Annotated in this window: 49 protein-coding genes and 2 tRNA genes (2 of these 51 cut by a window edge); 32 read left to right on the top strand and 19 right to left on the bottom strand. The window is 58.6% G+C overall.

Annotation, left to right across the window (positions count from 1 at the left end):
• Positions 1 to 550: the 3' portion of a transglycosylase SLT domain-containing protein gene (locus C4S63_RS00740; protein WP_062816463.1), read on the top strand. It extends 32 nt beyond the left edge of the window; only the last 550 of its 582 coding nucleotides appear in the window; its start codon lies off the left edge, out of view; its stop codon occupies positions 548 to 550.
• A 196-nt stretch (positions 551 to 746) separates the two neighbouring features.
• Positions 747 to 1175 carry a hypothetical protein gene (locus C4S63_RS00735; RefSeq protein ID WP_035247061.1) on the top strand — a complete coding sequence of 143 codons (429 nt, stop codon included), beginning with the start codon at positions 747 to 749 and terminating at the stop codon, positions 1173 to 1175.
• Between the two features lie 155 nt (positions 1176 to 1330).
• Here the strand turns inward: C4S63_RS00735 and C4S63_RS00730 are convergent, their stop codons facing one another.
• From C4S63_RS00730 to C4S63_RS00715, 4 genes are all read right to left on the bottom strand, one after another.
• Positions 1331 to 1567: a YheU family protein gene (locus C4S63_RS00730; RefSeq protein WP_103916390.1), complete on the bottom strand. Its 237-nt coding sequence runs from the start codon at positions 1565 to 1567 to the stop codon at positions 1331 to 1333.
• A gap of 207 nt (positions 1568 to 1774) precedes the next feature.
• On the bottom strand, positions 1775 to 2167 hold the full coding sequence (locus tag C4S63_RS00725; protein ID WP_103916389.1) for an MAPEG family protein: 393 nt from the start codon (positions 2165 to 2167) through the stop codon (positions 1775 to 1777).
• Positions 2164 to 4026, bottom strand: a complete 1863-nt coding sequence (gene mnmC / locus C4S63_RS00720; protein WP_103916388.1) for a bifunctional tRNA (5-methylaminomethyl-2-thiouridine)(34)-methyltransferase MnmD/FAD-dependent 5-carboxymethylaminomethyl-2-thiouridine(34) oxidoreductase MnmC — start codon at positions 4024 to 4026, stop codon at positions 2164 to 2166. Before mnmC ends, C4S63_RS00725 begins: the two co-directional genes overlap by 4 nt.
• A gap of 185 nt (positions 4027 to 4211) precedes the next feature.
• Positions 4212 to 4874 (bottom strand): hypothetical protein, encoded by a 663-nt coding sequence (locus C4S63_RS00715; protein WP_200819489.1) that lies wholly within the window; start codon positions 4872 to 4874, stop codon positions 4212 to 4214.
• A 95-nt stretch (positions 4875 to 4969) separates the two neighbouring features.
• On the opposite strand from C4S63_RS00715, the gene C4S63_RS00710 reads away from it, so the two are divergent.
• Positions 4970 to 7528: an ATP-binding protein gene (locus C4S63_RS00710; protein ID WP_103916387.1), complete on the top strand. Its 2559-nt coding sequence runs from the start codon at positions 4970 to 4972 to the stop codon at positions 7526 to 7528.
• Here C4S63_RS00710 and C4S63_RS00705 read toward each other — a convergent pair.
• A complete protein-coding gene (locus tag C4S63_RS00705; RefSeq protein WP_062816470.1) occupies positions 7518 to 7811 on the bottom strand; it encodes a hypothetical protein in 294 nt (97 codons plus the stop codon). The genes C4S63_RS00710 and C4S63_RS00705 overlap by 11 nt on opposite strands.
• A gap of 235 nt (positions 7812 to 8046) precedes the next feature.
• Here C4S63_RS00705 and C4S63_RS00700 point away from each other — a divergent pair, with 235 nt between their 5' ends.
• From C4S63_RS00700 to cmoB, 3 genes are all read left to right on the top strand, one after another.
• Positions 8047 to 8493, top strand: coding sequence for a hypothetical protein (locus tag C4S63_RS00700; RefSeq protein ID WP_062816471.1), 447 nt, complete (start codon positions 8047 to 8049; stop codon positions 8491 to 8493).
• A 163-nt stretch (positions 8494 to 8656) separates the two neighbouring features.
• Complete coding sequence (gene cmoA / locus C4S63_RS00695; protein ID WP_062816472.1) at positions 8657 to 9388, top strand: carboxy-S-adenosyl-L-methionine synthase CmoA; 732 nt, start codon at positions 8657 to 8659, stop codon at positions 9386 to 9388.
• Positions 9388 to 10356, top strand: a complete 969-nt coding sequence (gene cmoB / locus C4S63_RS00690; RefSeq protein ID WP_062816473.1) for a tRNA 5-methoxyuridine(34)/uridine 5-oxyacetic acid(34) synthase CmoB — start codon at positions 9388 to 9390, stop codon at positions 10354 to 10356. The genes cmoA and cmoB overlap by 1 nt, the downstream gene beginning before the upstream one ends.
• Before the next feature lie 71 nt (positions 10357 to 10427).
• On the opposite strand, the gene C4S63_RS00685 is transcribed toward cmoB, so the two are convergent.
• On the bottom strand, positions 10428 to 11123 hold the full coding sequence (locus tag C4S63_RS00685) for a diguanylate cyclase domain-containing protein (RefSeq protein ID WP_063510098.1): 696 nt from the start codon (positions 11121 to 11123) through the stop codon (positions 10428 to 10430).
• Between the two features lie 217 nt (positions 11124 to 11340).
• Here C4S63_RS00685 and C4S63_RS00680 point away from each other — a divergent pair, with 217 nt between their 5' ends.
• On the top strand, positions 11341 to 11664 hold the full coding sequence (locus C4S63_RS00680) for a hypothetical protein (RefSeq protein ID WP_062816475.1): 324 nt from the start codon (positions 11341 to 11343) through the stop codon (positions 11662 to 11664).
• Positions 11665 to 11707: 43 nt separating this feature from the next.
• Here C4S63_RS00680 and C4S63_RS00675 read toward each other — a convergent pair whose 3' ends face one another.
• Positions 11708 to 12463, bottom strand: coding sequence for a hypothetical protein (locus tag C4S63_RS00675; RefSeq protein ID WP_062816476.1), 756 nt, complete (start codon positions 12461 to 12463; stop codon positions 11708 to 11710).
• A 532-nt stretch (positions 12464 to 12995) separates the two neighbouring features.
• Here C4S63_RS00675 and C4S63_RS00670 point away from each other — a divergent pair.
• From C4S63_RS00670 to C4S63_RS00660, 3 genes are all read left to right on the top strand, one after another.
• Positions 12996 to 14216: a DUF445 domain-containing protein gene (locus C4S63_RS00670; RefSeq protein ID WP_062816477.1), complete on the top strand. Its 1221-nt coding sequence runs from the start codon at positions 12996 to 12998 to the stop codon at positions 14214 to 14216.
• Positions 14216 to 14527, top strand: a complete 312-nt coding sequence (locus C4S63_RS00665; RefSeq protein ID WP_062816478.1) for a hypothetical protein — start codon at positions 14216 to 14218, stop codon at positions 14525 to 14527. The genes C4S63_RS00670 and C4S63_RS00665 overlap by 1 nt, the downstream gene beginning before the upstream one ends.
• Positions 14528 to 14696: 169 nt before the next feature.
• A complete protein-coding gene (locus C4S63_RS00660) occupies positions 14697 to 15158 on the top strand; it encodes a phasin family protein (protein WP_063510099.1) in 462 nt (153 codons plus the stop codon).
• A gap of 1399 nt (positions 15159 to 16557) precedes the next feature.
• Here the strand turns inward: C4S63_RS00660 and C4S63_RS00655 are convergent.
• The 7 genes from C4S63_RS00655 to C4S63_RS00625 form a co-directional block, all read right to left on the bottom strand.
• On the bottom strand, positions 16558 to 18387 hold the full coding sequence (locus C4S63_RS00655; RefSeq protein ID WP_103916386.1) for a long-chain-acyl-CoA synthetase: 1830 nt from the start codon (positions 18385 to 18387) through the stop codon (positions 16558 to 16560).
• A 297-nt stretch (positions 18388 to 18684) separates the two neighbouring features.
• Positions 18685 to 20640 (bottom strand): acetyl/propionyl/methylcrotonyl-CoA carboxylase subunit alpha, encoded by a 1956-nt coding sequence (locus tag C4S63_RS00650; RefSeq protein WP_103916385.1) that lies wholly within the window; start codon positions 20638 to 20640, stop codon positions 18685 to 18687.
• 178 nt (positions 20641 to 20818) lie between these two features.
• Positions 20819 to 21625 carry an enoyl-CoA hydratase/isomerase family protein gene (locus tag C4S63_RS00645; protein WP_103916384.1) on the bottom strand — a complete coding sequence of 269 codons (807 nt, stop codon included), beginning with the start codon at positions 21623 to 21625 and terminating at the stop codon, positions 20819 to 20821.
• Positions 21626 to 21730: 105 nt separating this feature from the next.
• Positions 21731 to 22888: an acyl-CoA dehydrogenase family protein gene (locus C4S63_RS00640; protein WP_062816483.1), complete on the bottom strand. Its 1158-nt coding sequence runs from the start codon at positions 22886 to 22888 to the stop codon at positions 21731 to 21733.
• A 181-nt stretch (positions 22889 to 23069) separates the two neighbouring features.
• Entirely contained in the window at positions 23070 to 24680 is a 1611-nt protein-coding gene (locus C4S63_RS00635; protein WP_062816484.1) for an acyl-CoA carboxylase subunit beta, read from the bottom strand.
• Complete coding sequence (locus tag C4S63_RS00630; protein WP_103916383.1) at positions 24680 to 25549, bottom strand: SDR family oxidoreductase; 870 nt, start codon at positions 25547 to 25549, stop codon at positions 24680 to 24682. Before C4S63_RS00630 ends, C4S63_RS00635 begins: the two co-directional genes overlap by 1 nt.
• A gap of 102 nt (positions 25550 to 25651) precedes the next feature.
• Positions 25652 to 27439 (bottom strand): acyclic terpene utilization AtuA family protein, encoded by a 1788-nt coding sequence (locus C4S63_RS00625; RefSeq protein WP_103916382.1) that lies wholly within the window; start codon positions 27437 to 27439, stop codon positions 25652 to 25654.
• A gap of 201 nt (positions 27440 to 27640) precedes the next feature.
• Between C4S63_RS00625 and C4S63_RS00620 the strand changes: the two genes are divergently transcribed.
• The 16 genes from C4S63_RS00620 (at position 27641) to C4S63_RS00545 (ending at position 47482) form a co-directional block, all read left to right on the top strand.
• Positions 27641 to 28231 (top strand): TetR/AcrR family transcriptional regulator, encoded by a 591-nt coding sequence (locus C4S63_RS00620; protein WP_103916381.1) that lies wholly within the window; start codon positions 27641 to 27643, stop codon positions 28229 to 28231.
• Complete coding sequence (locus C4S63_RS00615; RefSeq protein WP_103916380.1) at positions 28228 to 28422, top strand: hypothetical protein; 195 nt, start codon at positions 28228 to 28230, stop codon at positions 28420 to 28422. Before C4S63_RS00620 ends, C4S63_RS00615 begins: the two co-directional genes overlap by 4 nt.
• Before the next feature lie 40 nt (positions 28423 to 28462).
• Positions 28463 to 28642: a hypothetical protein gene (locus tag C4S63_RS00610; protein ID WP_063510107.1), complete on the top strand. Its 180-nt coding sequence runs from the start codon at positions 28463 to 28465 to the stop codon at positions 28640 to 28642.
• A 101-nt stretch (positions 28643 to 28743) separates the two neighbouring features.
• Positions 28744 to 28819, top strand: a tRNA-Val gene (locus tag C4S63_RS00605).
• A 35-nt stretch (positions 28820 to 28854) separates the two neighbouring features.
• Positions 28855 to 28931, top strand: a tRNA-Asp gene (locus C4S63_RS00600).
• Positions 28932 to 29534: 603 nt separating this feature from the next.
• The gene (locus C4S63_RS00595; protein WP_063510108.1) at positions 29535 to 30911 is read left to right on the top strand and encodes a hypothetical protein; all 1377 of its coding nucleotides are present in this window, start codon (positions 29535 to 29537) and stop codon (positions 30909 to 30911) included.
• A 109-nt stretch (positions 30912 to 31020) separates the two neighbouring features.
• Positions 31021 to 32094, top strand: coding sequence for a cyclic nucleotide-binding domain-containing protein (locus C4S63_RS00590; RefSeq protein WP_062816490.1), 1074 nt, complete (start codon positions 31021 to 31023; stop codon positions 32092 to 32094).
• Between the two features lie 34 nt (positions 32095 to 32128).
• Positions 32129 to 33058 carry an NAD(+) kinase gene (locus tag C4S63_RS00585; RefSeq protein ID WP_062816491.1) on the top strand — a complete coding sequence of 310 codons (930 nt, stop codon included), beginning with the start codon at positions 32129 to 32131 and terminating at the stop codon, positions 33056 to 33058.
• Between the two features lie 131 nt (positions 33059 to 33189).
• On the top strand, positions 33190 to 33462 hold the full coding sequence (locus C4S63_RS00580) for a YeaC family protein (RefSeq protein WP_103916379.1): 273 nt from the start codon (positions 33190 to 33192) through the stop codon (positions 33460 to 33462).
• Between the two features lie 258 nt (positions 33463 to 33720).
• Positions 33721 to 36078 carry a hypothetical protein gene (locus C4S63_RS00575; protein WP_103916378.1) on the top strand — a complete coding sequence of 786 codons (2358 nt, stop codon included), beginning with the start codon at positions 33721 to 33723 and terminating at the stop codon, positions 36076 to 36078.
• A gap of 104 nt (positions 36079 to 36182) precedes the next feature.
• Positions 36183 to 38795 (top strand): aminopeptidase N, encoded by a 2613-nt coding sequence (pepN, locus tag C4S63_RS00570; RefSeq protein ID WP_103916377.1) that lies wholly within the window; start codon positions 36183 to 36185, stop codon positions 38793 to 38795.
• 330 nt (positions 38796 to 39125) lie between these two features.
• Positions 39126 to 41096, top strand: a complete 1971-nt coding sequence (locus C4S63_RS00565; RefSeq protein WP_103916376.1) for a DUF1302 domain-containing protein — start codon at positions 39126 to 39128, stop codon at positions 41094 to 41096.
• Positions 41097 to 41141: 45 nt separating this feature from the next.
• Entirely contained in the window at positions 41142 to 42548 is a 1407-nt protein-coding gene (locus tag C4S63_RS00560; protein ID WP_062816496.1) for a DUF1329 domain-containing protein, read from the top strand.
• Positions 42549 to 42664: 116 nt separating this feature from the next.
• Complete coding sequence (locus C4S63_RS00555; RefSeq protein ID WP_103916375.1) at positions 42665 to 43756, top strand: YCF48-related protein; 1092 nt, start codon at positions 42665 to 42667, stop codon at positions 43754 to 43756.
• Between the two features lie 10 nt (positions 43757 to 43766).
• Complete coding sequence (locus C4S63_RS00550; RefSeq protein WP_103916374.1) at positions 43767 to 46148, top strand: RND family transporter; 2382 nt, start codon at positions 43767 to 43769, stop codon at positions 46146 to 46148.
• Positions 46149 to 46471: 323 nt separating this feature from the next.
• Complete coding sequence (locus C4S63_RS00545) at positions 46472 to 47482, top strand: quinone-dependent dihydroorotate dehydrogenase (RefSeq protein WP_062816499.1); 1011 nt, start codon at positions 46472 to 46474, stop codon at positions 47480 to 47482.
• Between the two features lie 91 nt (positions 47483 to 47573).
• Here C4S63_RS00545 and rmf read toward each other — a convergent pair whose 3' ends face one another.
• A complete protein-coding gene (gene rmf, locus C4S63_RS00540) occupies positions 47574 to 47780 on the bottom strand; it encodes a ribosome modulation factor (protein WP_062816500.1) in 207 nt (68 codons plus the stop codon).
• A gap of 252 nt (positions 47781 to 48032) precedes the next feature.
• Here rmf and rlmKL point away from each other — a divergent pair, with 252 nt between their 5' ends.
• The 3 genes from rlmKL to C4S63_RS00525 are packed head-to-tail and all read left to right on the top strand — an operon-like array spanning position 48033 to position 50718.
• Positions 48033 to 50144, top strand: a complete 2112-nt coding sequence (gene rlmKL / locus C4S63_RS00535; RefSeq protein ID WP_103916373.1) for a bifunctional 23S rRNA (guanine(2069)-N(7))-methyltransferase RlmK/23S rRNA (guanine(2445)-N(2))-methyltransferase RlmL — start codon at positions 48033 to 48035, stop codon at positions 50142 to 50144.
• On the top strand, positions 50144 to 50368 hold the full coding sequence (locus C4S63_RS00530) for a glutaredoxin family protein (RefSeq protein ID WP_062816502.1): 225 nt from the start codon (positions 50144 to 50146) through the stop codon (positions 50366 to 50368). The genes rlmKL and C4S63_RS00530 overlap by 1 nt, the downstream gene beginning before the upstream one ends.
• 44 nt (positions 50369 to 50412) lie before the next feature.
• A complete protein-coding gene (locus tag C4S63_RS00525) occupies positions 50413 to 50718 on the top strand; it encodes a DUF6482 family protein (protein ID WP_103916372.1) in 306 nt (101 codons plus the stop codon).
• Positions 50719 to 50816: 98 nt separating this feature from the next.
• Here C4S63_RS00525 and C4S63_RS00520 read toward each other — a convergent pair whose 3' ends face one another.
• The 3 genes from C4S63_RS00520 to lexA are packed head-to-tail and all read right to left on the bottom strand — an operon-like array spanning position 50817 to position 52648.
• Positions 50817 to 51638 (bottom strand): TatD family hydrolase, encoded by an 822-nt coding sequence (locus C4S63_RS00520; protein ID WP_103916371.1) that lies wholly within the window; start codon positions 51636 to 51638, stop codon positions 50817 to 50819.
• Positions 51586 to 52002 carry a DUF1499 domain-containing protein gene (locus tag C4S63_RS00515; RefSeq protein ID WP_063508905.1) on the bottom strand — a complete coding sequence of 139 codons (417 nt, stop codon included), beginning with the start codon at positions 52000 to 52002 and terminating at the stop codon, positions 51586 to 51588. The genes C4S63_RS00520 and C4S63_RS00515 overlap by 53 nt, the downstream gene beginning before the upstream one ends.
• Before the next feature lie 31 nt (positions 52003 to 52033).
• Entirely contained in the window at positions 52034 to 52648 is a 615-nt protein-coding gene (lexA, locus tag C4S63_RS00510) for a transcriptional repressor LexA (RefSeq protein WP_062816506.1), read from the bottom strand.
• A 316-nt stretch (positions 52649 to 52964) separates the two neighbouring features.
• Here lexA and C4S63_RS00505 point away from each other — a divergent pair, with 316 nt between their 5' ends.
• Complete coding sequence (locus tag C4S63_RS00505; RefSeq protein ID WP_062816507.1) at positions 52965 to 53615, top strand: cyclic nucleotide-binding domain-containing protein; 651 nt, start codon at positions 52965 to 52967, stop codon at positions 53613 to 53615.
• A gap of 152 nt (positions 53616 to 53767) precedes the next feature.
• Here C4S63_RS00505 and C4S63_RS00500 read toward each other — a convergent pair whose 3' ends face one another.
• The gene (locus C4S63_RS00500; RefSeq protein WP_062816508.1) at positions 53768 to 54214 is read right to left on the bottom strand and encodes a universal stress protein; all 447 of its coding nucleotides are present in this window, start codon (positions 54212 to 54214) and stop codon (positions 53768 to 53770) included.
• 467 nt (positions 54215 to 54681) lie between these two features.
• Here C4S63_RS00500 and topA point away from each other — a divergent pair, with 467 nt between their 5' ends.
• The gene (gene topA / locus C4S63_RS00495) at positions 54682 to 57417 is read left to right on the top strand and encodes a type I DNA topoisomerase (protein WP_103916370.1); all 2736 of its coding nucleotides are present in this window, start codon (positions 54682 to 54684) and stop codon (positions 57415 to 57417) included.
• A gap of 126 nt (positions 57418 to 57543) precedes the next feature.
• A protein-coding gene (locus C4S63_RS00490; protein WP_063509345.1) for a hypothetical protein crosses the window boundary here: on the top strand, positions 57544 to 57671 show its 5' portion. The gene runs 403 nt beyond the window's last position; only the first 128 of its 531 coding nucleotides appear in the window; its start codon is at positions 57544 to 57546; its stop codon lies beyond the right edge, outside the window.

The following is a 57671-nucleotide window of genomic DNA, read 5'->3' as shown; positions in this document are numbered from 1 at the left end:
ACTGCTTCTGGGCGGCTGCGCAGGCACGCCTACCCAGACAGACAATGTCTGTGCGGTGTTTGATCAGCGGGGGGGCTGGTTCAACAACTGGTACAAGTACGCCAAGAACACGGAAAAGGAATACGGTGTACCGGTGCCGGTGCTGATGGCGACCATCTACAAGGAGTCCGGCTTTAATGCCCGGGCCAAGCCTCCCCGCACCAAGCTGCTGGGTTTTATCCCCTGGAAGCGACCTTCCTCCGCCTACGGCTATCCCCAGGCGCTGGATTCCACCTGGCAATGGTACCAGGACGCCACCGGCCGCCATGGTGTGGACCGGGATAATTTCAAGGACGCGGTGCGCTTTGTGGGTTGGTATCACTACCAGAGTCATCGAAAAAACGGTGTTGCCCGCAACGATACCTATAACCTTTACCTCAACTATTATGCCGGCCATGGCGGTTATGCCCGGGGCACCTGGAAGAACAACAAATGGATGAAAGGTGCCGCTCGCCGCACCGCCGACATGGCGAACCGCTACGCCGCCCAGATGCGCGGATGCGGGCGCTAACTGCGCCCGGTTAAATCGGAACAAGCGTTTTTGCTGTTGAAGCGTTGCTTGCTTCTCAAGTGGGGCTTCCTGGGCAAGGGACAGGGGTGATGGGCCATTTGTCCGCGCAAACTTGGAAGCCTGTCCCTGTATTTTGGGGTGCTTGTCCTTGTAAGCTAGACGCCTGTGGCTGTTAGCTGATTCTCGGGGTGTTTTCTTGGATAACGAATCCATTGTCTACGGGTGTATCAAACATCTGCCGTTTGGCTCTATCCAGGAGCGCAAGGCGCACTGTTTTCACAACCGCCGGGCGGTCCGGCAACTTCCCCAGGCGGATGAATGGCCCTTCTTGTGCCGGGAAATGTTCTCTGTACCCGGCGACGATCTGATGGGGGGCACCTTCCAGACCCAGGTGATCCATTTTGGAATGTCCTACCGGGCGGTGGAGTATGAGTGGGAACACTGGATCGCCAAGTTCGAATCCCTGCTCAAGAACATGTACTGGGTCAATGCCGTGGTACACCTTGAAACCGAGCTGTCCGGCTTTCATACCTTCGTCTGGGACAGCGCTGAGGTCTGCCATGAGCCTTCCGAGGCGCCGTTGAGAGTGCGCTGTGAGTGGGCTCGGGAAGGGGCGATCGCTTGAAAGGCAGTTGACAGTGGACAGTTGAAAGTTGACAGCGTCGCGGAATAACTCACTAGATTCTGAAACGTAAGAGGGCGCGTTCATGGTTTGGGCGCGGCCTCTTACGTTTCACTTAACCACGATGGTTCAGTCGCGCAGCTGTCAACTGTCCACTATCAACTGTTAACTGCTTCTCTTGCCTGTTCCTTCCCCATTACCGACACACTCTCCGTCACCTCATCAAATACGATAAAGGCTTCCTGCTGTTTTAGCTGAGTGCGGACCTGTTCCACCTTGGTGGAAGTGGCAACCTCCTGGTCACCGTAGTCGGTGCCGTCACGGGTGACGAATTCCTCGATCAGGTTGGTGAGGGTGTCCGGGGGCAGGTCTTCCCAGGGGACGATGATGGGCATAAGGCTCCATTGTGGTAACGAGATCGATCTGTAGGAGCGTCGCTGGCGGCGCGATCACCAAGCCAGGATCAAAAGCATTTCAATGCAGTGGCCACAGAGATCAACTGTTTTACCTCTGTGTGCTCTGTGGCCTCTGTAGCAAATGCCTTTTCTTTCGACGTTTTATGATCGCGCCGCCAGCGACGCTCCTACATTGAAGGAGGGGGGTTAAATCACCAGCAGCTGAATGCCGGCAGCGAGTATCACCAGCCAGGACGTCACCACACCCAGCTGACGCGCCAGGTTGGCACTGCTGCGCGGGATCAGCATGCCGTAGCTGTAGACGACCCGGCCGCCCACCAGCAGGATGCCGTAACTATGCAGGGCGGTGCTGCTGCCACCATTGATTTCCAGCAGGGCCATGAGAATCAGTGCCAGTGGAAGGTATTCAATGGTGTTGCCGTGGGCACGGATGGCCCGGCTTACGTCCTTGTGGCCGCCGTCACCCAGTGAGACTTTCTTGGCCAGGCGAAGGCGAACCACATTGGCGGCCAGGGCGATGATCAGGAAACCGCTCAGGGCGGCGTAGAGGGCGGTAATCGGCAAGCTGACTAGGGTCATGGCATCCACTCGGGTTGTTTTTTGCGTTTGCGGACAATAAACCGGGCCGGGGCCAGGGCGTCAATCATTTCCTGGTCCATGGGCAGCGGTTGAGCACAGATCATGTCGGCGATGAGCTCTGCACACAAGGGGGTACCGGTAATCCCGCGGCTGCCGTGGGCCACATTGAGATAAAGTCCCTGTGCCGGGCGATGGGGGTTGTCCGTGGCCACGGGCAAGGGGCCGCAGAGGGGAAGAAAGTCGATGCTCTGGCAACGGAACGCCACGCGTCGGTCGACGATATCGATGCGGTCGCCTCCCAGCTCCTGCCAGAAGCCGGGGAGGTAGTGCTTCAGTTGGGCCAGGTTATCCTGGTCGTCACCGTCGGTGGCATGGTGATGATCTTCATGGAGTTTGAAAGTGGCACCGACGCAGTGCAGATCGTCCAGGGCCGGTGTCAGGTAGCCGCCATGGCACTGGGCCTGCTGCCAGCGACGGGAGGCGTCGGTGGCTCGGCAATAGCTCACCTGGCCACGGATGTGTTTGAGCGGTAACCAGCCCAGGCCGGGCAGGGACTGGCTCTGGCCGGCGGTACACAGGACCACGGCGTCGGCGCTCAGGGTTTCCCCGTTGCTCATCGTCACTCTGGCGGGGGCTCCTTCCTCCAGCGCCGTTACCCGGGCCGCCAACAGGGTAATGTCCGGGTGTCTCAGCAGATGCTGGCACCAGCGGTCCGGGCGCAGGTAACCACCCCCCTTCAGTTCCACCGCCTTGTCGCCGTAGGCCTGGAGCAGTTCCGTGGGCCAGGCACCGGTGGCCATGGCCTGTTCCAGCTTGTCTTGCTGACGCGCATCCACATAGTGCTGGATCACGCCGTTCAGGTTGCCGTCCGCTTCCTGGCCGGGAAACCCTGAGCGATGCAGCCAGCGCAGGGCATGACCATAGCTTTGCTGGTAGAAACGGTTCTGTGGGGTGAGGTGGGCACTGGGCGTGCTGTAGACCACCCCGGCCAGGTTGCCGGACGCGTGACCGGCAATACCGTCCGGATCCAAGACCGTCACCTGGCAGCCCCGCTCAGCCAGGGCCCGGGCGGTGGTGGCGCCGGCGAGCCCGGCACCGACTACCAGAACCTGTCGGGCAGGCCTCTCTGGCCGGGCAGGGTCGCCTTCAATCCGGCCAACCAGCATATGTCGTTTGTGGCCGAAGCCGTCGCGTTTTTCCATGGCAAAGCCCGCCTCCGCCAACCCGCGACGGACAAAGCCGGCGGCAGTAAAGGTTGCCAGGGTGGTACCGGGGCGGCTCAGTCTGGCCAATTGGGCAAACAGAGCCGGGTGCCACATGTCCGGGTTGCGGGCCGGGGCAAAGCCGTCCAGAAACCAGGCATCCACCGGATGGGAGAACTGTGGCCACAGAGACAGGGCATCGCCGTAAAGCAAGGTCAGCTGCACACGGGGGTGCAGCTGCACACGGTGAAAGCCTGGCGTCGGCGCGGGATACTCTGCCAGCAACCGTTGTGCCAGGGCGTCCAGGGGGGGCCAGTGACCCAGGGCCCGGCTCAGGTCCGCTTTGCGTAACGGGTGCTTTTCCACGGAGACCAGGTGCAGACGGGCGCTGTGCGGGGCGTTTTCCAGAAACTGCCGGGCGGCCAGCAGGCAATTCAGACCGGTGCCAAAGCCGGTTTCTCCAATCACAAAGGTGCCGGCGGCAGGCAGCTCACGGAAGCGCTCTGTCAGGCGGTTGCCCTGCAAAAAGACGTAATCACTTTCCGACGCGCCGTCCTGCCGGGAGAAATAGGGATCGTCAAAGTCCACCGCTACCGGGGTGGTGTCCTGCCAGTCAATGCTGGCCGGTTGAATGGGGGAAAAGGGGGAACTTGTCATCACGACCTGGGGCGGATCTGCGCTTGGCACCTGAGGGTAGGGCAGGATACCTCGCGGGAATCACCATTAACAGGCTGCAGCAACTCCTGCGACGGTGCGGCGAGAAGCGAGTTGCGAGATACGAGTTTCGAAATGCATAGAGGAGTTGCCTTTCGCGACTCGTAACTCGCTTCTCGTCCCTGGAGTTATTCGCTCTTATCCTGTGCCGCCTTGAACTCGGCCAGGGCCCGCTTGCCATGTTGCAGTAGCCAGCGGGGATTCTGTTGATAGCTGGCGTTGTTGATGCGGACAAAGGCCCCATCGACCAGGGTGACCAGCAGTGACTGGTTCTGGATCGGGCGGCCTTTTTCCACCCATCGCATTTGTGCCTGGGCGGAGGGTTGGCCCTCCAGGTCCAGCAAGGTCTCGCTGACGATGGTCAGCGCGTTGGCGCTGTCCTGCAGGGCCTGGTTCACTCGCCGTTGGCGCACTTCACTGTAATAACTGGCGACGGCGCGTTCCGCCGGCATGCTGTCCCAGCCCGCCGGCAGCCCGCTGAGTGTGAGAGACAATTGTTCTTTCTTATCCTCGCTGCGGTAGTGCAGGGTGCGGCCCCGTTGGGAGCTGATTTCCCCGTCCAGCTTCAGGCCCGCCAGGGTCTGGGGTATCCGGAAATGCGACAGATCCACGGCCTTGGTGGTGGGGGCCACCGGCAGGCTCCCGGTCTGGCTGCTGTCCGTGCTGAGCCTGGGCAGCTTCTGAGCATCGATGGACGGCTCGCTGCTGGGTGGGCTCTGGCAGGCCATTAGGGCGAAAAGCGCGCTAAGCGGCAAGAAACGGGCAACTTTTACAATCAATGTGGGCATCATCAGGCAAGGTGTTCCGGGTTCCATGATGTGATGGTGGCGTTCTGGTGGCACAATACAAGATACCCCGTGAGAATACCCTTTATAGGGAAAGGCGGATGGAAAGACCATCACATAACGGCATGCGCACCGGCGTTGCAATGGCTCTGTTGCTGGCCATCATTACCGTCCCCTTTGCCATCGCCTCTTTTCTGATTGTTCAGCATCGCCTGGATCTGCTGGTGGGTTACAAGACCCTTGAAGGCGACCTCCGACTCTTTGAAAGCGGCCTGGCGGCCTTTTCTCCCCTGGATGATATGCGTGATCTGGCTCCGGTGATGATTCATGCCAAGACCCCGGAGATCGTGTCCCGCTTTGAACTCAGCGAGGCGAGGGCAGATGGCCGGCTGCAGGCTTTCCTGGAGCAAGCCCGCCAACGGGATATTCCGGGCCTCAATGATCAGGCGGGACTGCTCAGTGAAACCTGGTCCGGCCTGACCGTGAAAACCGGCATCCCCCTGGAAGACGTGGCGGGTCCCTACGATAACGTCAATCGCATCGCTCAGCGTCTGGCCAATGCCCTGGCGTCGGTGCTGATTGCGTCGGATATGGCCGTCGGTGAGGGGCTGGAGCCCAATGAGGTGTTATCGCTGACCCTGGGATCGTTCCGCCAGGCGCAGAACGATATCGGTCTGATTCGTGCCCTGGCGCTTTATGTCAGCCAGCGTGGGGGGTATCTGGGCGACAATGATGCCCGTCGTCTGGAAAACGCCTGGCAACGACTGCTGCAGCAGCTGTCGATCATCGACAGCGAGATCAAGGCCCTGTCCGCCCGGACCGGGGTCATTGAATTACAGCAGCAGTGGCGTCTGGTGAAAGATGAACTGCAACGCTTCCTGCTGTGGTCCGAGCAGGAGCTGATTCTGGCTCCCCGGGTCCAGGTCAGCTGGGAACAGGCCTATGATCGCAGCCGCCATGCCATGCAATCTCTGGAAGGTCTGTCTGAAAGTCTGGTGCAGCTATCGGTGAAGCTGGTGGACCAGGCGCGCCAGGAAAAACTGAGGGACACCATTTTCCTGATGCTGGCGGTGCTGTTGCTATACGCCCTGGTATTGGGGCTGGCGATGCTGGTGTATCGTTCCAACTCCCGTGCCATCAGTGCCAGGGCGGAAAGCCAGGCGAAAGGCCAGTTTCTGGCTCGCATGAGCCACGAGATCCGTACCCCCCTCAATGGTGTGATTGGCCTGGCAGAGTTGTTGCGTGAGACCGACCCTACACCCCGCCAGCAGGAATATATCAGCCTGATCGACAGTGCCGGGCGGACCCTGAACGCCCTGATTAATGATGTGCTGGATTTCGCCAAGATTGAGGCAGGCAAACTGCAACTGGCGGAAGAGGAGTTTGATCTGCCGTTGCTGATGGCCGAATGTGCCCAGATGTTCAATCTGCCTGCCAGCGATAACGGCACGCTGGTGCTCCTTGATATGGACAGTCAGACGCCTTCACGGGTGGTCGGCGATCCCACCCGGTTGCGTCAGGTACTGATCAATCTGTTGGGCAATGCGGTTAAATTTACCCGCAATGGCAGGGTAGTGCTGTCACTGGCCTATCGTCAGGTCAGTGATGAGATGCCCCTGTTCAGCTTTGCGGTGAGCGATACCGGTATCGGATTGAGCCAGGAAGAGCAGGCGCGACTGTTCCAGCATTTTGCCCAGGCATCGGCGGATACCGCCAAACGTTTCGGGGGGACGGGGCTGGGCTTGTCCATCAGCCGGGAGCTGGTGGGCTTGATGGGGGGCGATATCCATGTGGAAAGCGCTCCCGGTAAAGGCGCCCGTTTCAGCTTCAGTATCCAGATGCTGGCGGTCAAGGAGGATGTGCCCACGGTGGAGCAGGAAGCACCTCCTGCCTGGTTATGGGATGTGCAGGGCAACCTGGCGGACTGGTTGCAAGCAGACCCGCGATTCAAATCAGTGCGACGGGTCAGTAATCACTCTCAACTGGCGGCGCTGGGTTCGCTGGAGGGTGCCAGGGTGTTACTGATCAATGGCATGCCGGATCAGGATTTGCTGGAGGAAACCCTGCAGTTGGTGCGCATCAGCCAGGTACCTCTTCAGATTCTGCTGCTGACCGGGATGCGCAGTGAGGCGCCGAACTGGCTGCCCCCGCAGGTTCAGCTATTGCGACGTTCGGTGCTGACAGTCAACGAACTCAAGCAGCTGCTGGGGTGGCAGATGCCGAGAAGTATTCCGGTGCTGTCACAGGTCCACGGGGAGGAAGCCGTTGCCTCTCTCCAGGTGCTGGTGGTGGAGGATAACCCGGTGAACCAGATGGTTACCAAGGGCTACCTGGAGAGACTGGGTATCAGCCGGATTGATATTGCCGAGGATGGCGCCCGGGCGCTGGAAAGGTTCCGGGACGCTGCCGGTGAATACGACCTGGTATTGATGGACCTGGATATGCCGGTGATGGACGGGTTCACCAGTGCCGGGCGAATGCGCGATTGTGAAGCCCGGGAATCCTGGCCCCCTTGCCAGATTCTGGCGTTAAGCGCTCACGCGGTATCCGAACTGGGCGGCCGGGTAGCGCGGTCCGGGATGAACGGGCAGCTGATCAAGCCTCTGTCCCTGAGCGCCCTGCGGGAGGCCATTCATCAGTACCTGGGCATCAAGGCGTAAGGTATTCGAAGAAGTCCTGGAAGGGCGGCGGCAGCAAGGGCGCCAGCGTCAGCAGTACGCCCAGCATGACCAGCACCAGCAATTCCAGCCGCCAGGCCCGATGGCGCCGGCAGAGATGAATACACAATGCCACCGCAGTCAGACTGACACCGGCATGGAAGCTGGCCATGCTGACCAGTTGCCATTGCACATCCTGCAGGGCCAGCACCACGCCAAAGAACATCAGAAGCAGGGCTCCCGGGGTCAGGGCGTTGGTTGGGCGGTGTTCGCGGAACGGCTGCATATCGGTTTCCCCCGTTACTTTATCTCTGTCCCCAAGCAATTGTTGTGCCTGTTTCGTAGGGCGCCTCAGGCATCCTAGGAATTATTCGTGACTGATAGATGAACGACGAAATACTACCATTTGTCATTTTTTATCCATCTTTATGTGTGATAACGGTTAACTTATGTAGTGTTTAATTCGTATAATCCGCCACCGACGATTGTATCTTTCGGGTTTTGGGATAGAGGGTTTCTCCATGCGTTATTTGTCTTTTGTCCTGTGTGCTGTCATTGCGCTGCCGGCCCAGGCACAAATCAGTGCCGGTATGAATGAACGGTTATGCCTAGCCGCAAGCCAGGAGAGCGCGTTTGGCGCCCTGGTGGATGACATGATCGAGAGCGATGAGTTGGCGCTGACCTCCGGCGAGCAGGTGCTCTCGTTGTCCTGTCAGGATGGCAGCAGCGTGCTGGAAAAAATGGTGCTGGCACGGCAGGCAGAGAATCTGGAGTATGCCGTGATTGACCTGGGCCTGAACCTGACGGCATCCCAGGTGGCACTCCGCGGGCAAACGATGCCCCTGAAAGAGGCGTTGCAGCGCCTGGGCGAGCAGGGTGACAGCCAGGTTCAGGATTTTGTACAAGATTATCTGAGCGACCTGGCCGATGAGGACTTCAATCCCAATCTGCGTGTCAGCCTGAAGTAAGCGAGCCGTGGGGGTAGGGCGAAGCCGCCCGGACCCCCGCAAGCAACGGCCTGGCGCCTGATCCCTGAAAAAGAGGCTCTCATCTACACGGGCCCCTGCGGCCATTTCTACCCACCGGTATCACCCGCTATAATCCGCCCCGCATTGTGATATCGGAACCCCTATGTCTGATCAGCAGGACCGCATTTACGCCACGGCCCACCAGCAGGTGACCCGTTTCTCCTTCGATGACACTGTGGTACGTGTCTTTCCTGACATGATCCGACGCTCGGTGCCGGGTTATGCCACCATTATCGACATGATCGGGGTGCTGGCGGCCCGATATGCCCAGCCGGATACCTGCCTCTATGATCTTGGTTGCTCCCTGGGGGCGGCAACCACCGCCATGGCGACCCTTACCGCCGACCGGGGCAACCGGCTGATTGCTGTGGACAATTCTGAGGCCATGATCCGTCAGGCCCGCACCCTGATAGCGGAAACCGGACAAAGTGAGCGGGTGTCTCTGCGGGAAGGGGACGTGGCCAGCATGGCGTTTGAACCGTGCTCCATGGCGGTGCTGAATTTCACCCTGCAGTTCATCGCGCCGGACAAGCGTGACGGGCTGATCCAGCGCCTTGCTGACGCCACGGTACCCGGCGGTATTCTGGTGCTCTCGGAGAAGATCCGGTTTGCGGATGATGGGGAGAATGCCCTGCAGACCGAACTGCACCATGCCTTCAAGCGCAACAACGGTTATTCGGATCTGGAAATCAGCCAGAAGCGCACGGCACTGGAAAACGTTCTGATTCCGGAAACCCTGGCCGACCATGAGGCGCGCCTGCGCCAGGCCGGTTACCGGGAAATCCACGTCTGGTTCCGCTGTTTCAATTTCATCTCCCTGCTGGCGGTGCGCTGATGCTGAGGGATTATCTACAGCAGTGCGAAGCGGCGCTGCGCGAGCTTTATGCCCAGCCAGAACGAGACGTGCTGATGGCCCTGTGCCGCGAGCGCCTTCTGGACAAACCCCACGGCGATCTGCCCCGCTGGCTGGCGGCGCTGAATGCGTTACCCGAGGGGCCGGCGGAGTGTGATCTTTCGGCGGATACCCTGCGCATCGGCCAGCCGGGAGAGGTTGACCCGGCGGAAGTCAAAGCGGCTTTGCAGGGCCTGATTCCCTGGCGCAAGGGGCCGTTTGATTTCTTCGGTGTGCATATCGATACCGAGTGGCACTCTGACTGGAAGTGGCAGCGGGTGGCGCCGCACTTGTCGCCCCTGGCCGGACGGCGGGTACTGGATGTGGGCTGTGGCAGTGGCTACCACTGCTGGCGAATGGCAGCGGCCGGTGCCAAACAAGTGGTGGGCATCGATCCAACAATTTTGTTTCTGGTGCAGTATCTGGCGGTGCGTCGTTTTGCGCCGTCGGTGCCGGTCTGGTTTCTGCCGTTGCGGATGGAAGAGTTACCGGCACAGACAGAGAACTTCGATACGGTATTTTCCATGGGCGTGCTCTATCACCGGCGCTCTCCGCTGGACCACCTGTTGGAACTCAAAGCGGTGCTGGGTGAAGGCGGGGAGCTGGTGCTGGAAACCCTGGTGGTGGAAGGGGATGAACAGACCGTGCTGATGCCCGAAGACCGCTATGCGGCCATGCGTAATGTGTTCTTTCTGCCTTCGGTGGCCATGCTGGAACGCTGGCTGCATCGCTGTGGTTTTGTAGATATTCGCTGTGTCGATGAGAGTGACACCACCGTGGAAGAACAGCGGGCGACCGAGTGGATGCGGTTCCAGTCGCTACCGGACTTTCTCGACGCCAGCAATCCCGCGCGGACCCGTGAGGGGTATCCGGCGCCGCGCCGGGCGGTGCTTATGGCCCGCAAACCCTGAGTCCGGGATGGAACGGATTGCAGGCCAGGAGGCATTGGTCCGCGGTGACACCCCGCTGGCCCAACAGCCCACTAACCATTAACGACTGTCTGTGTGGAAGCTTCCAGCAGCCGATCCACCAGTTTTAATCGCAGCCGCTCATCCAGCATGCAAAGTGCGGGGGACAGCACTTCAAGCAGTGATTCCTCGTTGCCGTCATTGGCCAGTTTGCGCAGTTCCCGGGAGAGTGGATCCGCGGTTTCGGGGGCGGATTTCAACGCGGCAAGCTGCTGTTGTGCCGGTTGGCTCAATGCAATCCGATCTGTGTCGGTGGCGTCTTCCAGGCTATTGAGCGCCTGATTGAATAACTGCATGACGCTCTCTTTTTCCTGGTGATTGGCGCAGTGCACGCCAATTCGGGTGGTCAGAAAAACCCGGAACTCATCCAGTTCAAACTCCTGGCTGGTGAACCACTGTTGCAAGCGGGTTGCCATTGCCATGGCGCCATCCACGGCGGTGGCCGGCAATACCAGGAACAGCGCTTGTCCCGACTGCCAGCTCATCAGGCCGTCTTCGCACCGTTTTCTGGCATGTAACAGATGCCGCACCCGGGCAAGCAGTCGCTCAATGCGTTCGACACCGATATCCGCCTGGATGGATTCCAGTTCCTGGAAGCGAATGGCGAGGATACTCAGCGGCTGATTATGTCGCCGGCTGAGAGACATCGCCTGCTGAATCATCTGCTGACTATGGCTATTCGCACTGCTGCTGGTTGTCACGGCAGTCATTGGGTACCTCGGGGCCACACATTAAGATGACGTTCCTTCTCTGGGAGCGTGTATCGGCTCTTGAATGTGGGTATCCCTTCCCGTGGATTCACTGTAATGATTTCCCACGAGGCAGGCATCGGGCGCATACTTTATTTAACAACAATGTCTGGCTCTGTTACCAAAACTGGTTTTTTATCAGCCAATTAGAGCGGATAAGTGATGAGGAAGTGACGACATGTCCATGATCTGGGTAATTGCGACGGCTGTGCTGAGCTCCGCCATGACGCTGGCAGTGGTCGCCCTGTGGGGGCGGTTCTACTTCCAGCCGCGTCTGCGAGACAGCATGCAGCAAGAGCTGGATGAACAGGTGGAGAAAGCCGCCCAGGTGCTTTCCGCGCGAGTCGAAGAGGGCGTGCGTCGCGGGCTGGTGGATGGCGTTCGCAATCTGCCCTCCCGGGAAGTGTTGGAGGGAGCCAGCCGTAGCCTGGCACGGACCAGTGCTGAGATGGTCGGTGAGCGCCTCGGCCAGATTTTTGGCGCGCCGAAAAAGAATCGATAGCACGACCCTTTCTCCAACGGGAAAAGCGGGGGTGGCGCCTGGCCTATAGCCTGCCCCTGGCCGGCAGCAGTCGCGCCAGCAGGAAGGCGATACCCAGACTCAGCATGGCCAGGGACAATACGTCCTGCTGCAGGGCCTGCCAGGTGGTCTCCCAGAGAGACGATGCCTTCAACAGGGACAACAGGATCAGCAGGGTGCCTGTGAGGGTGAAGAACTGGTCCAGCTTGCGGGCCCGGCGAAGTTCGCCGCGCAGGTGGCGGAGTTCCTCGAGAATGTCTTCCTGGATCAATTGTTGACGTGCAACCTGTTCCGCCAGGTCGCCCACCTGTTGGGGCAGGGTGGCCAGCTTTTCCAGCCACACGGGATCTTCCCGACGCAGCAGGTCAAGCAGCTCCTTGAGCCGGACATGATCGTCCAGCCAGTTGCGCACCAGTGGCCACAGGCTGAAATTCTCGATCAGCTCATTGAGTTGGGCGATCTGTCGATCGCTGCCGGTAACCCGCAGGGATTCATGTTCGGTGAGGGGTTCGCTGGCAAACAGCCAGTGGACCATGGCGCCCAGGGGGCCGCGTACACGGATATCGACATTACCTTCGTAGTCGGTAAGCAGTTCCACCCCGTCTTCATAGATCAGCACGTAAAGCACCCACAGTGGACGCTCCGCACGGATCCGCACGACGGTGCCGTGCAGTGCGGCTAACCTGTCGCGGCCGGGCTGGCTACCTGTGAGCGCCTGGTTCAATGCGCTCTCCAAACCACCGAGCACAATCAGCTGGGGAAAACTACCGGTCTGAGGCATAAATGACGGAAAATCCTGTCCTGAAATGAGACCGCGTTGTCGCTTGGGGTCCCGATTTGTTGCCAAAAATTACGTTATCTTGCTTATATTTAGCGGCCCGTCTACCTATACTAGGGACTTTTATAATAAAGGGCACCTCCGTTAGCCGGTTACTGCCTCTGGCTTTCAGGCTGGTTCGCAATCTAGGCGCAATTTTGTAGGCATGCTGGTTGCCTGTCGAGAAATTGCAACAACGAGTGCGGGCCAGCCTGGAAGCCCCGAAGGGCGGATCCTGAAGCGCACATCTGCTGCGCTTCGCCACTAGGAAAGGGAACCACCCTGTCCGTCGTGACGAAGCACAACAGCTGCACGCTTCAGGAGCCGCAGAGGTAGCAACCGGCTAGCGGAGGTGCCCTCAAGGGCACCTCCCATGATAGGTTGCTGCCTTCAAACGACATTGGCTTTTTAGACCGGGATTGGCGAAAGCGGGATATGTTTGTCTTGGCGCTGTCGCGTTACAGTGCATAAGCCCTTGGAGGGGAGTTGTTTTTCAATGCTGGAATCATTGCTTTCGTACCCGGATTTCTGGAAGTACGTCAGTATACCTTTCATCGCCGGTGCCGTAGGGTGGATCACCAACTGGATGGCCGTCAAAATGACGTTCTATCCGCTGGAATTCATTGGTATTCGGCCCATCTTCGGCTGGCAGGGAATCATTCCCTCCAAGGTCGAAAAGATGGCAGGTATAGTGGTCGACAAGGCCCTTTCCAAACTGGGCAGTCTGGACGAGTTCTTTCGCGAGATGGAACCGGAGAAGATTTCTGCCCACCTTACCCGCACCATCCAGTCCCGAATCGAAGAATACACCGATGAGGTGATGACCGAGCGCAATGCGGTGCTCTGGGAAAACCTGCCTTTGCTGGTGCGCAAGCGTGTCTACGCCCGCGCCCGCCGTGCGATTCCCGCGGTCATGGACAATGTGGTTGATGACATCAGCCGCAACCTGGACAGCCTGGTGGACATGAAGCATATGGTTACCACCCAGATGAGCGAAGACAAGGCGCTCATGGTGCAGATGTTCCAGGAAGTGGGTGACCCGGAATTCCGTTTTATCACCAACTCCGGGTTTTACTTCGGGTTTCTCTTCGGTCTGATCCAGGTGCCGGTGTTTATCTTTGTGCCGGAAAACTGGGTGCTGCCATTCTTCGGCTTTATCGTCGGTATCGCCACCAACTGGCTGGCGCTGAACCTGATTTTCCGGCCGCTCAACCCTGTGAAGATTGGGCCGTTCCGGATACAGGGGCTTTTCCTGAAGCGCCAGAAGGATGTGGCCGAATCCTTTGCCCGCCTTTCCACCGATGAAGTGATTACCCTGCGCAATATCATGTATCAGGTGGTCAATGGCCCCCGTGGAGACCGCACGAAAGCCCTTATCAAGCGCCACCTCAAGCCCCTGCTGAATGGCGGCGTGGTGCGAACCGCTGCCCAGTTGACGGTGGGTCCGGAAGGATATGCCGATCTCAAGAAGGCTGTGGAAGACAAGGCTGTGGATCTGGCGGTAGAGCCGTTCGAGGACCAGGGCTTTAACAAGGAGCGTGGCCTGATCGTCGAGAAGCTCATGGCAGAGCGTATGCAGGCACTCAGCTCTGAAGAGTTCCAGGACCTGTTGCGCCCGGCTTTCCAGGAAGATGAATGGATCCTGATTGTGGTGGGTGGCTTCCTCGGCGCCATGGCCGGGGTCGGGCAACTGCTGTTCATGTTCGGAGCGGCTTGATGGATACGCTGCAGATAGACATTGCCACCCTGGGGTGGTTGTTGTTTGCGGCGGCGGGAGCCTCTTCCCTGTTGACCCTGGTGGTGCTGGGGCTGATCGGTCACTTTTATTTGGGGCCGAAAATCGAGCGCAAGGTGGACCGTCGTCTCGAAGACGGTGCCAACCAGCTCGAAGAGCGCCTGAGAAAACGGTTTGTGGATTTGTTGACCGGTCGTTCCCGGGATGTGATCCGCAACAGTGCCCGGGATCTTGCCCGCGGCATGGGGCTGATTGGGAATCGGCGGCCGGATGAGGATGATCTGGGTGAATAATTGCCCGTGCTGATGAGAAATTGATCACATAATTATTGATTGAATAATTGTCAGACAACCCTGTGCAAACCTGTATCACTACCCCCCTATAATTTACCCCACGTGCTCACGGTGTTGCGTGTTGTTCCCGCTGCATTCGCTCGTGGAATTGCCTTCGGGAGTTTGGATTATGTCCGATAACGAGAATGAGAAAGAAGGGCGGAATACTAGCCCGTTGAAGGCCCTGAGTGGTGCCTCAAGAGATATTCGCAAGTATACCCACCAGATTTGGCTGGCGGGTCTGGGTGCCTTCGCAAGGGCCGAGGAAGAGGGCAGTGGTTTTTTTGATGCCCTGGTTGAAGCCGGCCGCGAAGTGGAGCGCCACACCAAGGACAAGACCGAGTCCCGGGTGGAAGAGATCAAGGAACGGGTTCGTCACCATACCGGCGAAACCATGGAAAAGATGGAGAAAGCCTTCGATGATCGCCTGAACAAGGCGCTGTCCCGTCTGGGCCTGCCCAACAAGCGGGAAGTCGAAGAGCTGGAGAAACGGGTTCAGGAGCTGACCAGCGCTCTGAACAAGGCGGAGGACGATGTGTCTGCCTCCTCTGACCCCGCAGCTCCAAAACGCCGCAGCCGCAAGAAGAGCTGAGGCGCCAAACAGTGTTGTAGCGCACACCGCTAACCCCTTAGTGGTGTCTTTTAACGGGTACCCCCTTGGTACCCGTTTTTTTTGTCTCCGGTTTACACGACGCCCCCAGGATCACCACGACAATCTCTTTGTGCGCGTTACCGTCTTACCGGGTGGTTTGTTCCATCTGTGAATCATTCACTGGGGGTATCACCCAGCAGTTGTCCGGAACGGGTGTACCACGCTGTCACCCTTGGTAACGTCTTCATGCCCCAGTTTTGTTCACAGGTTTCTGTCAATGGGCTTTTTCTACAATAAAATATGACAAACCCGTGAATAGGACATAAAAAACAGCGTAACCAATTGAATACTAATGATTTTATTTATTGGTTAAAAAATAGCCATGTCGTCAATAGCCGTGAAAAACCGGTGAGATAGGGCGGTTGTGTACTGGCTATGCACAGGTTTATCCACAGCTTCTGTGGAAAAGAATCGGGCCCTGCTGATCAGGGGGAGTATTAATCAGCAGGCGTCCCCTCCTGCCGGGTTCAATTCAAGCAATTAATGGCGCTTTTACACAAGCTTGTGACAGGGCCAGGGGGAGGGTCTGTCACCCCTTTGTCATTTTTCATTTCGCGAAGAGTAGCGCTAAGTTGCTGAGAATTATCAGTTTTGCTGATTGTGTAAATATCAGGCATTCAGAGACGATGGCCTTTTTCCGTGGCCTTGCGGCGATTCTTCTCAGCTTCTCCACAATTTTATCCACAGATTATGTGGGTAACATCAAGAAGGAGCGATGACCGGCCCGGAGTCCGTCCCGATCTGTCAATCCCTGTCCTGGTGGAAAATCATGCAAACAGCCGAAAGCCTTGCCATTAAAGGGGTTCAGCGTGTTTTCCTGAGGTCCTGCACAGAGTTGTCCACAGCGCATGGGGATAGTTGCCGGGGTGTGGAAGAATTTACCCATCGTGTATTGATGGAATCAAGGGGCAAACGGCTGGCATGGCAGGGGCACCGGCGCTGCACGATGTCTGGTTTTGCGTTACCGAAGGCACGGGGAAAATCACTCTCGGGGAGAGAGGGCGTGAGGAGAATAACGTGTTGGCAGGGGATTGGGCTGCCCAATGCTGCGGGGAGCCTGTTTATGGTCGCAAACACCCAGGGTTCGCTGAGCCTGGGGCGGGCTTTACCGGCCCGGCATTTGATGGTGCAGTTCGCCCTAGGCTCAGTGCACTCTACGGGAGCCGTGTGGCATTGAGGGGCTGATCCAGGGTTGTTCTGTCATCCGGAAAGAGATCCCGGCGCCAGCCGTCTGACGTCTTTGCTGCAAGCCGCGCTCTTGTTTCCGCTAATCCCTGATGAACGAAAAAAAAGGGTGCCCGAAGGCACCCTTTTTTCAGGACAAGCCGGAAAAAAAGGATCAGAAACGGTGTTCGCCGTTGTCGATGCCTTCCTGGGTTGCCTTGTCAAGCTGCTGGTAGCAGTCGGCCTTGGGAAGCAATACGTACACCGCATTGTCTTGCTGGCTCAGGTCATACTTCTGCTCTTTGAGCTTGTTTTTCTGGTGTTTGAAGGTGCCCGTGGTTTCCATGGCCTGTTCGTTGATGCGCAGGAAGACGGGAATGGCGTAGGGGGGCAGCTCACGCTTCAGGTAGGCACACAGGCCCTGGAAGTCGAATTCGCTGTGGTGGCTGGTCAGGCGAACCTGTGCCATGCCGGCCCGGCCGTTGGTATTAGGAATTTCCACCCCGTAAACCACGGATTCCTGAATGCCATCGAACCCGTCCAGGATCTGCTCTACCTCGGTGGTAGATACGTTCTCGCCTTTCCAGCGGAAGGTGTCACCCAGGCGATCCACGAACTGTGCATGACGGAAGCCGATATCACGCATCATGTCGCCGGTGTTGAACCAGGCATCGCCTTTCTTGAAGACGTTACGGAAAATGGATTTTTCGGTCTTTTCCGGGTCCGTGTAACCATCGAACGGGGTCTTGTCAGTGATCTCGCCGAGCATCAGGCCGGATTCGCCCTTGCCTACCTTGATCATGTTGCCGTTGCTGTCACGTACCGGTTCGTCCTTTTCCTTGTCGTACTTGACGATGGCATAGCTGACCGGTGAGAAGCCTACGGTGTTGTCGAAGTTGAATACATTGGTGAAGGCCACGTTGCCCTCGGAGGAGGCATACAGCTCAACCACACGCTCAATGCCGAAACGCTCCTTGAAATCCTTCCAGATGCTCGGGCGCAGGCCGTTGCCAACAATGGTGTGAACCTTGTTGTCCTGGTCATTGGGTTTTTCCGGCTGCTCGTGCAGGTAGCGACACAGCTCCCCCACATAGCCGAATGCGGTACAACCGTGGCGGCGAACGTCATCCCAGAAACCACTGGCGGAGAACTTGCGCGCCAGTACCAGGGTGCCGGCGGGTGCCAGTACCGATGTCCAGCAGATGACCATGCCGGTGGCGTGGTAGAAGGGCAAGGTGGTGTAGAGACGGTCTTCCTTGTTCAGGCGCACCGCAGAGTAGCCAAAGCCACCGTAGGCTTTTTCCCAACGACCATGATTGAACACCACCGCCTTGGGTAGCCCGGTCGTCCCGGAGGTATAGATATAAAAGAGCGGGTCACGCAAGAAGGTCTGCTTGGTGGAGGCAGGATTCTCGCTGGAGCAGTCCTTGATTTCGCTGGCCAGGTTCTTGTAACCCGAGGGGGCTTCACCCGGATTTTCCAGCGTGTCCTGATCGGCAAAGAAGAAGAAGTTGTCTTTCAGGTCCAGGTCGCCACGGACTTCTTCCACGGCTTGCACCAGCTCCTCACCGACGATGGCCGCCTTGGGTTTCACCAGATTGAAAGAATGAATCAGTACCTTGCCGCGCTGGGAGGTATTGATCAGGGCCGCGCAGACCCCCAGCTTGGCGCAGGCCGCTACAGTGACGAGCAGTTCCGGGCGATTTTCGATGTTGACGGCGATGGTGTCGCCTTTCTTCAGGCCGATGGAGGCCAGATAATCTGCCAACCGGTTGGTCCAGGCATTGAACTGCTTGTAGGTAAGCTCGGTGTCCTCGTAAATCAGTGCGGCACCGTTGGGGTTCATGCCAGTGGCTCGCTCGATGGCCACGCCCAGGCCCAGAGGCTTGGTGGTGTCAGTGATCTTGGCCATCCGCGAGCCCTTGATCAGGCCTGGCAGATTGCTGACCACTTCGGGAACCTTGGACAGAAGCTTGGGCAACGTGATGATGTCGGCGTTGCTCATAGGATCTCCATTAGTCTGTGTTCTTGGAAGGCCCTGGCGCAACACCTCAGAAACCGTCGATACAGGCCTGTGATTCGATCATGGCATGCAAACGATTATCCGAAGGCGGTTCAGCCGGGAACCCAGTATTGGCAAGCGGGCGCTTACCTTAACCGTAGCACCAGGGCAGGGCAAGAGCCCCGCCCCGTCGCTGTGCCGGGGCAGATTGCGGCGTTCCGAATTGGCCTTGTCTGCCCGATGCAAATTATTGAACCACGATGGAGTGTCCTTCTCCGTTAGTGATTTGTCACTGACGAATTATGTCTCCGGACTGTCCGGTTTGATGCTGACCAGCAATTGTTGACGCTTGACTTGGCTTCCAACCGCCAGATCTGCGGATTCCACGGTACCATCACAATCCGCCTTGAGGCTGTGCTCCATCTTCATGGCCTCCATGATGACCAGCACCTGACCACGTTTCACCGCGTCACCGGCTTTGGCGCATACCTCGATCACGGCCCCATCCATGGGCGCGCGAATCTGACCGGAGCCGGCCTGATCGCTGGTGCCCGCTGCGCTGTGGGTAGCATCCTCGAAACAGAGACTATGGCCTTGCCATTGCAGCCAGCTTTGTTTGCCATCCTGGCACATGCGGTAGCGCTGCTGGACGCCGTCAATGGTGGCAAGACCGGGAGCCAGAGTCGCGATGCGATGGCTGTTCTCGCCCACGATCAGCTCCGCGTGGTTGTCCTGATAGCGGATATAGACCGTCTGCTCATGGTCGCCGCAGCGAAGCTGGACCGGTTGCGCTCCCAGAGTGCTGGAGTGCCAGCCGCGCAGATCCGCTGACGGTGTTTCTGCCTCACAGCGGAGCAGGGCCGCCAGGGCCCAGAGCTGGCTGGATGGCGCTTCGCCGGCCATGCTGGCGTCGTCGGCAAAATCTTCGCCGATGAAGGCGGTGGTGGCTTCACCGCGGGCAAATACCGGATGGCGCAGGATGGCAGCCAGGAAGGGGCGGTTATCCCGAACACCCATTAGCACCGTGTCCTCCACGGCACGTATCAGACGTCGCCGGGCGTCTTCACGGCTGTCACCCACGGCAATGATCTTGGCCAACATGGGATCGTAGTGGCTGCCCACCTCGTAGCCTTCCACAAGGCCATGATCGATACGCACACCATCGCCACTGGCCGGTTGCCAGCGCAGCACTGGCCCGGTTTGCGGCATGTAGTTTTGCGCCGGGTCCTCGGCGTACAGGCGCACCTCCATGGCGTGGCCGGTGAGCCTGACCTGTTCCTGGGTCAGGGGGAGAGGCTCGCCCCGGGCCACCTTGATCTGCCAGGCCACCAGATCCAGGCCGGTGACCAGCTCCGTGACCGGATGCTCCACCTGCAGGCGGGTGTTCATTTCCAGGAAGAAGAAATCCCCCTCCGGCGCCAGCAGGAATTCCACCGTGCCGGCCCCAACATAGTTGCAGGCCTTGGCCGCATTGACCGCCGCTTCGCCCATCTCTTGGCGCAGGGCCTCGTCCACGGCCGGGGAGGGTGCTTCTTCCACTACCTTCTGGTGGCGGCGCTGTACCGAACAGTCGCGCTCACCCAGATGGATCACATGGCCATGGCGGTCGCCGAATACCTGGATTTCCACATGCCGTGGCTGCATCACGGCGCGCTCCAGGATCAGCTCGTCGCTGCCGAATGCACTTTTGGCTTCCTGGCGGGCGCTTTTCAGCTGGGCGGGAATCTCGCTGGCATCGGTGACCACGCGCATGCCGCGGCCGCCACCACCGGCGCTGGCCTTGATCATCAGCGGCAGGCCGATGCGTTCGGCTTCCTTCAGCAGAGTGGCGTCGCTCTGGTCTTCGCCTTCGTAGCCGGGAATGCAGGGGACACCCGCTTCAATCATGGCCAGCTTCGACAGGCGCTTGGAGCCCATCAGGTGAATGGCATCTTCGTCCGGGCCGATAAAGGTAATGCCGGCGTCCTTGCACGCCCGGGAAAAGCCGGCATTTTCGGAAAGAAAGCCATAGCCCGGATGCACCGCATCGGCACCGGTCTTGCGGCAGGCATCGAGCAGGGCATCCACGTTCAGATAGGACGCGCTGGCCAGGGCCGGCCCAACACACACCGCTTCGTCCGCCAGTTGTACATGACTAGCACCGGCATCCGGTTCGGAATAGACCGCCACGGTCCGGTAGCCCAGGGACTGGGCGGTGGCGATGACCCGGCAAGCAATCTCGCCACGGTTGGCAATCAGGATTTTTTCAAAGCTCATTGTGGTTCCTTGGTTGAGTTGCAAGTTTCAAGTTGAAAGTTGCAACGCGAACGGAGCTCGTAGCCATACGAAACCCGTTGGAGCCGCGCCTCATGGATGCTGCGTGGGCAAGGGCAGATTCGGTTAGCACTGCGTATGCCTGGGCTTTTTAACTTTCAACTTTCCACTTTCAACTCTTTTATTGATTCCAGGACGCCGGGCGTTTCTGTACGAACGCCATGGTGCCTTCCTGGCCTTCCTCGCTGTTCACGGCGGCGGCGAAATCCTTCGCGGCCTGATCCAGTAATGCCTCCATGGGTTGGTGACCCACGTCCAGTACCAGTTGTTTGGTTACCCGATTGGCATGGGGGGCGCATTTGCGCACCGCTTTCAGGGTATCTTCCAGCAAGGCCTCCAGAGCATCGGCATCGGTGGCCACCTCGTGGACGATCCCCAGTCGACGGGCCTCTTCACCCTGGAAGCGGATGCCGGTGAGGGCCAGCCGCCGGGCCTGGGTCAGGCCGATGCGCTCGACCACAAAGGGGGCGATCTGGGCGGGAATCACGCCCAGGCCGGTTTCCGGCAGGCCGAACGTGGCGCCGGTGTGGGCAAGCGCCACATCGGAAATGCAGGCCAGACCAAAGCCGCCCCCCAAGACCGCACCTTCCAGCACCGTAATCAGCACCTGGGGCTGATGATTGGCGGCGGTGATCATTTCCCCGAAACGGCGATTGAGTTTCTGGAAGGCGTCACCGTCGCCGCTGGCGGCCTGCTGGCGGGCACCGGCCATATCCTTGATGTCGCCGCCGGCACAGAAGTGGCCTCCGGCACCGCGCAGTACGATGGCGCGGACATCAGCATCATTTTCCACGGCAGCAAACACGGCCATCAGCTCGTTGACCATGGTCAGGCTCATGGCGTTACGGCTGTCGGGCCGGTTCAGGGTGATGTGCAGAACCGGGCCGTCCTGGTTGATTTGCAAGGTGTCGGTGCTGGGTAAAGTCATGCATCGCCTCGTTGTTTTCTGTAGGAGCGTCGCTGGCGGCGCGATTCTCCGACCGTTTGTGATCGCGCCGCGAGCGACGCTCATACGGATGGGTTTTCCCTGTGGTTATTTTTTCTTGCCCGGCAGGATATCCATGGTCTTGCAGATAATGCCCAGCATGATTTCGTCGGCGCCGCCACCGATGGAGCCGAGGCGACCATCCCGGTAAAGCTGACCGGCCGGGTTGTCCCACATGAAACCGTTGCCGCCCCAGTACTGCAGGCAGCTGTCAGCCACTTCCCGGCTGAGGCGGCCCACTTTCAGCTTGGCCATGGAGGCCAGTTGCAGCACATCCTTGCCGTTGATGTACATCTCGCAGGCCCGATAGGTGAGGGCGCGCAGGGACTCCACTTCGGTCTGCAGTTCAGCCAGGCGGAAGTGCACGGTCTGGTTGTCGATCAACGGCATGCCGAATACCTGACGATCCTTGGCATAGGCAATGGTCTCGTCGATCACATGCTGCATGCCCATCAGGCTGTTGGCGGCGGCAAACAGACGTTCCTCCTGGAACTGGATCATCTGCATCATGAAGCCCATGCCTTCCTGACCGATCAGGTTGCGCTGGGGAACGCGCACGTTATCGAAGAACACCTGGGCGGTTTCCGAGGAGCGCATGCCCAGCTTGTGCAGGGGCTTGTCCACGGTGATGCCGCCGGCATCCTTGGGCACGATGATCAGTGACTTGTTCATGTGCGGTTTGCCCTCGGACGTCTGGGCAAGCAGGCAGAACCAGTCGGCGCTGGGCGAGTTGGTGATCCACATCTTGGTGCCGTTGATCACGTAGTCGTCGCCGTCCTTGGTGGCGGTGGTCTTGATGGCAGCCACATCGGAACCGGCATGGGGCTCGGATACGGCGATGGAGGCCACCATGTCACCGGCAATGGCCGGGGCCAGGTAATTCTGGCGCAGCTCGTCGGAGCCGAAACGGGCCAGGGCCGGGGTGGCCATATCGGTCTGTACCCCGGTGGAGAGAGGCACGCCGCCGCAGTGGGTGCGGCCCATTTCCTCGGCCATGACCATGCCGTAGGAATAGTCCAGACCCATGCCGCCGAACTCTGCCGGCTTGGTGACCCCAAGCAGGCCCAGATCGCCCATCTTCTTGAACACCTCATGAATGGGGAAGCGACCGGCTTCTTCCCATTCCTTGACGTGGGGGTTCAGTTCTTTCTCGACAAAGTTGCGGACTGTGCGGCGCAGTTCTTCGTGTTCCTGAGTAAATTGCATGGGAAGCGTCCTGTGTTTGTTTGGCTCGGTTTGTCGAGCGCTGATATGTCTGTATTTGTCGGTTATTTAGGTAGTTGAGTTGACAGTTGATAGTGGACAGTTGACAGCTAAAACCTGACTCCAAACTGCCACGCTATCTGTTTTCCCGCTGTCAACTTTCAACTGTCCACTGTCAACTTGTTTAAAGCCTTGCCACCCCGAACGCATTCGGGTGCAGCTCGCGGTGTTGGGCATCGGCGCAAATGTCCAGGGCATAGGCCACCACACGGCGTGTGTCGCGGGGGTCAATGATGCCGTCGTCCCACAGCCGGGCCGTGCCGTAGAGGGCGGTGGACTGGCTGTCGAGTTTCTGGGCGGTGGTCTGCTGAAGCATGTCGAGTACCTTCTCGTCAGGCTCAATGCCGTTGGCGCGCTGCTTGGCCTCGGCCACGATGCGCAGCACCATGCCGGCCTGCTGGCCACCCATCACGGCAACTTTGGAGTTGGGCCAGGCAAAGATGAAGCGCGGGTCCAGGCCGCGGCCGCACATGGCATAGTTGCCGGCACCGTAGGAGCCACCGACCACGATGGAAATCTTCGGCACTCGAGCGTTGGCCACGGCCTGCAGCATTTTCGAGCCGTGCTTGATGACACCGTTCTGTTCCGCATCGGTACCCACCATGAAGCCGGTGGTGTTGTGAAGGAACAGTAGAGGCCGGCGTGTCTGGTCACAGAGCTGGATGAACTGGGCGGCTTTGGCAGCGCCACGGGGGGTGATCGGACCATTGTTGCCGATGATGCCCACGGGCTTGCCTTCGATGGTGCTCCAGCCGCACACGGTGGCACTGTCCCAGTCGTTCTTGAAATCGAGAAAGTCGGAGCCGTCGGCGATGCGGGCGATGATCTCGCGTACGTCGTAGGGTTTCTTGGCATCAGCGGGCACTACGCCGAGCAGCTCTTCAGCGTCATAGCGGGGTGGCTCGAAAGCGTTGCTGTCCGGTGCCGCCCGGCGCCAGCCCAGCAGCTTGACCAGGTCCCGGGCCTGACGGATGCCGTCGGCGTCGTTTTCTGCCAGGTATTCGGCGGTGCCCGCGGTACCACTGTGCATTTCCGCACCGCCCAGTTCCTCATCCGTGGCGATTTCGCCGGTGGCGGCTTTCAGCAAGGGCGGGCCGGCCAGGAACATCTTGGCGCGCTCGCGTACCACTACCACATAGTCGGACAGACCCGGCTGATAGGCGCCACCGGCGGTGGCATTGCCGTGTACCACGGTGATCTGCGGGATGCCGGCGGCGGACAGCCGTGCCTGATTGGCAAAGGTGCGGGCGCCGTCCACGAACACTTCTGCCGCGTAGTTCAGGTTGGCGCCGCCGGACTCCACCAGGCTGACCACGGGCAGCTTGTTCTCCATGGCGATGCGTTGCAGGCGCAGGGTCTTGTGCAGGCCGGAGGGGGAGATGGTGCCGCCCTTGATGGCGGAATTGGAGGCGGTCACCAGACAACGGACACCGGACACATAGCCGATGCCGGCAATGGTGCTGCCGCCGGCTTCGGTGCCGTCCTTGTCGTCGTGCATCTTGTAACCGGCCAGGTTCATCAGGCTCAGGAACGGCGAGCCGGTGTCCAGCAGCCGGGAGATACGCTCGTGGGGCAGCAGCTGGCCGCGTTTTTCGAACTTGGCACGCTTGCTCTCGGCGGTATCCACCACGGCCTGCTCAATGGCGCGGAATTCTTCCACTGCCGCCAGCAGGGCATCGCGGTTCTGCCGGTATTCCTCGCTGTTCGGGTCCAGTGCGGATTCAATGACTGACATTACAGGTCCTTGAAGACATCGGGGGTGGTGGCTCGGTGGAAGCCGTCAAACGGTTGGCTCTTGTCATGATCGGGCAGGGGGAAGATGGCCACGTTGCCCTGGCTGGCGGCGCCGTCGATGCGCAGGGTGTCACCGCTGATAAAGGCGGCGGCGTCGCTGAGCAAAAAGCAGATGGCGCCGGACACTTCGGATTCGTTGCCCATGCGCTTGAGCGGTACGGCGGCGCGCAGGGTTTTCAGGGTCTGCTTGAAGCCTTCCGGATAGGTGTCCATGCCGCTGGACATGATCCAGCCCGGTGCCACGGCGTTGACGCGCACCCCGCAGCTGCCCCATTCGTAGGCGGCGGTCTGGGTGAAGTTGACCATGCCGGCCCGGGCGGCGCCGGAGTGACCCATGCCGGGCATGCCGCCCCACATGTCGGCGACAATGTTGACGATGGCGCCGCCATTACGGTTCATGCCCTGGGTGAATACTTCCCGGGCCATCAGGAAGCCGCCGGTGAGGTTGGTGCGCACCACGGTTTCCCAGCCTTTCTGGCTGATCAGCGCCAGAGGGGAAGGGAATTGGCCGCCAGCGTTATTGACCAGGCCGTGGACCACCTCGACGGCCTTGTAGATCTCGGCAACGGTGGCCTTGACCACTTCTTCATCACGAATGTCGCAGGCGAAGCCGATGGCCTGGCCGCCGTCTTCGTCGATCTCTGCCGCCACGTTATCCAGTTTTTCCTGCTTGCGGCCAACCAGCACTACGCGGGCACCCAGGGAAGCCAGTTCATGGGCGGTACAGCGACCGATGCCGGAGCCGCCGCCGGTGACGATGATGTTCTGGCCGGCAAACAGGTCGGGTTTGAATACGGAACGGTATGACATTGTCGTTAATCCTTGTGTTGTCTCTTGCTGTGGGAGCGCTCGTTCGACCGCGAATTGGCCTTCGAGATGCCGTCATGGTCGAACGACCACTCCCACAATGTCTTAGTTATCTTCGAGTGTTCTGGCGATCTCTTCACTCACCATCACCGGCATATCCAGTAACTGCTGGGCAAATGCCTTGCCCTGCGGATCAATGCGCAGTGAGGCGATGCCGCCGCCGCCCAATGCATTTTTCAGCAGGAAGTTGAAAGCATTCATGCCGGGCAAGGACCAGCGGCTGACGCTGCCGGTGTCCGGGTCGAGGACGTGTTGCATGTAATCCGCCACTGCCTCTTCGCCCAGAGCGGCATTCATAAAGGGCAGATACTCGGGGCGGCGGGCGATCACGCCGATATTGGCATGGTTGCCCTTGTCGCCGCTGCGGGCCCAGGCCAGTTTGACCAGGGGGACCGCCATGTCTCCGCTGGCGGTTTCGCCGCGTGGATCTTCCGGCAGGCTGGCGGGGTCAAAGGGCGCACCGGCAGGAATGCTGACGGGTATCGTGTCGCCGTCCAGGTTCACGGTAACCGGGATGCTGTTCTTGCTGACGAGAGTGGAAAACAGGCGGATGCGCGGGAACGGTTTGGGACGTCCGCCGACCAGGCCGGACAGTCCCGGGGCCATGCCGGTGGCAGCCTGGGCAATTTCCCGGGCAAACAGCCCCAAAGCTTTCTTGTCATCGTGCAGGGCGCCGATTTTGACGACCACCTCGCGGGTGTCACCGCGACGGGCATGGGCGCCGTAGGTGGTTTCGCTGCCGAGAATTTCCACGCTGGTTTCGCGCATGGGGGCCATGCCCAATTGCGTGAACAGGCCGGCCACCTTTTTCAGGATGGCATCGGCCACCATCTGGCCTTTCTGCGGGGCGTCGATGCCCCCCATCAGAAATGAGGCGGTGATGCGGTTACCGTCCGGGTAAGTGGCGGAGACTTTATAGGTGTCGCTGGGCGGCAGGCCTTTTGCGCCACTGACGCGGACCCGATTGTCACCCACCTGTTCCAGTGTCACGTTAGTGAAGTCACAGATCACATCGGGCAGCATGTAGGCGCGGGGGTCGCCGATCTCGTAGACGATCTGCTCGCCCACTGTCGCTGGGGTGACCAGGCCGCCGGTATTGTCCGGTTTGCTGATAATGAAGTGGCCGTCTGCAAAACATTCGGCAATGGGAAAGCCCATGTTGTGGAAATCGGGCACATCGCGCCAATCGGTGAAATTGCCGCCGGTGCACTGGGCGCCGCACTCAATCACATGGCCGGCCAGGGAGCCCTGGGCCAGTTTGTCATAGTCGTCCTCGGCCCAGCCGAATTCGTGCATCAGCGGCCCCAGTACCACGGCGGAATCAGCAATACGGCCGGTGAGTACGATGTCAGCACCGGCATCCAGGGCCGCCTTGATCGGCAGGGCGCCCAGGTAGGCATTCATGGTAACGGTCATGGGGGGCAGGGGAGCGCCGCTATCCATTTCCGTCACATCGGCAAAATCATTGCGGCGCGGATTCAGGTCGTCGCCTTCCACCAGGGCAATTTTCATCTCGATGCCGGCAGCCTCGAAGACTTTCTCCAGGGCCTCTCGGCAGGCCCGCGGGTTCACCCCGCCAGCATTGCTGATGACTTTTATGTTTTTTGCTTTGATGTCCTTGGCCAGCGGCGCCATGACATTGTTGACGAAGTCGTGGGCGTAGCCGGCGCTGGGGTCCTTCATGCGTGCCCCGGCCATGATGGACAGGGTGACCTCGGCCAGGTAATCGAACACCAGATAATCGATCTCGGCCTGCTTGACCAGCTGGAAAGCGGCGCTGTTGGTATCACCCCAGAATCCGGCGGCGCAGCCGATACGAACGGGCTCGGTCATGATGGCTCCATTTGCGTGTGAAAGCGTGGTCTCGTAAGCTACCAAGCAAGCGCTTGGTTTGGCAAGAGTCAGTTTCAAGCTACAAGCTTCAAGCTGCAAGCAAAAAAGTCTGTACAAGCTAATGGAAGGCTGCGCACTCACTGGCTTGCAGCGTGCATCCCGGAATCGGGATAATGCGGGGATACAAAACAGAGGAAAACAATGGCTGAGTCACTGGCAATTAATGGAATCGATGATTCTCCCCGCGGGCGTCTGCTCAGTGCTGCGGCGCACCTGTTCCGGGACAAGGGGTTCGACCGGACCACGGTTCGGGATATTGCGGCGTCAGTCGGGATCCAGAGCGGTTCTATCTTCCACCACTTCAAAAGCAAGGAGGATATCCTCTATGCGGTGATGGAAGAGGTGATTCATTTCAATACCGACCGCTTGCGGCGAGCCATGGCGGCAGAAAGCCGGCCGGAAGCGCAGTTGCGGGCGCTGGTGCGGGCCGAGCTGCAGTCCAACGTCGGCGATACGGCCGAGGCCATGGCCGTGCTGGTCACGGAGTGGCGATGCCTCAGTGAGGAAAAGCAGAGCAAGGCGCTGGAATTGCGGGCCATCTATGAACAGCTGTGGCTGGATGCGCTGAATGCCCTGCACGGGCAGGGGGTATTCCGGGATGATCCCTTTATCATTCGCCGTTTGATCACCGGGATGACCGGCTGGGTGCCCAACTGGTTCGACCGGGAGGGGTCCCTGACGCTGGATGATCTGGCCGACATCATCGTCCGCCGGGTGGTGGGGGAAGCATGATCGGCAATGCCATCAGTTGGGGGCAAAGAGGCTACTCCATCATCGAGGAAGGAGAGTTGAACCGGCAGACCTGGGCGCTGGATGTACATCACTACCTGATTGCCAAGCCCAACGGCCAGCCGGTGCCGGGCAAATTTACTCTCGATGAGGCCAAGGCGCATATCGAAGCGCTGGAGGCGCAAGAGAGTTGAAACGGCAAGCTACGCAGCCGCTGTAGGAGTCCATGCTTGCATGGCGAACCTCGCGTTAGCGAGGAAATCGCCCGAAGGGCGATCAGGCCTGTGGGGCTTCGACAGCTTCTTCTTCGGAGATCGGGAGCAGCCGCATCGCCTTTTCATCGCTGAAGCTCTGTTCGCCATGCAAGCATGGGCTCCTACAGCGGTTTTTTTGGCCGTTCTGCCCAAGATTTAGCCGTTCCGACCATTTTCTAGGCAAACGGACTTTTTTCTGCAAAAAGCCGTTGACACCCCGGGCCCAATCCCTAAAATGGCGCCCACTTCGCAACGCGATGCGGGTGGTTAGCTCAGCTGGGAGAGCATCTGCCTTACAAGCAGAGGGTCGGCGGTTCGATCCCGTCACCACCCACCAAGTTTCAAGAGTAAAGAGTTCCGAAAGGAATAGCTGGAGCGGTAGTTCAGTTGGTTAGAATACCGGCCTGTCACGCCGGGGGTCGCGGGTTCGAGTCCCGTCCGCTCCGCCACTATTCAAGCATTAAAGGCTCCCATCGATGGGGGCCTTTTTTGTTTCTGCCTTCTCGTCCACGCCGCCACCGACGCCTGACAAAGCGTAAGCGCTGACCCGGTATATCCGGTATCCGTCCATTTTTCATGAACTTGTCACTGAATCCCTGTCTAATTTCAGGTCCACAACACTGAAAAGACGAAAGGAGGACAAGCCAATGGAAGACTATCTGGAAGAGCGCCTTGAAGAGAAGCAGCTCATGGAATGCCTGGAGGAGTGGCTGGAAGAAGACAGCTGGGTCGATGACGGAGAGGAGCTCTGATTCCTTTCCGTTCAGCCCTTCTCCGGTTCACCCCCCATTCCTCCCCGCCGAACACCTGATACCGACTTTTTTCCTGGCAACGTGACGCCGTTAGTGGCGCTGGCTCAATGCTTTCCTGCAAGCTGGCAGCGGCTTTGCCTATGCTTTTTTTTTACTGCCATTCAGGTCACACTCTTTTGTGAGGGGCTGACTATAATTGGTAGCACCCTGATTTTTGCCAGTGTTTTCCGGGACTGCAGGCAGTGACGCCGTGGCAGGTCAGTGGCCAACTACAATAATTCTCAAGGTAAGGAAGGACACATGCCTCTATCCTCCGTGACGTCCGAAGCGATTTTGTTTTTTGATCACCGGGGCATTACGAAAAGTATGCTGTACGCGGATTTTGAGGCAATCCTGGATGGCATGGTGGGTGTGCCCGAATTTGCCGACAAGGAAGTCCGCGGAGCGTATTGTCTGGTCAATGGCCAGCTACGCGTGCGCTCTCTGGTGCTTTTCACCATCGATTTTGATGAAGATGGCATGGCGGATACGACCTGGAATGTGCCATTGCGCCACCTTGCTGAGCACGCCGGGCAAGGGCCGGATATGGGAGCCGGGCCGATCCGTCTGGCCTGTCGCAGTCAGTGCCCGGTGGCCTGGCACCAGGATCAGATGTGGGACCCGGGCATGAAGCCGGGGGCCAATGATTTTATTGCTATTCGTGACACCATTCGGGAGCGTGGTCCGAAGCTGGGTCTTGAGATCGATGACGAGCTGGATTCCATGCCGGCCACGCCGCCGCCGGTGATTGGTGCCGAGACGAAGGCGCCCACCATTGCCCCGGATCAAAGCGAAAGCCGGAAAGAGGCCGACGAAGAGCGGGTTCGCTTGGCCCGAATTATCAAGGAGCTGCGCCTGCGGGTGCAGACGCTGGAGAATTCCCACTCCGAAGAGGTGGGGAAGTTGCGTTATGCCGCCCAGCAGAAGGAAGAGATCCTGAATGCCCAGCTGGAAAAAGTCATGGGCCAGTTCAAAACCCTCAAATCCCAGAATGTGGCCCTTCGCGAGCAAAACGATTCACTGAAAGCCCAGGTGATTTCCCTGACCCAGAGCCTTGAGGAGCAGAGCCAGCAAAGCCAGTCCCAGGGGAGTGAGCTGGAGGTGCTGACTGAGCAGTACAAGCTGGCTTTGGAGCAGCGCATCGAGGAAGAGCGTGCCAAGCTTTCCGAGCAGATCCACGCCAAGGAAATGGATGTGCTGACCCGGGATGATCTGATCAGTCAGCTCAAGCAGGAGCTTGGTGAGCTCAAGCGGAACCGGGTCAAAGAGGCCAGTACCGGGGCCCAGAAGGTGCTGGAGAAACTGGAGAGCCTGGGGTTGAGCTTTATTGCCTTTCACCCCGGGGCGGGGCATATCTCGATTTCCGCTGACCAGATCGGCAGTTATATGGAAAATCCGGTGGCCTTTGCGGCGCGTAAGTGCCTGGTTACCGAAGACCACTATCGGGCCTGGCTGGCTCACTACGAAAACCCGGTCTGCCAGGTCCCTGTGGGTGCCGATCAGCAAGCCTGTGGCAAGCGTGTGATCCGGGTGGAAGTGCCCAATCAGTTCAAGCCCGGGGTTTCTGACTGCAATGCCAATCGTTGCCCCAATTGCCGGAATGATTCCGCCATCGACAATGTGTTGCGCTTTCGCTGATACCGGAATGTGAACCAGTGCCATTTCCATGAAAAATGGTAGGTTTTTTGCATTCTCTACGCTGAAAGTATGATGTTGTCTTCAGAACAAGAATCCGGGAGCGGCTGTTATGGCACAGGAATCCATTGATAAAAGCCTTTTGCAGACCTTTGTGCCAGTGAATGCGCTGTCCGGGGACCAGCTGGACTGGTTGCTGGACCAGCAGGAAGTGTGTCGCTTTGCGTCAGGAGATGCCCTTTTTTCGCAGGGCGACAAGGACAACACCACGATTTACTTGCTCAGCGGCAAGGTCGAGCTGACCGATGAAGCGGGGCAGACACGGATTGTCAGTGCCGGGGATACGGCATCCTGGCACCCGTTGGAGCATGCGCAGCCTCGTCGCAGTACGGCCCGGGCATTGACTGAGGTCAGTGTGGTTCGCTTTGACAGCTTTCGGCTGGATACCATTCTTTCCTGGGACCAGTCGGCGGGGTATGTGATTCTCGATATCAATGCCAACTCTGCGTATCAGAATGATCGCGAGTGGATGATCCGGCTGCTCAAGTCCAAGCTGTTTCACCGGGTTCCCCCCAGCAACATCCTGGAAATCTTCCGTCGCCTTAAAGCCCATCGTCACAAGCAGGGTGAGGTCATCATCCGGCAGGGGGAGGCCGCAGACTGCTGTTATATCCTCAAAGAGGGGGTTTGCGAGGTGGCCATCAGCATGGGTGACGGTGCTCCGACACCGGTTGCCATGCTGGAGGAGGGGCAGTGGTTCGGCGAAGAGGCGCTGCTTTCCGGCAAGCCCCGCAATGCTACGGTGACCATGGCCACCGACGGGGTGCTGATGAAGCTGGAACGCCAGGACTTTGATGCCCTGCTGCGCGAGCCGATTATCAACACCATGCCGGCGGAAAATGTGCTGGGTGCTGCGGAAAAAGGTGCCTGGTGGCTTGATGTGCGCACCAGCGATGAATTTGACCAGGAGCACCTGGTCGGCGCCACCAATATGCCGCTGAATGTGCTGCGGCTGAAATCCCGCCTGCTGGATCCCAGCAAGACCTATATTGCCTACTGCGATACCGGTCGACGTAGCGCCACGGCGGCTTTTCTGTTAAAAAACGCCGGCTTGGACGTAATCGTTCTGGATGGCGGCTTGAATGCCAATGCTGCTAACCTGAGCGAGTACCTGACACAGGGGTAATTGCTCACCGGATGGCGGGCGAGCCCTCCACCGGATGCAGCTTCGGCTGCCCAGGATTAGTGTGGCGCAAGAGACTTTTAGCAACAAATTCCGCAATATCGGCCTGATAGCCCGTTCAGAAAGCGAACAGGCGCTGTATTCCCTGCGCCAGTTGATCCATTTCCTCAATGGGCGGGACTGTACCGTTATCCTCGACAAGAACATCGCCGGCAGCCTGCCAGAAATGGGGCTGCAGGCGGCATCTGCCACGCAGATGGGGGAAGCCTGTGATCTGGTGATTGTGGTCGGGGGCGATGGCAGCTTGCTGGGCGCCGCCCGTACTCTGGCCCGTTTTGATGTGCCTGTGCTGGGCGTTAACCGTGGTCACCTGGGGTTTCTCACTGACATCCTTCCTTCCGAAATCGAAAGCCGGGTAGGGCAGGTGCTGGATGGTGAGTACACCACCGAAAAGCGGTTCCTGCTGGATCTGGAAGTTCGCCGCGGCAAGACCGTGGTGGGTGAGGGCTGCGCCCTGAACGATATCGTGCTGCTGTCCGGTGACAGTGTGCATATGATCGACTTCGAGCTGATGATCGATGGCCATTTTGTCTATGGCCAGCGGTCTGATGGTCTGATCATCTCCACACCCACCGGTTCCACGGCCTATGCGCTGTCCGGCGGGGGGCCAATCATGCATCCCAAGCTGGATGCCATGGTAATGGTGCCGCTCAATCCCCATACCCTTACCAGCCGGCCGCTGGTGGTGGCCGGAGACAGCGAGATCAAGATCCATATCACCACCGAAAAGGTCCGTCCGCTGGTGAGCTGTGATGGCACCGCCGGGATTCGTCTGCAGGTGGACGATGTGATTGCGATCCGCAAGAAGCCTCACCGTCTGCACCTGATTCACCCACCGGGACATGATTTCTACCAGGCCTGTCGTTCCAAGCTGGGCTGGAGTACCCGTCCCGGTGATAGCAGTTGAAAAGCAGTTAATAGTTAACAGTGAACAGTTAATAGCGGCAGACTGAGCCGCGCAGTACTCACATTGTTGGAGTCATGCTTGCATGGCGAAGCCGTCCGTGATGCAGCTGTAGCCTAAAATGAGTTATCTATATGACCTACCAGAGCTTTGACGATCTGATTGCCGCCATGACCCCGGAGGTCTGTGACAACATGCGCCGCGCTATTGAGACCGGCAAATGGGCGGATGGCCGGCCGCTGACCCGCGAGCAGCGTGAAACCTGCCTGCAGGCGGTCATCGCTTGGGAGGCAAAGAACCTACCCGAAGAGCAGCGCACTGGCTACATGGAGCAGCAGTGCAAGAGTGAGGGAGAGGCACAGGAGGAGCAGCCGGTGATCCTGCGAGCCCCGGATCGACTGCAATAGCCCTGCTACCACCTCCCTCTAGGGTGATGACTGGCTGGTCGTCGCCTGGATACCGCCTGTCGGACTACCGTCCTTCTTTTCCCGTCAAAGACCGTTGGTGCTCTCTCTAACATACTGTATTCTTCCTAGGTGACAACTCCGTTGTGTAGCGTAGCCGACGCAGACTCGGCACACGCGGAAGATGTCTTTCTCGCTGCGTTATGGGAGATTGCGGCGTGGCGAGAAATAAAAAAGATAACAAATGGTTTGGGAGAACCCATGCATATCTACAAGAAAGTACTGCCTGCGGCAGTGGCCCTGGCACTGGCGGCCTGCGGTGGCGGCAGTGATACCGTTCCTGATCAGAGTGAGGGTGCGACCCAAATCGGGACTTTTCCCCGTTTTGATCCTCTGGCGTCTGATCTACCCCTGAATACAGATCTGATTTTTGCAGCGGCCGCCACTTCTGACGGTACTGCTAATGTCGGGACTCCTACCAATGCGGTAGAGGCGGCCATCAATGATCTGGATGGTTTCTCCACGACCGCATATTTCGATATCGGTTTTGCTGGCGGCTCCATTGATGCGGGCACGGTGTGCGCGCTCGGCAGCCCTTGCGTCCCCAACGTGTTTCTGATTCCGCTGAACAGCAACGGGGATGCTCTGGATCCAGCCAATATTGATCTGATGAGCCCGGTAAATTCTGCGGATATTCCCGGTTTCACAGCTTCCGTGGAGTCCCTTGATGGGGGGACCGATAACGTCCTTCGTGTGACCCCGTCCGAGCCATTGCTGGCAAAAACCAAATACCTGGTTTTCGTCACGAACGGCATTCTCGATACAAATGGTAGCCCGATTACGCCTTCCAGTGCCTACCAGACTTTGGGTGAGAATGAGCCCGCATTGACAGCGGCGCTTCAGCCTGTCCGGACTGCTGTACAAGGCTGGGAAGCGATAGCATCGGGATTTCTCGCTAATGTGTTGGGGCTTGACCCGCTTGATGCCCGGGATTCCGTGGTGATCTCTTATACATTTACCACTACCGATCCGGTCACTCCTTTGGTCGCCATGGGGGCCCCACGCGGTGCTATTGCACAAACCCTGATTAATGGCGGTTCTGCCCCGGGTGATGCAGTTGCAGCTGCCACTAACCTGGAAAACAATCAGTTGCTGAGCACGCCCAAAGCGCGCACGGTTTCCGTAAACGCGGCTACGGGGCTGGATTTCTCGGCGCTGACGGCCGGACAACTGGCTGCAGGGGTTGGCACGCTTTATACCGGCAGCATTTCATTGCCTTATTACCTGTCGGCCCCTGCTGCACCGACAGACTTCAGTTACCTGCAGAAGACCTGGAATGCGGATCAGGTGCTCGGTTCCCAGGTAGGAGAGGGCGTTCCTCCAGCCGATCTTGACGGTTCTTATAATGTGACCTACCGGTATCCCTTTGCTGCAAAAACCGGCGATGAGCTGGTGCCGCTACAGGTGACCCTGCCGAATCCTGCTACCGCACCCGCAGAGCTGATGGGCGCAACCTGTGCCAATGTGCGTGATAACTCAGGTTACCCTGTGGTCATGTACGTTCATGGTATTACCAGCGATCGGACCTCGGTCATGGCACTGGGCCACACCCTTGCATCCAAGTGCGTTGCCACCGTGGCAATTGACTTGCCAGTCCATGGGGTGCCAGCCAACAGTAACTTTGCTGCCGCATTGAATGTTGAGAACAGTGCGCTGATTGATTTCTCTGCCCTTTACGGCGAGGACTTCCATGAGCGTCATTTCAATGTGGTTCAGGGGGCGACGGGTAACCCGGCCCTGATGAATTTTGATAGCCCGACCGCACAAGATGGCTCAGGTGCCTGGTTCATCAATCTGGCGAATTTGGGTAACACACGGGACAACCTCCGTCAGTCGGTGATGGATCTCATGAACCTGAATGCCAGTTTGCAGGCCATCAGCGATCTGGATATTGCGACTAATGGCACGCTTGATACCGATAATGTAACGGTAGTGGGTGCGTCACTGGGTGCGATCGTAGGGTCTGTCTTTACCACCGTGAATCAGATAGCGATTGGTAACGACATGTCCTTCGGTAGCAATCTGAACCCGATCAAAGGCCTGGTTGCATCGGTTGGGGGTACGCAGTTGACCCAGATACTGAACAACTCCCCGACGTTTGCTCCTCGCATTCAGGCAGGGTTGGCGGCCAATGGCGTTAATGTCGGTACCAGCAACTACGAGCGCTTCCTCTATGCTGCGCAAAGTACCGTTGCGTCCGGTGATCCGGTGAACTTTGCCGAAACGCTTGGCACCCTTGGCGTGCCGGTACTGATTCAACAGGTCAATGGTGACGCTGTAGTGCCAAACGGTGATCCGGCCCTGCCCTTGATGGGAACAGAGGCGTTGGCGTCACTCACTGGTGCGACCCAGTTTGGTCCCGGCGCAGCGAATGTGACCAGCACACCGGGCTATGTGAAAATGACCGCCGGTGGACATGGCTCGCTGCTGACCCCGTCGGGCGGTGCGCCGCAGGTCACTGCAGAAATGCAGGCCCAGGTTGTCAGTTTTGTACTGTCGTCGGGTGCACAGGTGGGTATAGGGACCCAGGCGCCTGGAGATGTGGAGGCGGCTCCGTAACCTGACGCACAACCGTTTATCACAACACCCCGCTTCCGCGGGGTGTTGTCGTTTAGGGCAAGTGTCTAATATGGGCAGCATCAGAAACGCAGCAGGAGTCATGCATGGAAACCGCGCATAGTGCAGTTAAGACCACCCGGTTGGCGGAATATCAGCCTCCCGTCTATCTTGTGGAAGAGGTGGTTCTGGATGTGGATATCCATGATGGCGTGACAACCGTCACCAGCCGTTTGTCTCTGAAGCATAATCCGGCGTCTACTGTTCCGGCAGGTGAAATGCGCTTCAATGGCGAGGGGCTTGCCCTGCGCGCTTTGAGCCTGGATGGGGTTGCGCTGGATGATGGTCAATACGAGTACAGGGATGATCAATTGATTGTCAGGGGGTTGCCTGAGCATTGCCAACTGACGTCGATCGTAGATATTCAGCCTGAAAAGAATACCGCCCTCGACGGTCTCTACCGCTCCAACGGCATGTACTGCACCCAGTGTGAAGCGGAAGGCTTTCGCCGCATCACCTTTTTTCCGGATCGCCCGGATGTGCTGGCCCGCTTTACGACTACGGTTCGCGCTGACAAGAAGCGCTACCCGCTGCTGCTATCCAACGGCAACCCGGTCGCGCAAGGAGAAGAGGGGGATCGCCACTGGGTGACCTGGGAGGATCCCTTCCCGAAACCCTGCTATTTATTTGCCCTGGTAGCCGGCGACCTGGCCTGCCTGGAAGACAGCTATACCACCGGTTCCGGTCGTCGGGTATCGCTACGCCTTTATGCGGAGCACCGTGATCTGGACAAGCTGGACCACGCCATGCTGTCCCTGAAAAATGCCATGCGCTGGGATGAAGAGACCTACGGGCGTGAGTACGACCTGGATATCTATATGATCGTGGCAGTCAGCCACTTCAATATGGGGGCCATGGAAAACAAGGGCCTCAATATTTTCAATACGTCCTGTGTGTTGGCGCACCCGTCCACGACCACCGATGCGGGGTTCCAGCGAGTGGAATCCGTGGTGGCCCACGAGTACTTCCATAACTGGTCCGGCAACCGGGTTACCTGCAGAGACTGGTTTCAGCTCAGCCTCAAGGAGGGTTTCACCGTCTTCCGCGACCAGCAGTTCTCTGCGGACATGAACTCCGCCGCCGTGCAACGGGTGGAGAATGTGGATTTTCTCGTTACCCATCAGTTCCCGGAAGATCAGGGGCCCATGGCCCATCCCGTACGCCCGGCGGAATACCAGAAAATTGATAACTTCTACACGCTGACGATCTATGAAAAGGGTGCCGAAATTGTCCGTATGCAGTACCACCTGTTAGGGCCCGAAGACTTTCGTCGCGCGACAGATCGTTATTTCGAGCGTTTCGATGGTCAAGCCGTCACCTGTGATGACTTCGTTGCCTGCATGGAGGAGATCTCCGGCCGGGATCTGACCCAGTTCAAGCGCTGGTACAGTCAGGCCGGCACCCCGATTCTGACAGTGACGGACAAGCTGGAAAATGGGCGCTACCAGCTCACCTTCCGTCAGCATACGCCCCCGACACCGGGACAGGCGGAGAAGCAGCCGTTGATGATTCCAGTCCGTCTGGCCTTGCTGGACGAAGCCGGTGAGCCCTTGCCACTGGATGAGGCCGGCAATCGGGAGAAGGTCATTATCATCGACGGGGAAGAGCAGACCTTCAGCGTTGATGCCACAGGGCCGGTCACACCGTCCTTGCCGCGGGGTTTTTCAGCGCCGGTGGTGCTGGACTACGCCTTCGATCATGGCCAGTTGTCTCGCTTGCTGGCCCACGACAGTGATGGCTACTGCCGCTGGAGCGCCGCCCAGCGGCTCTATTTCTCCGCCCTGGATCGTCTGGTCACGGGGGAGGGGACCGCCGGGGCCGAAGCGCAATTGCTGGTGCCGGTATTGGAACAGGTGATTGCCCGGGCCGATGAGGATCCGGCCCAGGCGGCCCTGCTGTTGTCACTGCCCGGTGAAGTGGCCCTGGGGGACCGTCATACCCCCCTGGATCCGGGCAGCGTGCATGTGGCTCACCATGCCATGAAGCAGGCACTGGGCAAGGCATTGCAGGATCACTGGCTGTCCCTGGCGGAAAACCTGATTGCGACCGAGCTGGAAATGGATGGCCGTGCCATGGGGCGGCGTCAGTTGCGCAACCTGGCGCTGGGTTACCTGGCGGCGTCCGGCCACCCGGAAGCGCAACGCCTGGCGGTCGAATTGTTCGAGCTGCCCTTGTGCATGACTGAAGAGCTGGCGGCATTGCGTGTGCTGGTGCATTACAACCTGGCTGGTGCAGATCAAGCGCTGGCCCAGTTTGCAGAACGCTGGGCCGATGAGGCTCTGGTGATGGACCAGTGGTTTGCGGTTCAGGCCTCCATCCCGGGGCCTGCCAGTCTGTCCACAATAGAGGCGCTAATGGCGCACCCTGCTTTTGACTGGACTGTCCCGAATCGCGTACGCGCCCTGGTGGGCACCCTGGCGAATGGTAATCCGTCGGCTTTCCATTCTGCTGACGGGGAGGGGTACCGATTGTTTGCGGCGGTTCTGACCCGACTCGACGGGATTAACCCCCAGATCGCAGCCCGCCTGGCCAACGCTGCCGCGCGTCTGCCAAAGCTCGAACCCGGGCGTCGTGGCCAGCTGGCATCTGCCCTGGAGGCGGTGAAAAAGCAGGCCTCAGACAATCTGAGCGAGGTCCTTGGGCGGATACTCACGGCCTGATTGACGCGGTACTTCTATAAGGCGGAATCGTGAGACGTTGCCGCAGCACTTCGCAAGCTTCGCGCCAACGTGGGGTATCAGGCCGTGGCCCTGGTTACGTTGATGCCTCAGGCGGATTACGGCTTGGCTGGGGGCGCACAAAAGTAGTGACTGGCTGGTCGTTAAATGTACACTGAAGGGGGATTTCTTTTTGGTCCCGATATGTAAGAATTAAGACTTAGTCTGGGTAGGGGTGTGCATCGGAGAGAATGATGGGACCGATGACACAACGGGAGAAGCCGTTACCCGGGCAAGAACAATAAAGCCATGCATGGCAATTCGGAGAGCTACATGAATAATAATCCCCTGCGCAAAACCAGGTTAGCGATGGCTGTTGCTGGTGCTGCAGCCCTTACCAGCTTGTCAATTCCTGCCTCAGCGGTTCAGCTGCAATTCGATAACCCGGATTGGTCCGGTCGACTGGATACCGCCTTGTCTGTCGGTGCGTTGTTCCGTACAGAAGGGCAGGACCGGATGTTGGCGGCCACCGGTGATGTGGTTGACATGACCCTCCAGGGTTATGGCTCTCAGGTCAACAAGAACGATGCCAACAACAATTTTGATACCGGTCTGGCCTCGTTGGTGTACAAAATCACGCCGGAAATGGACCTGAGCTGGCAGGGACGTTATGGCATGTTCGTGCGAGCTACGGCGTTCTACGATCAGCAGATCATGGGTGGAGACCATGATGGCGGCGCGCTCATGAAGTCGGGTCCTTTCGTGCCGGGTAACGGTTTTACCCGCTATGCGACCTACTCCGATTATGCCAACAATGGTATCGGTGACGACTTCAATAGTGATGCAGAGCGCTATGCCGGCCAGCGTGCCCGTATGTTGGATGCCTATGTCTGGGGCAGTTTCGACCTGTTCGAGAAACCCCTCAACGTCCGTCTTGGCCAGCAGGTGATCAACTGGGGTGAGGCGTTGTTTATCCAGGGCGGCGTCAACACTGCCAACTACTTCGACCTCAACGCCCTGCGCCTGCCCGGTTCGGAGATCAAGGAAGCATTGCTGCCTCTGGATAGCCTGTACTTTTCCTACGGTTTGACCTTTAACGCGACCCTGGAAGGCTTTTACCAGTTCGAATGGGAAAACTCCGAGGACGCACCGTCAGGTACCTATTTCTCTACCCATGATGGGTTTCCGGGCAGAGGGGCTGACAACGTAATCATTGATGGTCGTGTGGTGGCTCTTGGCGCGGGCGCGCCGGGTCTTGAGAATGCCTTCGCCGCCTACACGGCTCAATTCGGCCCGGGTTATGAGTACGAAGCAACCCAGGTAACCGTTGACCGTATCCGTGACGAAGAAGCCAAGGACCATGGTCAGTTTGGTCTGGCTTACCGGTATTTCGCCGAAGGGCTGAATGGCACTGAATTCGCGCTTTATTATACCCGCACCCATTCCCGCACCCCTGTGGTCGGGTCACGGATCAACAAAATCAATACCTCGGGTCTGGCAGGCGTGCCTGAAACCATCGATACCACCGAGTATCAGATGGCCTATGTGGAAGATCAGGACATGTTTGGCGCCAGTTTCAACACAAGTATCGGCACCATGTCGCTGGCTGGTGAAGTGGCATACCGGCCGAAACGCGCCATTATCAACGAAATTGGCGACAACCTGATCCAGTCTTTGGCGGGCGCAGCAGCAAATCCGACACCAACCCTGGGGAGTCTCACCCAGCATTGTGTGCGTGCGGAACTGGGTGGCAGCTGCCTCAATTCCAACACGCCAGTGCAGGAAGGCCAGCTCTACTACTTCTATGACGAAGTGGAAAGCTACAACGGCTCTCTGGTCAGCATCTTCAACTTTGGTCCCACTTGGGGAACCGATGGCCTGATCGCCTTGGTGGAACTGGGCGTGGAGCACATTGAAGGCCTGGAAAACCCGGAACTGGAGTATAACTCCACGGCCGCCATACTGGGATCAGAAGCCCAGATCCTGAGCCCGGATGATCCGAACAAATATAACCTGGATGACACATCCTGGGGGTATCGTGCGGTTCTGAAAGCGGATTACAACAACATTTTCGCCGGTATCTCCATGAGCCCCAGCGTGCGGGTTGCCCACGATGTCAGTGGCAATTCCCCCATCGGTGGCAACTTCATGGAAGACCGTAAGGCCGCCACTCTGGGGCTGGATTTTGTGTACCTGAACAACCTGGAAGTGGGCATGTCTGCCACCAGCTTCTGGGGCGCCAAATATTCCAACAAACTGGCCGACCGGAACAACGCTTCGGTTTCTGTTAAGTACTCGTTTTAATTTTTTCCGGGCCGGGATTCCGGCCCGTTTATTCGGAGAGCAATCATGTTGAAGAAATTGACCGCCATGGGCAGCGCGCTGGCGCTGTCACTGAGCGTCGCGGCCAATGTGCAGGCTGCCGTGTCCGCGCAAGAAGCGGCAAAGCTGGGTAAATCCCTGACTCCGTTCGGGGCTGACGTCAAAGGCAACGGTAAAGCCGTTTCCACTGGCCTTGGCATTCCCGACTGGACCGGTGGTATCCAGAAAAAGGATATCCCCAAGGAATACACCCGTCCCGGCCAGCACCACCCGGACCCTTTCAAGAATGACAAGGTAGTATTCACCATCACCGCCCAGAACCTGTCACAGTATGCAGACAAGGTGCCTGAGGGTGTGCAGGGTATGCTGAAAACCTACCCGGATACTTTCAAACTCAATGTTTATCCAAGCCGCCGCTCCACCTCCGCGCCGCAATGGGTTTATGACAATACCAAAAGCAACGCGACCAAGGCTTCACTGGCAGAGACCGGCGTTAACAATGCCTTTGGCGGGATCCCGTTCCCGATCCTGAGTGGCAGCAACGAAGACAAGGCGCTGCAGGCGATCTGGAACCATATCCTGCGCTGGCGCGGGCTGTACGTGGTCCGTCGTGCTTCGGAAGTGGCGGTACAGCGTAATGGTGCCTACTCCCTGATTACTTCCCAGCAGGAAGTCTACTTCCGTTACTACGATCCCAAGTACAACTTCGACAGCCTGGACAACATCATTTTCTACTACCTGTCCTTCACCAAGGCGCCGGCACGTCTGGCCGGTGGTGCGGTATTGGTTCACGAAATGCTTGACCAGAAGAAAATGCCTCGTCAGGCCTGGGGTTATAACGCCGGCCAGCGTCGTGTCCGTCGTGCGCCCAACCTGGCCTATGATACGCCCATTGCGGCGGCTGACGGCCTGCGGACTGCCGATGACACCGACATGTATAACGGTGCGCCGGACAAGTACAACTGGAAGCTGGTTCACGAAAAGCCGGTGGAAATGTTCATCCCCTACAACAACTACAAGATGGACAGCCCGGACGTGAAATACGAAACCCTGCTGCAACAGGGCCACGTGAATTCAGACTACCAGCGTTGGGAGCTGCACCGTGTATGGGTCGTGGAAGCGAACCTGAAGGAAGGTGAGCGCCATATCTACGAAAAGCGTCGCTTCTACATTGATGCGGATTCCTGGCAGATCGCCGCCATCGACCAGTATGACCGTCGTGATGAGCTGTGGCGTGTCAGCCTTGCCTACATCAAGAACTACTACGAAGTGCCGACCCAGTGGACCGCTCTGGATACCTTCCACGATCTGCGGGCCCAGCGCTACCACGTTCAGTTCCTGGATAACGAAGAGCCGTCCATTCTGGATTACAGCCAGCCGGTACCGGATGATCGCTACTTCCATCCGGCCGCTCTGCGCCGCCGTGGACGTTAATGACAAGAAAAGGCTGACCGTTTAGCGGCAGCACTGGCAACGCGACCGGGACGCCCATGGCCCCCGGTCGTTTTGCACTCGGCTCGACCAACGAGCCTTCGGGAAGAGATGGGACAATGAGAAAAACACTTTTGCTGGCTACCGCAGCCATGCTGTCTGCCCCTTTGCAGGCACAGTTTATCGACAACAAATCGCCGTTGGTGACTGCCAATAACTATCTGGACCTGGCTGATGCCGGTGGCCGGATTGTGGCGGTGGGTGACCGTGGCAAAATTCTTTACTCCGATGATCAGGGAGAGCACTGGCAGGCGGCCAGGACGCCTGAAGAAGTCCTCCTGACAGCGGTCTGTTTCGCTGATGCCCGCAACGGCTGGGCTGTCGGCCACGATGCCGTGGTGCTTGGCACCCGCGATGGCGGGGAAAGCTGGACACTGCAATACAGCGACCCGCTGGGCGGCAGTGATGACAGTGACACCGTGGATGAAGAGCTGGACGATCTGTCCATGGACGATATCTATGGTGACCCCTACGAAGACGACGCCTACGGCGACGACCTCTACAGTGACGATCCCTACGAGGAGACCGCAGCGGCTCCGGTTGATACTTCCGGTGCGCCGCTGCTGGATGTGCACTGCGAAAGCCGGGACAAGGCTGTGGCGGTCGGGGGTTATGGGTATTACCTGGAGACCTCAAATGGAGGGGATACCTGGAACAAGCGCAGCAATGCGCTGAGCAACAATGATGGCTGGCACCTTTACGGCTACGCGGCAGCGCCGGCGAGCAGCGACCGTTATCTGGTTGGCGAAAAAGGCGTCATCTTTCGTTCCGCGGACAAGGGCGAGAATTGGGAAGCGTTGAGCAGTCCCTATGACGGAACCCTGTTCGGAGCGACCCCGATTTCCGACTATCAGGTGCTGGTTTACGGCCTGCAAGGCAATGTGTGGTTAACCGCCAATCGTGGCAGCAGCTGGGTCAAAGTGCCCAGCAAACTGACCCGTGGTGTGAATGATGGCACGGTGCTGGAGGACGGCACGGTGGTGCTGGTCACCAATGCCGGCGGCATTCTCACCAGCCATGATGGTGGTCAAACCTTCTCCCTGCGGTTCCTTCCGGACCGTGAATCCATCTCCGCAGTCTTGCCCAGGAAAAAGGGCGGCGTTGTGATCGCCGGCCAGGGTGGGGTGCGTGTGATTGAAGACGTGAAATAAGGGGCACAGCATGTCAGGTCGTATTTCCAAAACCATTGCCAACGGGCTGTTCTCCATCCGTCCCGTCGTCCTGCTGCTGTTCGTGGCAGCGACTGTCTTCCTGGGCCTGCAGGCCAGTAAGATTCAGCTTAATACCGATATCCGGAAAATGGTCCCGTTGGGCCACCCCTATATTCAGAACTTCCTGGAACACAAGGATGATATGAGTCTGGGCAACGATATCCGTGTGATCGTTGCCGAAACGCAAAGCGACGATATCTTCAATGCCCAGTATATGACCGCCCTGAAGGAAATCACCGACGAGGTGTTTGCCCTTGATGGCGTGGATCCGAGCAAGATCAGTTCGCTCTGGACCAGCAATGTGCGCTGGAACGAGGTAACGGAGCAGGGCTTTCAGGGCGGTGAAGTGATTCCCGCTGGCTACGATGGCAGCGAGGCCAGCCTGGAAGATCTGCGCACCAATGTTCTGCGTTCGGGCCAGGTGGGCCGATTGGTCGCGGATAATTTCCAGTCCAGCGTAGTGCATGCGCATTTGCTGGATGCCCTGGGCGAGAACGGTGTGGATATTCCTGCCTTGTCCGCCCGTCTGGAAGAGATCCGCCAGACCTATCAGGACAAGTATCCCAATGTACGCATTCATATTGTCGGTCTGGCCAAGAAAGCCGGCGATGTGATGGCTGCGGCTGAAGAAGTGGCCATGTTCTTCTTCTTCACCCTCGCGCTGATCGCAGTATTGCTGCTGATTGATACCCGCTGTTTGCGCAGTGCGGTAACGGTGACAGTGTGCTCTTTCGTGGCGGTGATCTGGCAGCTCGGTATTGTCAGCACCCTGGGGTTCACCATTGATCCCTACTCGATGCTGGTGCCGTTCCTGGTGTTTGCCATTGCGGTGTCCCATGGGGTGCAGATCGTCAACACCCTGGCCAACTATGCGGCCGAAGGGCAGACCCCGCTGGACGCTGCGCGGAATACCTTCCAGTCACTGTATGTGCCCGGCATGGTGGCGCTGGTGTCCGATGCCATCGGGTTCCTGACGCTCTATATCATTGATGTGGGTGTGATCCGCGAACTGGCCATGGCCGCCAGTATCGGTGTGGCGGTGATCATTATCACCAATCTGCTGGTGGTGCCGACGGTATTGTCCTACCTGGGAGTGAGCGGTGCGGCTGTTCGCAAGATCCAGGCAGGCGAGAAGAAAGAGCATCCGCTGGCCGGATTGTTTGCCCGGTTTACCCGCAAACCACTGGCGGCGATTTCTATTGTGATTGCGGTGGCCGGTTACGGTGTCGGCATCTACATGAGCCAGGACCTGAAAATCGGTGACCTGGACAAGGGTGCGCCGGAACTCTGGCCGGACCCGTGCGAAGACATGGACTGCCCGCGTGGCTATGAGCCCAAGCCCCGGTACCGGTATAACCATGACGTGAACTTCCTGGTATCCAACTATTCCGTCAGTGCCGATGTGTTGGTGGTGATGGGGAAAACGCCGGTGGAGTCCTGTAACACTTACCCGGCCATGGAGACCGTGGACGATCTGTCCTGGAGATTGCGGAGCGTGGAGGGTGTGCAGGATGTGGTCAGCATTGCCTCAGCCACCAAGCTGATCGCCACCAACATGAATGAGGGCTCCTTGAAATGGGCCACCATTTCCCGGGATCAGTATGCCCTGAACAACGTGATGAGCTTCATGCCGGACAGCCTCTACAATCTGGACTGTTCTCTGGCGCCGGTCTATGTGTTCCTGGATGATCACAAGGCGGAAACCCTGGATCGCGTTACCGCTGCGGTGGCGGATTTTGCCGAAAAACGCAATAACGAAGAGGTCATCGAGTTCAAGCTGGCTTCCGGCAACGCCGGTGTGGAAGCTGCCACTAACCAGACCATCGAGGCCAACCAGTATCCCATGCTGGCGCTGGTGTATGCGGTGGTATCCATTCTGGTGCTGATTGCTTTCCGTTCCATCCGTGCGGTGATCTGTATCATTGTGCCGTTGGGTCTCACGTCCATTCTTTGTCAGGCGCTCATGGCGCATCTGGGCATCGGGGTGAAAGTGGCCACGCTGCCGGTGATCGCCCTGGGTGTGGGTATCGGTGTGGATTACGGCATCTATATCTACAGCAAGCTGGCCCACTACCTGAAACAGGGTATGGACCTGGAATCGGCTTACCGAGAAACCCTCAAGACCACCGGCAAGGCAGTGGCCTTCACCGGGATTACCCTGGCAGTGGGCGTGATCTTCTGGGCTTTCAGTTCCATCAAGTTCCAGGCGGATATGGGCATTCTGCTCACCTTCATGTTCCTGTGGAATATGATCGGGGCCCTCTGGCTGTTGCCTGCATTGGGCGCCTTCCTACTCAAGCCTGATGCGGCCCGCGCTCGTCAGAAAAGCTAACTGACGCGCTGGTTTCGTTGGTTATTTTCAAGCCCGGCTTCGCCGGGCTTTTTTTGTTTTTTTTGGGGACTGCCCGCAGGGTGGCCGGGATTATCCGGGGCCGACAGGGCTTTTTGAAAAGCTCTGGAGCAAGCTGCGCCACGGTATCCTCGCCGGGTCCCGGTTCGCATGTCGCAGATCCTCCTTAGGGGGGAGCATGACTCCTATGGGTAGACGATTCCATGACGCCTGACCCTGGGCAGAGCCGCTGTCCGACACAAAGCATCGAAGTGCCTGGGTAGCTTGGCTATAATGCCCGCCATTATCACAATCCGGGTTATCCCATGCTGTACTCCCTTGCTCGCCCCTTGCTGTTTTCCCTGTCTGAAGAACATGCCCACGAGTTGACTCTGGCCATGCTGCGCAAGCGGACTGGCAAGTTGTGGCCGGGCAGTGTGTCTGCCTCTCCCAGGGAGGTGATGGGCATTGAATTCCCCAATCCGGTGGGGCTGGCGGCGGGCCTGGACAAGAATGGTGACTGCATCGATGGCCTGGCCGATCTGGGTTTTGGCTTTATCGAGGTGGGTACGGTGACACCACGTCCGCAGTCGGGTAACCCCCAGCCTCGTTTATTTCGCCTGCCCAAGGCACAGGCGCTGATCAACAGAATGGGTTTCAACAACCTTGGTGTGGATTATCTGGTGGGTGCGGTGAAACAGAGCCGCTACAAGGGCGTGCTGGGTATCAATATCGGCAAGAACAAGGACACGCCGGTGGAAGACGCGGTCCAGGATTACCTGATCTGTCAGCAGAAGGTGCATGCCTACGCGTCCTATCTGGTGGTGAACGTCTCTTCTCCCAACACTCCGGGCCTGCGCAGCCTGCAGCACGGGGATGCCCTCAATGAGCTGCTCGGCACGCTGCGCGAGGCCCAGAGCCGTCTGGATCAGCAGCATCGCCGCCGTGTCCCGCTGGTGATCAAGATCGCACCGGACAACACTGACGAAGAGCTGCAGGCCATGGCGGAAGCCTTTGTTCAGCACGGTATCGATGGTGTCTGTGTAGGCAACACCACTCTGTCCCGTGAAGGGGTCGAAGGGCTGCCCAAAGGGAATGAGCAGGGAGGCCTCAGTGGTGCCCCCTTGACGCCTGTTGCCAACCGGGCGCTTGCCTCCATGAGCCAGGCGCTGAAAGGCCGAATTCCGATTATCGGCGTGGGCGGCATCAATAGTGCCGCCGATGCACTGGAGAAGCAGCGTCTGGGAGCCGATCTGGTTCAGATCTACAGTGGTCTGATTTATCAGGGGCCGGGCTTGATTGGTGATATCGCCCGCGCTTGGCCCAGGGCTGTCTGAGATAGAGGCCAGCAATTAAAAAGGGCCCGGGAGGGGCCCTGTGAGTCGGCGCGTGACACGCCGGCGCGGTGTTGAACTGTTAAGTCAGGTGTTAGCCGATATTTTTCAGATTCTGGATACTGGAGACCCCCAGCATTCCTTGTGCGAAATCGGTGCGACCTTCGCGCCAGCCGCCCATCCAGTTAGTACGTGCACTGAGGGTGCCAAACGGGCATTCCTCACGAGATTTTCCATCCAGGCCGGCGTTGTATCCCCGGCTGTAGGCGCGGTCGTCTTTGTTTCGTTTTTGTCGCTTCATAGACGCTTTCCCTTTCACAGATAGCGGTATTGACAATGACCCCTGGCAGAGAACAAGGCCAGTTATCGGGGTCGACCAATTCAGTATGGGAAACCGTTGGGGTGGTGTCGAATATCATGTAGCAATATGGTTCGTGCTTGTTAAGCATATGACGTATAAAGGGCAGCTTGATGACAGTTTGTGTAACGCATTGAAAGATATAACGTTAATTTTTTCGTTGCGCATAAAACAGTCACTTACGAGGTATCAGTAATGGAATTTGTGGCCACCAGCATGCCCGGCATTGCCGAGTTGCTGGCCGATGAACTGTCGTCACTGGGGATATCGGTAACAGAAACCGGTCGCGCCCATGTGGCGTTTAGCGGCGGGACTGCGGATGCCCTGCGGGTCTGCCTGTGGTCACGCCTTGCCGAGCGGGTGTTGTTGTCCCTGGGAACCCTGGGGGTCTCTCCCGATATTGCCCCGGAAAAGCTGGCTGCCAGCCAGGACTGGCTGGCGCTGGTGGGCAATGATGCGCCACTGCATATCCACCTGGAACACGGGGTGGGAGTGCGTGGGGATAACCGAATCAGTACCAAGCGCTTTATTCAGGCGTTACCGCCACAGTTCACCATTTCCCGGGATGCCCGGGGCAGTTGCTGTATCCGTGCCCGGCTGGACCCTTACCAGGCACATCTGTGGCTGGATCTGGCTGGCGATCCCTTGCACCGCCGCGGTTACCGGCTGGCCGGGGGACGGGCGCCGCTACGGGAAACCCTGGCCGCGGCCATGCTGTGGGCGTCAGGCTGGCGTCATGGCAGTCATCCGGCGGCCCTGATGGATCCTTTCTGTGGTTCCGGCACCCTGCTCATCGAAGCGGCGCAAATCGCCGCTGGCTGGGCTGCCGGCGCCCAGCGCAAACAGTACGGTTTTCAGCAGTGGCGGGGTTGCCGTCGTCAGCTCTGGCAGGAGGCAATGGCGGAGGCGGCCGATAGCGTCCGTCAGCCGCTTCCCGAAATGTCCCTGAAGGGTTTCGATGTGGATGGCCGCGCTATCCAGCTGGCCCAGCAGAATGCGGAGCGGGCAGGGGGGCGTCAGGCGATTCACTTCGAGCGCCGTGAACTGGGGGCCCTGCGTCCCCGGGATTTTGCCGATCAAGGGCTGCTGGTGGCCAACCCGCCCTGGGGCGAACGCCTGGATGAACAGCAGCAGGCCGGCTGGCTGCATTTCGCGCTGGGACGATTGCTGGCCAGGCTGGCGCCGAACTGGCAGGCGGTGTTGCTGGGAGCCGATGCGGAAGTCATGGACCGCTCCGGCATGGATCTGCAGGGCCAGTGGCGACTGAAGAACGGACCGTTCAATAATTTCATCCGTCTGTATCACTCTCGCCAGCCGGCGCCGGTGGAGGTGGTGACCATTGCTGAGTCATCCGCCTTTGACGTACCGGAAGGGGCGCAGCCCCTGGTAAACCGTCTTCGCAAGAATGGCAAACATCTGCGCCGCTGGCTGGAGCGCGAGGATATCCAGTGTTATCGCCTCTACGACCGGGACTTACCGGAGTTCAATGTGGCGGTGGATATCTATGGTGACCAGGTACTGGTTCAGGAATTCAAAGCGCCGAAAACCGTGGACCCGGAAAAGGCCAAGCAACGCCGGGATCTGGCGGTAACCGCAGTCCGCGCCGCCCTGGGTGTGCACCGTGAGCAGGTGCATCTGCGCACCCGGGAGCGCCAGAAAGGCAACCAGCAATATCAGAAACTGGATGGCCAGGGCCGTTACCGGCTGGTGCGCGAAGGGCAGGCACAACTGTTGATCAACCTGCAGGACTATCTGGATACGGGTCTTTTCCTTGACCATCGACCGACACGACTGAAGATTGCCGAGGAAGCCAGCGGTAAGCGCTTTCTCAATCTGTTTGCCTACACCGGCTCGGCGACCGTGCACGCCGCGGTGGGAGGCGCCAAACGCACCGTCACGGTGGATGCCTCAAAACGTTATCTGGAGTGGGCAGCCTGCAATCTGGCGGCCAACGGTTTCTCCACTGACCAGCATGAGCTGGTGCGAGCCGACACCATGCGGTGGCTGGACGAATGTCAGGAACAGTTTGATCTGGTGTTCTGTGATCCGCCGACCTTTTCCAACAACAAGTCACGCAGCGACTTCGTGGTGGAAGAGCATCACGGCGAGCTGATCCGCAAGATCATGCGCCGGCTGGAGCCGGGCGGGGTGTTGTATTTTTCCTGCAACTATCGGCGGTTTGAACTCGACCCGAGTATCAGCAAGTGGTATCAGGTAGACGATATTACCCGCTGGAGCATCCCGGAGGACTTCCGCCGGAATGACAGGATTCATGTCTGCTATGCCATTCGGCATGTGGAGGACTGATGAGTGTAGTGCTTTACACCACGGTGGGCTGCCATCTCTGTGAACAGGCCCGGGAACTGGTGTCCACGGTGGCACCGGATATCACGCTGACGCTGGTTGATGTGGCTGAGGATGATGAGTTGCTGGCGCGATACGGTGAACGCATTCCCGTGTTGATGAAGGAGGGACGGGAGCTGGGTTGGCCTTTTGGTCTGCTGGATGTGCAGCAATTTCTGGCAGGTTGAGTGATTGATGCGGGCTTCACAGCCGTGGAGCCACTATTACTCATATGGAAACCATCAGCCCGAAGAAACTGCACAAGCGCAAAGCCGATGAGGTTGAGATCTTCTCAGCCTGCCTGTCCGTCTGTACCGTCAAGGTGCGTTTCGGTGACACCTGGTACTGGGTTGCCGACGACAGTGGCAAGATCATGCGCTTTAATGGCCCTGAGCACGCCAATAACCAGCTCCAGACCCTGGTCACCAGCACGGCGCATTTGCTCCATCATTCCGCCCATGCGGAAATGGTCGGGCAGCCGGAAGGCGAGGTGATACCGCCCCTGCGGGTGCGCTTTCACTGGCGAAGCCAGACCTGATCGGTTGGTGCCTTGCTCGCAAGGCGAAGGCTTGGTGCAGTTCCCTCTTTCGGGAAGCTTCGCTTTGCGAGCAAAGCTCCAACGGGGTGTGGTTTCGCTTATCTGAACATCGCTCGCGCGTTTTCACTCGTCATGCCCGCCACCCGGGCCACATCTTGCCCCCGCAAACTCGCCACCCGTTTACCGATCCAGGGAAGAAATGAAGGTTCATTGCGCCGCTTCTTCGGGGGCGGTTCCGGTAGGTCCCGCGGTAGCAGATAGGGGGCATCGGTTTCCAGCAACAGTCGGTTATCCGGAATATTGTGCACCAGCTCTGCCAGTGGTTTCCCGCGGCGTTCATCACAAATCCAGCCGGTAATGCCGATATGGCAATCCAGGTCCAGATAATCGAAAAGTGCCTCGCGGGAACCGGTAAAGCAATGCACCACGGCACCCACAAGGTGATCCCGATAGGCTTTCAGGATGGGCGCAAAGCGTTCATGGGCATCACGTTCATGGAGAAACACCGGTAGCTTATGCTCCACTGCCAGTGCCAGCTGGGCCTCAAAGGCGTGCTCCTGGTCGGAACGCGGGGAAAAGTCTCGATTGAAGTCCAGCCCCATCTCGCCGGCGGCTTTTACGCGCTGCTGTCCCAGTAGTTCACGCAGTTCCTTTTCCAGCGCCGGCGAGTAGAAGCGGGCGCTATGGGGGTGCAGGCCGGCAGTGGCAAACAAATCGTTGTGTTGGCTTGCCAGCGCTATGGCCTGGCGGGATTCTTCCACATTGGTACCGGTGAGCAATTGCCAGGTCACCCCGGCGGAGCGGGCGCGTGCCAGTACCTGGTCGCGATCGTCCTGGAATTGCTTGTCGGTCAGGTTGACGCCGATATCAGCCCAATGAACGGGAGCCGTGTTGAGGGTAGTGTTGTGAGGTGCTGTCATCAGGGGCCTGCTCCGCCAGTTGTTCGCGCAGGGATTCTACCCGACGACGGTTGGCACCTAAATCCCAGTAGCCCACCCGGGATGCGGACCGTACCTCTACCATGCCATCTTCACGGACATAAAAAGTCACATCATCCACGAAGCGAAGCAGGCGACTGGAGAAGCGGGCCTGAATGCGGGACTGACCAACCACGTCGAATTCAACCCGGGGTAACTGGCGTAACAGTGCCTGCAGGCGGGCCATGCTTGCCTGGCGGGTTTGTGCGACCTTCAGCGGAGCGACCCGGCGGTCCTCATCGGTTGCCAGGCTGGACACGCAGTTGGGCGAATCCGGGCAAGGGGCGAGAAGATTCGTATCGGACATGGCGACGGCACTCATCAATAGCAGAACGGCACTAGTAAGAATTCGGATCACGGATTAGCCCCACAAAAATACCCTCGATGATCAACTGATCCGCCGGCACCTTGATGGGCTCATACGCCTCATTGGCCGGTAGCAGGGTAGCGCTGGATTTATTCAACTTTAGGGTCTTCACTGTGACTTCTTCGTCAATGCGGGCTACCACGATTTCGCCGGAGCGGGCCACGTTGGATTTACGTACGGCAATCAGGTCGCCATCGAAAATGCCTGCCTCGATCATGCTGTCGCCCTGTACCTTCAACAGGTAGGTTGGCCGTTGTTTGAACAGCCCCTGGGGGACGGGAACCGTGCGCTCCACGTTCTCGATTGCCTCGATGGGAACGCCGGCAGCGACCTTGCCCACCACCGGCAGTTCTTCTTCCGACCAGAACGCATTATCGAGTAGCTGAATCCCGCGGGAGCGGTCGCTGTGGAGTTTGATAAAGCCCTTGCGTTCCAGTGCTCTCAGGTGGTCAGAGGCGGCATTTTTGGACTGAAAGCCCATGATGTCGGCAATTTCCGCACGCGTCGGAGCCATACCGGTATCGGCGATACATTCGCGGATACAATCCAGTACCTGTTGCTGGCGATCGGTGAGTTTGCTGCTCATAACCTTCTCCATGTTTCCCGCAGGATTTCGGTTCCATGCCGGGGCGCCAATGGCGCTTCTGGCTGACCAGGCTGTCAGTCGAGGCTGACAGCCGGTGCTACAAAACCGATGCTAGCACAGGTACTGATAATATGAACAGTGCTATTTGAACAGTTGTCCGGGCCGGTTTTTCGACCGTTGAGGGAGGATATCGTTGCCCTGTGGGAGCGCTGGCACTAGCATATTGAAGGGAGCTTCTGAGCGGTTGCGTGTCCTTCCGGATTCGCCCTGCAGCCGGAGTCTCCGATAATAATTCCATCAGACCTGGGGATAGTAGATGGAGCAGGCCAATAATAATGATTTCGGCCAACAACGGACTCGGCAACTGTTATCCGGTGTCCCGTTTTTCAATGAAATTGCCCGTGACGACCAGCATGAATTCGCGCATCTGGAGCGCAATACGCGCCTGTGGGTGGCAGGTTCCGGTGACACGGTGATTCGTGCCGGGGATGTGGATTCCACCTTGTATTTCCTGTTGCGGGGGCAACTGGAAGTGCTCTCGGAGCATGCCGGCGACACGCCACTTTATTACGTTTCTCCCGGTGAAGTCTTCGGCACCCTTTCCATGCTGCTGGGCACGCCGCGCAGCGCCACTATCAAGGTGGCGGAGAATGCCCGCGAAGCCGTGCTGGCAAGCCTGGACTTCAATCAGTTCAACGAGGATGACGGTCCTTATTCACTGGCGACGCGGCTGGCCTTTTTCCACATGATCGTTCATCACATCCGTTGGACGCTGGAAGTCAAAAGAATGCAGTCTCCGGATCACGAGCTGGTCCAGTCCATGCGCAAACTCCCGGTGTTTCACGGCGAGAAAGGCAGCCGGGAAGAACTGGCGGCTCTCAAGGTTCAGGCCCAGGGGCTGGCAGAATTGCTGTGTCGCTGGAATGAAGAAGGCCCGGAAGGGACGGGGGCGTTGCAGCTCACTTGAGGGCAATTAATAGTTAATAATGAATAATTAATAACGTCGCGGAATGAGTTATCTGTGCTGCAACGCAAGAGGCCGCGCCTATACTATGGGCGCGGCCTCTTTGCTTTCGTATTCCTCAAGCATCCAACCGCGAAACTATTCATTATTAACTATTAATTGCCTTTCTGATCCACCTTCACCGCCAGCACATCACAATGCGCCCCCGGCACCAGTCCCCGGGCGGTGGAGCCCAGTAGCAGGGCCAGGCCGCTGCGGGTGTGGCTGCCGACCACGATCAGGTCGGCGTGCAGCTTGTCAGCCTGGTCGAGAATGGTCTTCTCAATGGAGCCCAGCTCCACATGAACATTGTCGGCGGGAATCTGATAGCGGCTGGCATAGGTGTCAGCGGTCTCGCGGGCCTGTTGCATCAGGCCGCTCTGCAGGTCGGTCACATCCATGGGCACATCGGCACCGTAGGCCAGGGCCAGAGGCTCGATCACATGGATCAGATGCAGTTCACCGTCGTTGCCGGAGAGGACCCCGGCGGCACGGGATAGCACCTGTGCAGACTCATCACTGCAATCAATGGCGACCAGAATTCGGCGGTAGGGGCTCGGCACGGTTCTCTCCCTGAAACGGTGACTTTTCTGCAGTATAACGCGCTTTCAATGGCTTTCCAGGGGGGGAGAACGCCGCTTTGAGGGTTGCTCCACAACCGCCTCTGGTCTACTACTAAAAAGACGGTGCCTCTGACGAACTCACTGCGAGCCCGTGGTACCTTGCGGGCGCGCTCTGCGGGTCCTGCTGGCTGACGTTCCCCGGTTTTTTTGCATGTCCAGGGGGATGCGTGGAGGGAGAGGCAGACGCTGTGAAACTCGCGCCGGGATTGCGATCCAGCCCGGGAGATCGGGCACGTGGAGGGTTATTCAGAGGCTCCCCGGAAGACAGCAGAGCTTGACCCGGCCATACCGGCGCTGTCTAAATAGCGCCCGAAGAGGACCTGCGTCGCCCCAGCCACCGTCATAGTGGGGTAAGGGCAGCCGGTCTGTGCTCTGTTCAACAAACCGCCGCCATTGAGAACCTGAGAATGGGAAAAACTCTTGTTATTGTGGAGTCGCCTGCCAAGGCCAAGACCATCAACCGCTACCTGGGCGACGACTTCGTAGTGAAGTCCAGCGTCGGCCACGTACGCGATCTGCCGGTCAGTGGCGGTTCCAAGAAGAGCACCCCTCAGGAACGTGCCAAGGAGGCCGCCTATACGCGCTCACTGCCAAAGGAGGAGCGCGAAGCCTATAAAAAGAAGAAGGCCAAGGCCCAGTTGATCAACCGCATGGGGGTCGACCCGGAGCACGGCTGGAAGGCCCATTACGAGATCCTTCCCGGCAAGGAAAAGGTGATCGACGAACTCAAGCGTCTTGCCGCCAAGGCCGACCGCATCTATCTGGCCACGGATTTGGACCGCGAAGGGGAGGCCATTGCCTGGCACCTGCGGGAAGTGATCGGCGGTGATGACAGTCGCTTTGACCGGGTGGTGTTCAACGAAATTACCAAAAAAGCCATTCAGGCCGCCTTTGAGCAGCCGGGCAAACTGGATCTGAGTCGGGTGGAAGCCCAGCAGGCCCGCCGCTTCCTGGACCGGGTGGTGGGTTTCATGATCTCGCCATTGCTGTGGGAAAAGATTGCCCGTGGCCTGTCCGCAGGACGGGTGCAGTCCGTGGCGGTGGAACTGGTGGTGGAGCGAGAGCGGGAAATCCGCGCCTTTACTCCGGAAGAGTTCTGGGAAATGCGCAGCGACACCCACAGTGATCAGGGCGAAGCCCTGCGCCTGGAAGTGGCCAAGCACAAGGGGGAGAACTTCCGCCCGAACAATGGCGATGACGCGGAAGCACATCGTCAGGCATTGCTGCAGGCCGGTACTCTGACCATCAGCCAGCGTGAGCAACGTCCTACCCGTTCCAAGCCTTCGGCCCCCTTTATTACTTCCACGCTGCAGCAGGCGGCCAGTACCCGCCTGGGATTCGGGGTGAAGAAGACCATGATGATGGCCCAGCGCCTCTACGAAGCTGGCCACATTACCTACATGCGTACGGACTCCACCAACTTGAGTGCAGATGCCGTGGCAGCCTGCCGGGAATGGATCGGCGAGAAACTGGGCGACAAGTACCTGCCCGAGAAGCCGTTGTCCTACAGCAGCAAGGAGGGCGCCCAGGAAGCGCACGAAGCGATTCGCCCCTCCGACGTGCGCCGCACCTCCGACTCCCTCAAGGACATGGAGCGTGATGCCCAGCGTCTCTACGAACTGATCCGTCGCCAGTTTATTGCCTGCCAGATGCCCCCGGCGGAATACCTGAGCACCACGCTCACCGCCACCGGCGATGACTACGAGCTGAAGGCCAAGGGGCGCATCATGAAGTTCGACGGCTGGACCCGTATCCAGCCCCCCGCTTCGCGCAAGGGTCAGGAAGATACCCTGCTGCCGGATGTGAAAGAGGGCGACCGCCTGACCATCGACCAGGTGGACATCGATCAGCATTTCACCAAGCCGCCGGCCCGTTTCACTGAAGCCAGCCTGGTGAAGGAGCTGGAAAAACGTGGCATTGGTCGTCCGTCCACCTATGCGGCGATTATTTCCACCATTCAGGATCGTGGCTATGTGCGCCAGGACAACCGCCGTTTCTACGCGGAAAAAATGGGCGATATCGTCACTGATCGTCTGGCGGAAAACTTCCCCAACCTGATGGATTACAGCTTTACCGCCCGCATGGAGGAAACCCTGGATGAAATCGCCGAGGGCCGCCGTAACTGGCAGGATGTGCTCGATGAGTTCTACCGGGATTTTGTTGCCAAACTGGAAGCGGCCCAGGGTGAGGGCAGTGGCAAGCAGGCCATTGGCGGTATGCGTGCCAACCTGCCCACGGATACCGACATCGAGTGTCCCAAGTGTGGCCGGCCCATGCAGATCCGTACCGGTTCCACCGGGGTCTTTCTGGGCTGTTCAGGGTATAGCCTGCCACCGAAGGAACGCTGCACGGCGACCCTGAATCTGTTGCCCGGAGAAGAAGCCGAGTCGGTGAATGCTGACGATGAAGAAGCGGAAGCCAAGGAACTGCGCAACAAGAAGCGTTGCCCGAAGTGCGGCACCGCCATGGAAAATTACCTGATCGACGAAAAGCGCAAGCTGCACATCTGCGGTAATAACCCCGATTGTGACGGCTATGTGGTCGAGAAGGGCGAGTTCCGCATCAAGGGCTACGATGGGCCGGTGCTGGAATGCGAAAAGTGCGGCAACGACATGCAGCTGCGAACCGGTCGGTTCGGGAAATTCTTCAAGTGCACCAACGAGGCATGTGGTAATACCCGCAAACTCCTCAAGAGCGGCGAGCCGGCACCGCCACGGGCCGATCCGATTCCCATGCCGCACCTGAAGTGCGAGAAATACGATGACGATCACTATCTATTGCGCGATGGTGCCTCCGGCCTGTTCCTGGCCGCCAGCAAGTTTCCCAAAAACCGGGAAACCCGGCCGCCACTGATCCTGGAAATCCAGAGCGTCGCCGAGCAGCTTGATCCCAAACACAAGTACCTGGCCGAAGCGCCGGCGAAAGACCCGGACGGCAATCCCGGGGTCCTGCGTTACAGCCGAAAGGCCAAAGAGCAGTACGTGATGAGCGAGATCGACGGCAAGGCCACCGGCTGGATGGCCTTCTACCGGGACGGCAAATGGGTCGAGGAACAGACCAAGAAAAAGGCGCCCGCGAAAAAGAAAGCGGCAGCCAAGAAGAAGGCCCCGGCCAAGAAAAAGGCCGCTGCCAAGAAATCCTGACCGCCTTTATTTGTAGGAGCGATGCTTGCATGGCGAAAACCAGGGTCATCGCGAGCAGGTTCGCCATGCAAGCATAGCTCCTACGGTCAGGTTAACCCGTTATATCCATAGTTTCTGTGAGTCCCCATGTCCCGAATGGTCCGAGAAAATGCCGTCAGTGGTCTGCGCGAGCGGATCTATTTTGCCCAGGCCCTTCTACGTCAGCTCACCCGTGAACAGGCTGATGCGGTGCCTGCGGTGCGCCTGGCCCTGCG

This window comes from Alcanivorax sp. DSM 26293 (genome assembly GCF_900107995.1).
In the GTDB taxonomy this organism is placed as follows: Bacteria; Pseudomonadota; Gammaproteobacteria; order Pseudomonadales; family Alcanivoracaceae; genus Alcanivorax.
Note: the sequence above shows the minus strand (reverse complement) of the source record. Positions and strands in the feature narration are given on the sequence as shown.

Bases quoted from the DNA above. Each gene is read 5' to 3' on its own strand.
- C4S63_RS00730 (WP_103916390.1), bottom strand. From the start codon at position 1,567: ATGCCCATCATCGTCCCCTGGGAAGACCTGCCCCCGGACACCCTCACC.
- C4S63_RS00725 (WP_103916389.1), bottom strand. From the start codon at position 2,167: ATGACCCTAGTCAGCTTGCCGATTACCGCCCTCTACGCCGCCCTGAGC.
- mnmC (WP_103916388.1), bottom strand. From the start codon at position 4,026: ATGACAAGTTCCCCCTTTTCCCCCATTCAACCGGCCAGCATTGACTGG.
- C4S63_RS00715 (WP_200819489.1), bottom strand. From the start codon at position 4,874: ATGATGCCCACATTGATTGTAAAAGTTGCCCGTTTCTTGCCGCTTAGC.
- C4S63_RS00710 (WP_103916387.1), top strand. From the start codon at position 4,970: ATGGAAAGACCATCACATAACGGCATGCGCACCGGCGTTGCAATGGCT.
- C4S63_RS00705 (WP_062816470.1), bottom strand. From the start codon at position 7,811: ATGCAGCCGTTCCGCGAACACCGCCCAACCAACGCCCTGACCCCGGGA.
- C4S63_RS00700 (WP_062816471.1), top strand. From the start codon at position 8,047: ATGCGTTATTTGTCTTTTGTCCTGTGTGCTGTCATTGCGCTGCCGGCC.
- cmoA (WP_062816472.1), top strand. From the start codon at position 8,657: ATGTCTGATCAGCAGGACCGCATTTACGCCACGGCCCACCAGCAGGTG.
- cmoB (WP_062816473.1), top strand. From the start codon at position 9,388: ATGCTGAGGGATTATCTACAGCAGTGCGAAGCGGCGCTGCGCGAGCTT.
- C4S63_RS00685 (WP_063510098.1), bottom strand. From the start codon at position 11,123: ATGACTGCCGTGACAACCAGCAGCAGTGCGAATAGCCATAGTCAGCAG.
- C4S63_RS00680 (WP_062816475.1), top strand. From the start codon at position 11,341: ATGTCCATGATCTGGGTAATTGCGACGGCTGTGCTGAGCTCCGCCATG.
- C4S63_RS00675 (WP_062816476.1), bottom strand. From the start codon at position 12,463: ATGCCTCAGACCGGTAGTTTTCCCCAGCTGATTGTGCTCGGTGGTTTG.
- C4S63_RS00670 (WP_062816477.1), top strand. From the start codon at position 12,996: ATGCTGGAATCATTGCTTTCGTACCCGGATTTCTGGAAGTACGTCAGT.
- C4S63_RS00665 (WP_062816478.1), top strand. From the start codon at position 14,216: ATGGATACGCTGCAGATAGACATTGCCACCCTGGGGTGGTTGTTGTTT.
- C4S63_RS00660 (WP_063510099.1), top strand. From the start codon at position 14,697: ATGTCCGATAACGAGAATGAGAAAGAAGGGCGGAATACTAGCCCGTTG.
- C4S63_RS00655 (WP_103916386.1), bottom strand. From the start codon at position 18,387: ATGAGCAACGCCGACATCATCACGTTGCCCAAGCTTCTGTCCAAGGTT.
- C4S63_RS00650 (WP_103916385.1), bottom strand. From the start codon at position 20,640: ATGAGCTTTGAAAAAATCCTGATTGCCAACCGTGGCGAGATTGCTTGC.
- C4S63_RS00645 (WP_103916384.1), bottom strand. From the start codon at position 21,625: ATGACTTTACCCAGCACCGACACCTTGCAAATCAACCAGGACGGCCCG.
- C4S63_RS00640 (WP_062816483.1), bottom strand. From the start codon at position 22,888: ATGCAATTTACTCAGGAACACGAAGAACTGCGCCGCACAGTCCGCAAC.
- C4S63_RS00635 (WP_062816484.1), bottom strand. From the start codon at position 24,680: ATGTCAGTCATTGAATCCGCACTGGACCCGAACAGCGAGGAATACCGG.
- C4S63_RS00630 (WP_103916383.1), bottom strand. From the start codon at position 25,549: ATGTCATACCGTTCCGTATTCAAACCCGACCTGTTTGCCGGCCAGAAC.
- C4S63_RS00625 (WP_103916382.1), bottom strand. From the start codon at position 27,439: ATGACCGAGCCCGTTCGTATCGGCTGCGCCGCCGGATTCTGGGGTGAT.
- C4S63_RS00620 (WP_103916381.1), top strand. From the start codon at position 27,641: ATGGCTGAGTCACTGGCAATTAATGGAATCGATGATTCTCCCCGCGGG.
- C4S63_RS00615 (WP_103916380.1), top strand. From the start codon at position 28,228: ATGATCGGCAATGCCATCAGTTGGGGGCAAAGAGGCTACTCCATCATC.
- C4S63_RS00610 (WP_063510107.1), top strand. From the start codon at position 28,463: ATGGCGAACCTCGCGTTAGCGAGGAAATCGCCCGAAGGGCGATCAGGC.
- C4S63_RS00595 (WP_063510108.1), top strand. From the start codon at position 29,535: ATGCCTCTATCCTCCGTGACGTCCGAAGCGATTTTGTTTTTTGATCAC.
- C4S63_RS00590 (WP_062816490.1), top strand. From the start codon at position 31,021: ATGGCACAGGAATCCATTGATAAAAGCCTTTTGCAGACCTTTGTGCCA.
- C4S63_RS00585 (WP_062816491.1), top strand. From the start codon at position 32,129: ATGCAGCTTCGGCTGCCCAGGATTAGTGTGGCGCAAGAGACTTTTAGC.
- C4S63_RS00580 (WP_103916379.1), top strand. From the start codon at position 33,190: ATGACCTACCAGAGCTTTGACGATCTGATTGCCGCCATGACCCCGGAG.
- C4S63_RS00575 (WP_103916378.1), top strand. From the start codon at position 33,721: ATGCATATCTACAAGAAAGTACTGCCTGCGGCAGTGGCCCTGGCACTG.
- pepN (WP_103916377.1), top strand. From the start codon at position 36,183: ATGGAAACCGCGCATAGTGCAGTTAAGACCACCCGGTTGGCGGAATAT.
- C4S63_RS00565 (WP_103916376.1), top strand. From the start codon at position 39,126: ATGAATAATAATCCCCTGCGCAAAACCAGGTTAGCGATGGCTGTTGCT.
- C4S63_RS00560 (WP_062816496.1), top strand. From the start codon at position 41,142: ATGTTGAAGAAATTGACCGCCATGGGCAGCGCGCTGGCGCTGTCACTG.
- C4S63_RS00555 (WP_103916375.1), top strand. From the start codon at position 42,665: ATGAGAAAAACACTTTTGCTGGCTACCGCAGCCATGCTGTCTGCCCCT.
- C4S63_RS00550 (WP_103916374.1), top strand. From the start codon at position 43,767: ATGTCAGGTCGTATTTCCAAAACCATTGCCAACGGGCTGTTCTCCATC.
- C4S63_RS00545 (WP_062816499.1), top strand. From the start codon at position 46,472: ATGCTGTACTCCCTTGCTCGCCCCTTGCTGTTTTCCCTGTCTGAAGAA.
- rmf (WP_062816500.1), bottom strand. From the start codon at position 47,780: ATGAAGCGACAAAAACGAAACAAAGACGACCGCGCCTACAGCCGGGGA.
- rlmKL (WP_103916373.1), top strand. From the start codon at position 48,033: ATGGAATTTGTGGCCACCAGCATGCCCGGCATTGCCGAGTTGCTGGCC.
- C4S63_RS00530 (WP_062816502.1), top strand. From the start codon at position 50,144: ATGAGTGTAGTGCTTTACACCACGGTGGGCTGCCATCTCTGTGAACAG.
- C4S63_RS00525 (WP_103916372.1), top strand. From the start codon at position 50,413: ATGGAAACCATCAGCCCGAAGAAACTGCACAAGCGCAAAGCCGATGAG.
- C4S63_RS00520 (WP_103916371.1), bottom strand. From the start codon at position 51,638: ATGACAGCACCTCACAACACTACCCTCAACACGGCTCCCGTTCATTGG.
- C4S63_RS00515 (WP_063508905.1), bottom strand. From the start codon at position 52,002: ATGTCCGATACGAATCTTCTCGCCCCTTGCCCGGATTCGCCCAACTGC.
- lexA (WP_062816506.1), bottom strand. From the start codon at position 52,648: ATGAGCAGCAAACTCACCGATCGCCAGCAACAGGTACTGGATTGTATC.
- C4S63_RS00505 (WP_062816507.1), top strand. From the start codon at position 52,965: ATGGAGCAGGCCAATAATAATGATTTCGGCCAACAACGGACTCGGCAA.
- topA (WP_103916370.1), top strand. From the start codon at position 54,682: ATGGGAAAAACTCTTGTTATTGTGGAGTCGCCTGCCAAGGCCAAGACC.